This is a genomic window from Micavibrio sp. TMED2 (genome assembly GCA_002168225.1).
Lineage (GTDB): Bacteria > Pseudomonadota > Alphaproteobacteria > TMED2 > TMED2 > TMED2.
In genome coordinates this window covers 56,784-114,454 of sequence record NHBH01000005.1, presented here as the reverse complement: position 1 = coordinate 114,454, position 57,671 = coordinate 56,784, and the positions used below count along the sequence as shown (strand labels likewise).

The window sequence follows — 57,671 nt, the reverse complement described above, 5'->3', positions numbered from 1 at the left end:
GTTGCCCCTTGCGCGGTTGAAATCACCGCTGAGCGTTCTTTAGGCTCTTTCTGGCTAAAGCCACGAGCAATGCGCGAGACGTTTTCCTGTTTACTGGCTGCCATTTTGGCAAGCAGCAGTTCAAACTCTTCCGCGTCCTGCATGAGAAAGTCGCGCAGGGTCCCAAGGTTTTGGCTGAAAATATCCCAGTCATGGCGGATGTATAACAAAAGACCGGTAATCAGGGTGCGGGCTTCCCGTTCCCAGTGGTTCGCTTGCGAATGTTCAGGCACCACCAGCATTTCAGCTACTAACCGTGCATCATCCACCTCATAAGGGGTGTCAATGCGAATGAAATCGAGCGGATTGTAGGTGGCCGACTTGCCTTTCGTCCCACCTAGCGGGGCCAGCTCATAAACAGGGCCAAGGCTTTCACGGTAGGCGCGAGTGATAGCGCTGTTTTCGCCTTTAATATCCGTCACCGCAACAGAGCCAGGGTAATCCAGAAGGTTCGGGATCACACAGCCCACGCCTTTACCGCTGCGCGTTGGGGCAAAGGTCAGCAAGTGGCCGTCACCTGAGTAACGCAGCATACGACCACTCTTGCGACCCAAGATCAGGCCATTCCGGCGTAATAGTTTGCCTTTGCGCGCGTCAGCAAGGCTTGCGAAGCGGGCAGAGCCATGCGTGACGGGGCGTTCAAACTGCGTGGCGGCATATTTGGCTAACACGCCTGCAATACCCAAAACCAAGGCAAAAATAGCCCCAAGCCAGATAGGCGGGGCAAATAGCAAGTAGCCAGTTAGGGCGGCAAAGAGCGGTAAAACCTTCCAGATCAGGCGCAACAGGCCATGAACGGTCAGGATAAGTGTACGAAGGGAACGCATGATTGAAGCCTCCAGATTGTTGCATCTATGGGCTTCTGAAGGCGGTACAAAACCAGAAAACAGTACGGCAAAGGCCAGACTGACTGGTTACTGTAAATTATGGCTATGATGGTCTTTCCACCATAAGAAGCAAGAAAACCATCTCAAGCCTATCCAAGTCTAGTGTCACGGATATACACTTTTTACTCATTCCCCCGCTTTGAGTGATCCGCATAGTTAGCGGGTGCTGGTGCGTTCACAACCGACCTTCCGCGCCATGGCCTTTTGAGGCCCCGTGAAGGCAATTGTGCCCGCCCCATAAATACACCCGCTGTTCCTTCTGCGTCAAAGCAAAGGAGGAACATCATGACAAACATCTATCACGCAACACCTTACGACATTTCAGCAACCGGCTTCTATTTCAGCACCTATGATGAATACGCTGAGAAAGCTTCCAGCCATCGCAACGAGCATGACGATCCTGTTGAGGAATATGAAATCCAATTCATTGACGGTGACAATTCGCGCCTTTTCAAAGCCGTTGGCGTTAATCAAGCCAACCTGAAAACCTGGTTCGATAAGTTCGAAGACCTTGACGGCGATGACGTAATCAAAGCCATCTATCTGGCTGAAGACCTTGGCTACCGTCTTGAAGACGCGCTTGACCGTCTGGAAGACGTGCACCTTTTTGAAGGCACAGCTATCGAATATGCTGAAAGCTATATCGAAGATACCGGCCTTTTGAACGAAATGCCTGAAAACCTGCGTTTCTACTTCGATACAGAGGCTTTTGCCCGCGATCTGCTTCTTGGCGGTGACATTGCTGAGCTTGAAGTTGACCGCACCCAATACATTGTTCAGGCCTGTTTTTAGGCTTGAATTTTCACCTGATGAATAAAAAAAGAGCCCCACCATTAAGGCAGGGCTCTCGTCCTGAAATAGGACTTACGTTTTAAGCAGCGTCGCCAGGAGCGGCCAGGCGCTGGCCTTCAAGCCATTTGTTGAAGGCGTTTTTATCAATGTAAACCCGCCCACCGATTTTAATCAGGACGGCATCAAAACCATTGCTGTTTGCATGGTATATCCACCACCTGATTGTGCTTTCAGTCACAAATGGCGCTTCTTTCGCCAACTGCTTTACGGTCCGAAGGTCTGTGTATTCGACCAATATTTTCTCCATCTGGGTATAGAAAAAAAGCAGAAAAGAAAAAACGGACGCACGTAATATAGCCGTTTTCGCCGGAAACGGCAATTCGGGGGAGGTGCTAGGGAAAAGTTTTAGCTTGTAGTTCTCAAATTACTCCCTATAATTAAAAGGTTATGAGATACATTGCTTCGACATTAATGGTGTTTATGATTTTCACGTCATTTATGACGTGTGAAATGCTGTTTTGTCCGATGCAGGCTCACGCGGCGTCATCGTCAGAAGTGTCTACTAAAGACCTTCCCCCGTGCCACCAAGATGGCCAGGATGATGCAGAATGCAACTTGATGACAAACATCGACTGTGTGGGAATTGATTTATTTCCTGCAGATGATGGCATTAGCCTAGATCATAACTCTGACCATTCAACTATAGACTTGGCATGGGCTGATTTAGCAAACCCCTATGTATACGAACCTGGAAATATTCAAGATATTCGTGGCCCACCCTTTAATGCCCCACGCATTAACTCCCAGCTTACTTATCTGACGACACAACGTATTCGTATCTGACTTTGATCTCTAATTTAGCCTGCAACAGTGTTGTTGCAGGCTCTAAGTGCATGTTTATTCGCACAATAAAGGAGATCATAAAATGCGAAAAGCACAATACGGCGCTGTTGTTTTTACGATTGTCACATCATTATTTGGGGGCACGTCAGCAGTTCAAGCCGATACTTTTGAAGACTATATCGAGCGGCTTGGCCAACACCCACAGGTTTTGGGTGTGCTGGCTGAGACGGAGGCGTTAAAACATCAAGCAAAAGGTGAATTGGGCCTGCCTGATCCTACGTTGTTTATCGGGGTGGACAATGTCCCCATTTCTGACCCGGCCTTTGACAGGTTTCTACCGTCATCTAAGGTTATTGGATTTACCCAGAAAATCCCTAATCCGGCTATAAGAAAAGCAAAATCTGCACGATTTACACAGATGTCGGCAAAAAGCAGGCTAATGGCTGAATATACGAATGCTCGCTTGCGCTTTATGTTGATTGCCAAGTTGGCAGAATATAAAAGTGTAAAAACGCAGATTGATCTTCTTCATCAGCAACTTGGTTATTATCAGGAGCTTGAAAACACCTTTAAAGGACAGATTGAATCTGGCCGCTCTGTTTACCAGCGCTTTTCCGAGGTGGATGTTGAGCGTGCGGAGGCTGAGCGTAAACTGAATGATTTAGAAGCAAAGCTTGTTTCAATTGAAGCCGAGTTTGTGAGACTGGTTGAGGAAGTGCCTGCAATCGAAGTCCCTATAGTGCCTGTACTTTCTTGGCATCAAGACCCTCTAGCACTTTACCCAATAGCCATTGCTGCTGAGGATATAAATATTGCTGAAAAAGGGGTTGATATTGCCAATGCCGACTTTCTGCCAAACTTTGGGTTGTCAGCTACCTATAAGCAACGTGAGTCAAGCACTGTCGGCGCTTTTGCTGGCGATGACTGGTTTTCAGTCCAGCTGCAGATGAGCATCCCTCTTTGGGCTCATAGTAGCCAGTACCCCCGCTTGAAAGCGGCTAAAGAACGTAAACGAAGTGCAAGCTTGAATTTTGAGGACATGCGCCGTGCGTGGCTTCGTGAGATGATTTCAATCCAAAACAATCGTGATGCAGCTGCCAAAAATGTCGAGGTTCTCAAGAGCAAAGGCACTGCTATGGAAGAAAAGATTGAAGCTGCCCAGCGAAACTATGAGGCGGGCACTGAAAATCTTGATGCGGTGCTTTTAGCGAAGATTGATCATCTGAATATTCTGGCGCAGTTGGCTGTTTCACAAGAGGCTCTTGTGCGCCGTTCTGCGGAGTTCAATTCAAATTTAATGGATAGTTATGAGGAGGTATCAGAATGAGATATCTGATCCCTATATTGTTTTTAGTTTTTAATTTTATGGCATTCCCTGCCGTTGCGCAGGCAGAAAAATATACCTGCCCTATGCACCCGCATTATGTGGCAGATCGCCCAGGCACGTGCCCGATCTGTGGAATGGACCTTGTCGCGCTTGAGACTGATGAAAAAGCGGACAATCGTGCGTCTGATAAGATGGATAAAGGCCAAAGCCCTACACGGACAGTTGTTACCATTGACCCTGAAACAATCCAGAATACTGGTGTGCGTTCTGAAAATGCGCAGATGGCCAGTTTTGGAACATTGGTTCGGAGTTATGGTGATGTGGCTGAAAATGTGCGTTTGCAATTTGATATTTCTGCGCGTGTTGAAGGTTGGGTTGAGGAGCTAAAAACCCAAGCTGTGGGCGATAATGTGAAAAAGGGTGATATGCTCTTCAAGCTCTACAGTCCGGCACTCATTTCTGCGCAACAGGATTATGTAAGCGCATTGCAAACAGGGATTTCTGGTCGGATTGACTCTGCCTTTAAACGCCTTGTTTCGCTTGGAATGCAGAAACGAGCGGTTGAGGAAGTTCGAGCCATCCGCAAGCCGTTTAACAGTGTGCCTTACTATGCTGAAGTTGATGGGTTGATCAGTGCCATTAATGTTCGAGAAGGTAGTTTTGCCAAACCTGGTATGAACCTTATGACACTTCAGAATTATGACTCGGTTTGGGTCGATGTAAGTGTTGCTGAGCAAGATATACCATTCATAACCAAGCAAACAATTGCCAAGGTGTCGTTACCTGCTTTGGGAATTACAGATCAAGCTGCTTCTATCGATTATATATACCCCACCATTGATAGGGGGACACGCACTGGGCGTATTCGTCTGGTCCTCCAGAATGCTGATGGAAAATTGTTACCGGGAGCTTATGCCGATGTTGAATTTGAAACAGGCGTGAAGCGCAGATTATCTATCCCAAGTGATGCAATTCTCAAAAGCAAAGACGGTGACTTTGTTGTGGTCGCTTTGGGTCAGGGGCGTTTCGAGCCTCGCCGTATTCTTTCTGGCCTAAAATACAAGGGCCGGACAGAAGTTCTGGAAGGCCTGTCTGAAGGGGATGAGATTGTTGTTAGTGGCCAATTCCTGATTGATTCAGAAAGTGCCCTTCGAGAGTCATTCCGTAAGATGGAGCGTATGCAGATGCCGCTCTCATTATTGGAAGTCAGCAGTGATCAACTGGCCATGATTGACCATTTGGTTGATGCAGCAGTTTACATTCAGCAAGAACTTGTTTCTGACCGCACACCGCGCACAAATATGATTATGCCAGCAATAACGCTGGGTGATCATTTGATGCCGGTATTTAGAGGTACCAAGCTGCAATTTGTTTTGCAGGATGCAGAGGCGGCCCTCAAGAAAGCACAAAACAATGTAACGGATAAAGAATGGCAGCAAACACTTAATGCGTTGGTGGTTGCTCTTAAGCCATGGCTGTTAGGTGGCAAGCCAAACCACTATGAAAGTAAAGGTTTAAAGCTCTATATGGCACATGGCCTAGAGCGTTACTGGCTGCAATTGGAAGATGAAGCCATGAACCCATATGGCGCTGGTCATCCAATGCAGATCGAATGGCCTGATAAAGTTGAAGCTGTAGCCCCTAAAATGAATGAAATGCCACAAGGGGGTGCTCATGCAAACCACTAATAAAGATAACCATTTATCTCACGACCCGACCAAATCATTCGTTGCAAAGGTGATCGATTGGTCAGTTCACAACCAATTATTGGTTGGCATGATGATGCTGGCATTACTTGTCGCGGGTGTTCTTTCTGTGCAGAAAACGCCGCTTGATGCTATCCCGGATATGTCCGACACACAGGTTATTATTCGCACTGATTTTGCTGGGCAATCTCCGCAAATTGTCGAAGACCTTGTCACATACCCTTTATCAACCACGATGCTTGGACTGCCCAAAACAAAAAACGTTCGCGGCTATTCAATGTTTGGTACATCGTTTGTCTATATTATTTTTGAAGACGGTATTGATCAATATTGGGCGCGAAGTCGGGTAGTTGAGGCCTTATCTAAAATTCAAGGTGATCTGCCTGCGAGTGTGCAGCCTCAAATCGGCCCTGATGCCACGGGTGTTGGCTGGGTTTATCAATATGCCTTGATTGATAAAAGCGGCAAATATGACTTGTCGCAACTTCGCAGCCTTCAAGACTGGTTCTTAAAATTCGAACTTGCCACAGTGTCAGGTGTCTCGGAAGTGGCATCGGTTGGCGGGTTTGTTAAAGAATATCAGGTTCTGATTGATCCTAACCGCCTGAGGGCATTTGACATCCCTTTAAAACGCCTAATGGAAGCGGTCAGAAATGCCAGTATGGATGCTGGTGGGCGCGTCATTGAAAAGGCTGAGATGGAGCTGATGATCCGTTCAAAGGGGTATGTGACCAATCTAAAAGAGCTCCAAAAAATAGTTCTCTATGCCAATGATGGTACACCTGTAAAGCTTGAAGATGTGGCTCGTGTTATTGAAGGGCCAGAGCTGCGCCGNGGNGTGACTGAACTGAANGGCGAAGGNGAAGNTGTNGCCGGTGTTGTNGTGATGCGTGCNGGTGAAAATGCCCTNAACGTNATTAAGGGCGTGAAAGAAAAGCTNGAAGAGCTTCANCATGGCNTNCCTGAAGGTGTNGAGATTGTNCCGGTATATGACCGAGCTCCTNTAATTGAAGGGGCNATTGAATATCTNGCCCATAANCTTTTGGAAGAGGGGATTGTTGTTGCNCTCGTTTCACTGATATTNCTNTTGCACGCAAGGTCAGCTTTTGTTGCNATTGTCACGCTGCCACTGGCAATTCTTGCNGCCTTCATAGTNATGTCGGCNCAAGGCATTACGGCAAACATCATGTCTTTGGGTGGGATTGCTATTGCGATTGGCGCAATGGTCGATGCTTCCATTGTTATGGTNGAGAATGCNCACAGNAAGTTATCNGAACTCCCANAAACNGCAACGCGGNCTGATAAGAATGCAGCAATTCTTNTGGCAACAAAAGAGGTTGGNCCAGGGCTNTTCTTTTCNCTGTTGATTATAACCGTNTCGTTCNTGCCAGTATTCGCGTTAACNGGTCAGTCTTACCGGTTATTCTCGCCGTTAGCTTACACAAANACCTACGCCATGGCTTTTGCNTCAATACTGTCGGTNACGGTNGTNCCTGTNCTGATGTTGTGGNTGATACGGGGTAAAATTCGTAAGGAGGAAGAAAACCCTATTAACCGCTGGTTTATCCATATCTATGAACCAATCCTGAAAAGTGCGCTGAAGTGGAAGTGGCGAACCATCATCATTGCCGGTGCCTTACTGGTTTCGATGGCTTTGCCGCTGGCTAAAACAGGCTCAGAATTTATGCCTGCCCTTTATGAAGGGGAGCTGCTTTACATGCCAACTACTTTGCCTGGTGTTTCAATTACTAAGGCAAAGGAAGTGCTTCAGCAGACCAACAGAATGATCCGTCAGGTTCCTGAGGTGCATCATGTCTTTGGTAAAGTTGGCCGCGCAGATACAGCGACCGACCCGGCACCTATTTCAATGATTGAGACCTGGATACGCCTTAAGCCAAGAGATGAATGGCGAAAAGGTATGGATGTTGAGGCCCTGATTAAAGACCTTAACAAACGTGTTAAGTTGCCGGGGGTTGTTAACTCATGGGGGTACCCGATTAAAATCCGTATGGACATGATTTCTACAGGTATCCGCACGCCTATAGGTATTAAAATTGCGGGTGACAACTTGGAAACGATTGGTCGTGTAGCTGTTGATATTGAGGCCGCTATCAAAGATGTGCCAGGAACCAGATCAGCGTTTGCTGACCGGGTGACGGGTGGTAAATACCTTGAAGTCACGCCTGATCGGGATGAACTAGCACGACGCAATATTGACCTTGGAGTTTTCCAGAATATTATCGGGACGGCTCTAGGCGGTATGAAAATGGCAGAGTCTATTCAAGGGCGAGAGCGCTACAACATCATGTTGCGTTATGACCGTCCCTTCCGGGAAGANCCTAGCGATTTGCAGGATATTTTAATCCCGACACCNCAGGGCCAGCNTATTCCTCTTGGTGAGTTAGCAAAGATTGAATTTGTTGAAGGCCCACCAATGATCAAAAGCGAGAACGCACGCCTAACAGGGTGGGTGTTTGTCGATATTGAAGGTCGTGACATTGGCTCATACGTTAAAGAAGCGCAGGAAATTGTAAATTCAAAAATTGATCTGCCTTCTGGTTATGCACTCATCTGGTCTGGTCAGTTTGAGCAAATGCTAGAAGCAAAGAGCAGAATGCAAATTGCAGTGCCTGCTGCCATCTTTATCATTTTCACTTTATTGATGGTGCACTTTGGTCGGCTTGATAGAACGCTTATGATTATGCTGTCATTACCATTTGGTTTGATTGGCGGTGTATGGGCTCTTTATCTGGCTGGATACAACTTTTCGGTTGCTGTTGGTGTGGGTTTCATTGCTTTAGCGGGTATTGCAGTAGAAACCGCTGTTGTCATGTTGATCTATATTGACCAACAAGTGCGTGAGCACCCACCCAAATCACTTTCTGACTTGCTTGAAGACGTTATCCACGGGGCAGTTCTGCGCGTGAGACCTAAGCTTATGACGGTGTGCACAACAATGGTTGGCCTCGCGCCAATATTTGTGACCGAAGGGCTTGGTTCTGATGTTATGCGCCGAATTGCTTTGCCAATGATAGGCGGTATGACCACTACAACAATTCTGACTCTGATTGTTATTCCCGTTGTTTATTACATCTGGGAAGGCCGCAGATTCAGTTTAAACCAAAGTAAAAATGAAGGAGAAAGCAACCATGAAAATGCTTAAAAATACACTGATGTTAACAGCTGTAACACTTATGGGCGCGGCTTTTATTGCGCCTGCTTATGCTGGACATGATCACGGGCAAGATAAAGTTCAAATGAAGCAAGGCCACATGGAAGCCATAGGGGAAGGTGTTGTCCACTCTATTGATTTAGATGCGCGGGTTATCAACTTATCGCATGGGCCAATCCCTGNACTGAAGTGGCCAGCAATGAAAATGGACCTTGAGGTNGCNCGCAGTGTGAACCTCACTGAGCTACANCCNGGCCAAAACATCAAGTTCCANATCAAGNTNGGTGAAGACAAGCGNTACCGNATCACAAAAGTNATGGTGNNGGGCGCNGANAATCATTCAATGCNCAAACAAATGAACCATGGTGACGCTCATGAGCAGGGCCATGNCAATCATAANCATTAAAATATTAAAGAGNGAGAATAATCATGNGNATAGAAATCATACCGAACTGGCANCCTATTTTTGTACACTTTTCAGTAGCGTTGCTNAGTGTCTCAGGGNTGATNTTTCTGGCATCAACCNTGCTNAAAAAAGAGCANTTATTTGTTGTCGCCCGCTGGAANTTNTGGCTGGGGGTGGNAATAACANTTGGCACCGTTGCGGCAGGTTTCTATGCCTATAATACAGTAGCTCATGACGGCCCATCACATGCCGCGATGACAGATCACAGAAATTGGGCGTTAGTTACGGCCAGCCTATTTGTCTTATTGGCAGTTTGGTCGTTAGCTAAACACCGAACTGCTGATAAAGCATCCTCTCTATTTATTGCCTGTATTCTAATTGCCACCGGCTTATTGGCTGTTACAGGTTTCAAGGGTGGCGAGGCTGTTTATCGCCATGGCCTTGGCGTAATGCGAATGCCTGAAGTAAGCGGTGACGGCGGGCATGGTAGCCACTCTCATGGTGAAGGCGAAGAACATGGCGCAACCCATAATGAGCATCAAAAAGAAGCACCGCACGAGCATAAAGATAATCATTTGGATGGAAGCCATGGAGACCATGAACATTAAGTCTTGACCTTAGAGTATACTCTAAGGTGCATGCTTGTATTTGAAAGGACAAAATGAATGTCTGAGATGAAGATTGGACAATTAGCAAAGGCAAGTGGCGTTAAGACGGACACTGTGCGTTATTACGAAACACTTAAGCTTATAGAACCGGCTGGCCGGACCAGATCCGGCTACAGAGTTTATGACGAGGCGGCTGTTGACAGAATTACTTTTATCCGCCGCTCCAAGTCTTTGGGCTTCAAACTTTCTGAAATCACTTCTTTGCTTGAATTGCAAACATCTCAGACAGCGTCCTGCGAAGATATGCTTCTCCGGACAAAGGCTAAAATCAAAGAAGCTGAAGAGAATATTCAGTATCTGAAGCGCATGAGAAATGCACTTGAAAGCCTTGCAGCAGACTGCCCCGGCGGCGCACAACCACTGACCGAATGCCCCATTCTTGATTATTTGGCGGCCAGCACCATAGAAATGAACAATAAATAAAGGTACGAAAATTGAATCATACAGCCCACAACCGCTCAGCAACATATGAAAAAAATAGTCTAAGCCTAACGGGTGCCGTTTCTATGGGAACGGGCGTTATGATTGGTGCGGGTATCTTTGCCTTAACTGGGCAGGTGGCAGAACTTGCACGAGAATGGTTTCCGTTGGCTTTTCTCGTTGCTGCTATCGTGGTTGGGTTTAGTGCCTACTCTTACATCAAGATGGCAAATGCTTACCCCTCTGCTGGGGGGATTGCCATGTTTCTTGAAAAAGCCTATGGCCGAGGGACTGTTACAGCTGCATGTGCTTTGTTGATGTATCTGTCAATGGTAATCAACGAAAGCTTGGTCGCACGAACATTTGCGACATACACGCTGCAACTTTTTGATGTAGGTTCAAGAACATGGCTGGTACCTGTTCTGGGTGTTAGCGTTTTGTTTTTTGCATTTTTGGTGAATATATTAGGTAATAAATTTATCCAAACATTTTCTTTTTTCATGGCTTTTATCAAAATTGGCGGGCTGGTATTGCTTGCCATGGGCGGATTATACGCCAGTGGTCTTAGCTTTGAAAGCATCTCTGTTCAACCACAAGATACAACATTCACAGGCTTTTTAGGAGCAGTAGCCCTAGGTATTCTGGCCTATAAGGGCTTTACCACTATTACCAACAGCGGCGGCGAAATACAGGAGCCACATAAAAATGTAGGTCGCGCCATTATGATCTCAATCGCTATCTGCATTGCGGTTTATCTATTGGTTGCTTTTGCTGTCGGAGGTAACTTGACGATTGATCAAATCGTTCAGGCAAAAGACTATGCATTGGCAGAAGCTGCACGTCCGGCTTTTGGTGAAAGCGGGCTCTGGATTGCGGTTGGGTTTGCCATTGTTGCAACAGTGTCAGGCGTTATCGCAAGTGTATTTGCTGTCTCGCGAATGCTGGCCATGCTGACTGACATGAAACTGGTGCCGCATAGTCACTTTGGTATGTCAGGTGACGTTCAGAAACATACTTTGGTCTACACAATTGTTTTCGCAATGATATTGACTGTTTTCTTTGATCTTGGGCGTATCGCTTCTCTGGGGGCCATTTTTTACATTGTGATGGATATGGTTATCCACTGGGGTGTTCTAAAGCACTTACGCAAAGAGGTGCAGGCAAATGCCTTTATATTGGTTACAGCTATCATACTCGACGCTGTTGTGCTGGGCGCGTTGCTTTGGATTAAAGCACAAAGCGATATGATGGTCATTTACGCTGCAATTGTTGGCATGATTGCTGTCTTTGCAGGCGAGCGTTGGTTTTTGAACGGTAAAAATAATTCATAAAGGACATAGGGCAATGAATAATAAAGATAACAACACGCGTTCACACAACCATTCTTGCTGTATGCATGAAGAGCACCATAAGCACCATCATACAAGCAAGGGTGCACCTCAAAAAGGCGGGAAATATGATAAAGTACCAGAGGGCTACACTGGAACGGTTTATACATGTCCTATGCACCCAGAAGTCCGTTCACCTGGACCTGGGTCTTGCCCTTTGTGCGGAATGGGGCTTGAACCTGAAACTGTAACAGCAGTTGATGAGGGACCTAATCCGGAACTTGTTGATTTTAATAAGCGCTTTTGGGTGGGCGTACTGTTGACCGTTCCATTGCTTGTACTATCAATGTCGCCCATTTTTGGCTTCTACCAAATTCGGGATTTTCTTGGTGAACGCACAGCTCTTTGGCTGGAACTCATTCTCGGAACGCCAGTGACCCTTTGGTCTGGCTGGCCTTTCTTTGTGCGAGGGGTGAACTCTTTACGTTCAATGAACTTGAATATGTTCAGCCTGATTGCGATGGGGACGGGTGCTGCCTACCTTTTCAGTGTTACGGCTGTTCTGGTGCCAGAAATATTCCCTGCGGGGTTTCGCAATGCAGACGGACATGTAGGTGTATATTTTGAAGCTGCAGCAGTGATTGTAACCTTGGTGTTGCTGGGGCAGGTTATGGAGTTACGTGCCCGTGAACGCACTGGCTCTGCTATTAAGTCACTGCTTGATATGGCAGCAAAAATAGCACGCATAATTCATGATGATGGTAGTGAAGAAGAAATTCCTCTCGAGGATGTAAAAGTTGGTGACAAATTGCGTGTACGCCCTGGTGACAAGGTGCCAGTAGATGGCACAGTGCTTGAAGGCCGCTCTTCAGTAGATGAGTCAATGATTTCAGGAGAACCTGTGCCGGTCGAAAAAGTGGCTGGTGACGGTGTAACCGGTGCTACCATTAACGGAACTGGTAGTTTGGTTATTAAGGCAACACGGGTTGGCTCAGATACAATGCTGTCCCAAATTGTGGAAATGGTAGCTAATGCACAAAGATCGCGTGCGCCCATTCAGAAATATGCCGATATGGTTGCTGGGTACTTTGTCCCTGTAGTTATTCTGATTGCCATTGTTTCCTTTTTGTCTTGGGCAATCTGGGGGCCTGAACCTTCTCTCTCATATGGTCTTGTCTCAGCGGTTGCTGTTCTAATAATAGCGTGTCCATGTGCTTTGGGCTTGGCTACACCTATGTCTATCATGACGGCGACAGGGCGCGGTGCCCAAGCAGGTGTTTTGATTAAAAATGCCGAGGCCTTGGAGCGCTTTGAAAAGGTCGACACGCTTATTGTCGATAAGACAGGAACGCTGACCGAGGGCAAGCCCAAACTGGTTGCTGTACTTCCTGAAGATGGCCATGAGGAAGACGAAGTTCTTCGCCTTGCTGCATCGCTGGAACGTGGTTCAGAACATCCACTCGCAGAAGCCATTGTTCGAGGTGCAGAAGAGCGCGACGTAAAGATGGTTGATGCAACTGACTTTGAGGCCATTACCGGTAAGGGCGTAAAAGGCATCGTTAATGGTCATAATGTCGCGCTAGGCAACAGTAAATTGGTTGCTGATATGGGGCTTAATGGTGGATCATTGTCTGAAACGGCAAATGCCCGCCGCGATGAGGGTGAGACAGTCATGTTTGTTATTCTCGATAATAATATCGCGGGGCTTGTTAGTGTAGCTGACCCCGTGAAGGAAACTACACCCAAGGCACTACAAGAGCTCCATCAACTGGGTTTCAGAATTATTATGGCCACCGGCGATAACGAGCGTACGGCCATGGCCGTTGCTGCGCGATTGGGTATTGATGAAATTCGTGCCGATGTACTGCCGGAAGATAAAGCCAATATCATTAAGGAACTTCAGGAACAGGGGCATAAGGTTGCTATGGCAGGGGACGGTGTAAATGATGCTCCTGCCTTAGCCCAGGCTGACGTGGGTATCGCCATGGGAACAGGTGCTGATGTGGCCATTGAAAGCGCGGGTTTTACCCTTGTTAAGGGTGACCTTGACGGTATTGTTCGCGCCCGTCGCTTGGTGCGAGCAACCATGCGAAACATACGCCAGAACCTCTTTTTTGCGCTTGCCTACAATACGGCAGGGGTGCCTGTTGCTGCAGGGGTTTTGTTTCCATTTTTTGGTATCTTAATTAGCCCCATGTTCGCCGCTTTTGCCATGAGTGCATCATCAATTTCGGTGGTTCTGAATGCTTTGCGTTTGCGGAAGGAGAGCATTTAAAAAATAACTTGCATAATCTGCTATTCGCCCCTATCATATAATCGATGAAAAAAATATTGCACATACTTATTTCTGTTATGATCGTGTCTGGAGGGGTTTTATCTTCTGCAGATGCTCATTCTATTGATGAGTTGAGCAATACGCAAAACCTTTCGGTATCGGTTCATCATGATGTAGATACTGTGCCTAATAATGGTGAAGACTCTTCAAAAGACAATTACGGTGGCAACCATGAGGCTACGCATTGTGGTCATGGATGTGCACACTCTCATATGCTTGGTCAAGTAACGGTACATTCTTTCTTGAGTATTTCAGGGATAGGTAAGCGTTATTTACTTGGTCGCGATGTACTCATAACCGATGTTGTTTTTGGCCTCAAGCGCCCCCCTCGTATTTTCGCCTAAGGGCAAAATGCGTCTTTAATTCCTAAATTTACATAGACGTTTGCCCGGATTCGTTTGCCAGCAATCACTTGCTGACGTTTAACCACGTTAACCGAGCAAAAGGCTAATTTATGAAAAATATAATATTTACCTTACTATTAAGCACGTCTCTACTTCTCCTACCTGTTGAGGGCTTTGCACAAGATGATGCTGACGAATTGCGTCATGTGTTTGTAACGGCGCTCGAACGCAACCCTGATATTCAGGCTGCACTTGCTTCAGTGAATATAGCAAAAGGAAACCTTTTACAGGCAAGATTAAGACCAAACCCCGAAGCAACCGTAGAGATGGAAAATTTTGGTGGCAATGACCAGTTTTCTGGTACAGGCATGGCTGAAGTCACCTACGGGATTGAACAGGAGCTAGAAATTGGGGGCAAGCGTCGTTACCGTCGAGAGGTCGCCAATTATGAGCTTCAATTCACTCAGGAACAAACGATAGCTGATATCTTAGGCATACTGGCAAACATTCACCAAGCTTATGCCGAACTAAATATTGCGCATCAAAGGCTTAATCTGGCAGAAAAACGACTTGAACTGGCCAATAAAACGCATTTGGCAGTCAAGGGGCGTGTAAAGGCTGCCGCTGCATCTGATATTCAACACACTAAGGTTGATATTGAGCAACAAGCTGCTGAAATAGAGAAAACAGCTGCTTTAGAGATTTTTGATTCATCTAAAGCTCGGTTTGAACGCCTACTTTCTGGGAATGTGGATGAGCTAGGCTTTGAGTATAAGCCCTTATTGACAGTTATAGACTTGCCAGAAAAAGAAGACCTGCTGGTTGCAATACAGGAATCTCCTCTAGCACTTATTGCAGGTCTAAAAAGGCTTCAGTCTAAGAGCAGAATTGATCTGGCCCGAGCAAACGCAATTCCCAACCCTCGGCTGGGTTTAGGCGTTCGTCGGTTTAACGAAACAAACAGTAACGCATTGATTGCGAGTATTTCTATCCCATTGCCATTCTTTAATCGTAACCAGGGAAATATTGCTTCTGAACGTGCTAAAAGTTTTAAAGCTGAATATGAAGCAGAGGCGGCTATCCTATCATTAAAAGAATCGGCTGAATTGATTTATGCACAAATTCTGGCCGCGTCAAATGCAGTCAAACGTTATCAGGATGAAATTATTCCAAGCGCTCTTAGAGCCTATAACCAAGCTTCTGAAGGGTATGGGTTAGGACGGTTCTCATTCTTGGAATTGTTGGATGCTCAGCGCACTCTTTATGAAATGCAAGAAGCTCATTTGAATAGTCTTCTGCAATTTCACAAAGCCAAGGCGCAAGTTGATTTTCTTATGAGCGCTCATGCTGAGCTCATTCAACAAACAATTTCTTTAAAATAGGAGAGACCCAAGAATGAAATATTATTTATTACTAGCCGCAATNTTTGGTTGGTTGATNACGCCCATCATAACTGTATCTGCACACGNAGCGGATGCTTATCCGGAAACTGTTGAAAAGCACGATGAAGCCGAAGACCATGCGCATGCTGATGGGGATGAGCATAACGAACATGGTGAGGAAACTGATAATCATGAGGACCATGGTCATGATGCCCATCAAGAACAAGATGATCACGATGGTCATGGNCATGGCTCGACAAAACCTGAGGAAGGTCATGAAGAAGGTGAAGATGAACATGGAGAACATGAGGAAGGTAAAGCTGAAATAGCGCCTGAATCTGTTCAGCGCATGGGCATTGTTATTAATACAGCTGCTCCAGCTATGGTAAGCCAGACAATACCGCTAACAGGTCGTATTACTCTGAATNAAAATACGAGAGCAGACGTTCGTGCTCGTTTTGAAGGGATCGTNCGNANCNTTAATGTTAATTTGGGAGAGCGCGTTGAAAAAGGGCAAGTTCTGGCGGTTGTTGAATCGAATGAAAGTCTTCAGGATTACAATNTTAAAGCACCAATCANCGGCGTTGTTCTNGAGCGCAATACCAATANCGGNGATGTTGCTAATGGTGATGTGCTTTTTGTGATTGCAGACCTTTCTAACGTATGGGCCAAATTTCATGTATTCCCCCGTGATGCCGATTATGTCGAGAGCGGGCAACGTGTTTCTATTCATACGCTCGAAGGGGATAAAACCGCTATGGGCAAAATCGATATGTTGTTTCCTACGGCCGATGAATTAACCCAAACGCAAATTGCAATTATTGTNCTGCCTAATCCAGAACGAATATGGAAGCCTGGCATGACCATAGAAGGTGATGTGCGTGTTGCTGAAACTGAAGCGCAAATAGCCGTGAAAGCGAGCGCCTTGCAAAAAATGGAAGATCTGGGTGACGTGGTTTTCGTCAAGGAAGGGAACTCATATATCCCCCGGCCGGTGAAGATAGGTCGCAAAAATGATGGTTACGTTGAAATTATTCAGGGGCTTAAAGTTGGTGAGGCTTATGTTTCTGACGGAAGTTTTATCGTCAAGTCAGANATTTTGAAAGCNACNGCAGCNCATTCTCATTAANAATGAATAATAATNAAGAGAAAATTNCCATGTTAGAAAATATTGTTTCCCTATCTATACGCCATCGTTGGTTGGTGATGATTGTTGTGCTGTGCTTATGCGCTCTTGGCATTTACAATTTTAATCGTCTTCCGATTGATGCTGTTCCTGATATTACGAATGTGCAAGTGCAAATTAATACTGAGGCAGCAGGATATTCGCCGTTAGAAGTCGAGCAGCGTATCACATTCCCGATTGAAACGGTCTTGGCGGGTATCCCTAAACTTGACCATACTCGCTCATTGTCTCGTTATGGCCTATCGCAAGTAACGGTCATTTTTGAAGATGGCACAGATATTTATTTTGCACGTCAACTTATCAGTGAAAAACTTCAGCAAATAAAAAGTGAGGTGCCAGAAGGAATAGAGCCAATCATGGGGCCTGTCTCAACAGGTCTTGGGGAAATTTTCTTCTATACAGTTGAAGCTGGAGAAGGTGCAAAAAAGGAAGACGGATCAGCTTACACTCCGATGGATTTATTAACCATACAGGAATGGATCATTGTACCGCAGCTTCGTAACTTAAAAGGCGTGGTTGAGGTCAATACGATTGGTGGGTATGAACAACAATTCCATGTGACACCTTATCCCGAACGGTTGCTTAGCTATGACTTGACAATTCATGATGTTTTACAAGCNCTTGAGAAGAACAACGATAACGTCGGCGCGGGTTATATCGAACGCAACGGAGAGCAATATCTAGTTCGTATTCCAGGTCAGGTTGAGAGCATTGAAGATATAAATAAGATCATTCTTGCAAAGCGNGATGAGGTCACNATCCGTATTGGCGATGTTGCCGATGTTAAACTAGGTTCACCTTTACGAACAGGTGCTGCAACTGAGAACGGACGNGAAGTTGTGCTTGGTACGGCCATGATGTTGATGGGAGAAAACTCGCAGGATGTGGCACAGCGTGTTGGGAAAAAACTGGAAGAGATTGCTTCTAGTTTGCCTGAAGGCGTTGTCACGAATGCAGTTTATGACAGAACAACATTGGTAGAGCGTACAATTAAAACAGTCGAGAAGAACCTTGTTGAAGGCGCTTTGCTCGTTATTGTTATTCTTTTCCTGCTTTTGGGTAATCTAAGAGCTGCTTTGATTACAGCGGCGGTTATTCCGATCTCTATGCTGATGACAATTACAGGCATGGTCGAAAACAAGGTATCTGGTAATTTGATGAGCCTTGGCGCGCTGGATTTTGGTCTGATTGTTGATGGCGCGGTTATCATAATGGAGAACTGTATTCGTCGTTTCGGCATGGCACAGCACCAGTTAGGGCGCTTGCTCAGCAAGGAAGAACGCTTTGATCTAGCGGCAAAAGCCACAGCAGAAGTTATCAAGCCCAGTATTTTTGGCGTGATTATTATTACGGTTGTTTATTTGCCGATCTTTGCCCTGACGGGTGTTGAAGGTAAGATGTTCCACCCGATGGCTTTAACGGTTGTGATGGCATTGCTTTCCGCTTTGGTATTATCACTCACTTTTGTGCCTGCAGCGGTTGCTACATTTATCACTGGCAAAGTTGATGAAAAGGAAGGTCGCATTATCGGAGGTGCTAAAAAAGGGTATGAGCCCTTGCTAAGATTTACGCTTCGTCGGCCTTTACCTGTTATTAGTTTTGCTGTTGCTTTAGTCGTTGTCAGCTTGTTTGGGGCCACAAGGATGGGGGCAGAGTTTGTTCCCTCGCTTGATGAGGGAGACATTGCCATACAGGCTCTTCGCGCGCCTGGTACATCATTGACTCAATCTGTAGAGATGCAGTTTAAACTTGAAGAGGAGGTCATGAAATTTCCTGAAGTGCGAACAATTATTGCGCGTATCGGGACAGCAGAAGTTGCCACAGATGCGATGCCACCAAATATCGCTGATATTTATGTTTTGCTTAAGCCTCGTGATGAATGGCCAAACCCTGATAAGTTAAAAGCCGATTTGATTGAGGAAATGGAAATTGCGCTTGAGAAAGTGCCGGGCAGTGCCTATGAATTCTCTCAACCCATCGAACTCCGCTTTAATGAATTGATATCGGGTGTAAGGAGTGATCTAGCCGTAAAGATTTATGGCGATGATATGGATCAGCTTTTAGCTTCCGCGCAAGATATTGAAAAAGTTTTGCGTTCAGTTTCTGGAGCAGCAGACGTCAAGGTTGAACAAGTTACAGGTCTTCCAACGCTCAGCGTCGTTCCTGACCGTAAACGTCTAGAGCGTTATGGATTAAATGTGGCCGATGTCCAAGAAGTGGTGGAAGTTGCCATGGGTGGTCGTGAAGCTGGTGTTCTTTATGAGGGCGATAGACGCTTTGACATTGTTGTGCGCTTGCCGGAACATTTACGCAGTGACATTGAAACATTGGAAAGGCTGCCTGTGCCGTTACCCCTTGCCGAAATGGAGGGAGCTGATAGCAGGCCAGATTATGTTCCACTTAAAGAAGTTGCCGACCTAAACATTGCTTTTGGCCCTGCACAGATCAGCCGAGAAAACGCCAAACGTCGTATTACTGTAACAGCAAATGTTAGAGAGCGAGACCTTGGTAGCTTTGTAGCTGAACTTCAGGAGGCAGTAAAAACTCAAGTAAGCCTTCCTTCTGGTTATTGGGTTGAATATGGGGGGACGTTTGAGCAGCTTATCTCGGCTAAAACAAGACTGATGATTGTTGTTCCTATTGCACTAGCCCTGATTTTCGGCCTGCTATTTATGGCGTTTAACTCTGCGCGTGCCGCACTGGTGATTTTCTCTGGCGTGCCATTGGCTTTAACAGGTGGTATAGCGGCTTTGATGCTTCGCGATATTCCGCTGTCAATTTCTGCAGGGGTTGGTTTTATTGCCCTGTCTGGTGTGGCAGTCTTGAATGGCGTGGTGATGATTTCCTTCATCCGTGATTTGCAGGCCAAAGGTAGAGCACTTGATGAAGCGATTATTGAAGGCGCTTTGACGCGTCTGAGACCTGTTCTGATGACAGCACTTGTGGCCTCTCTTGGGTTCGTCCCGATGGCCTTTAATGTCGGCGCAGGCTCAGAAGTGCAAAGGCCACTGGCGACTGTTGTCATCGGTGGGATTATATCCTCAACCATCCTGACATTGTTGGTTTTGCCAGCTCTGTATAAGTTCTTCCCAGGGAAGAATTTTCTGAAAAACCGTAGAAAGAAAAAAGAGGCGCGGTATGGGGCATAATCATCACCATAGCGACCCCTCTCAAATAGGCGAGCGCCGCCTTTGGTGGGCGGTGCTTGCCAATATCCTTTTAACATTTGCTCAAATTATCGGTGGGGCTGTATCAGGCAGTTTGTCACTAATTGCTGATGCACTGCATAATTTCAGTGATGCCGCCTCGCTTCTTATTGCGCTGGTTGCGATACGCATAGGCCGTAAACCACCCGATCAGTTCAAAACATTCGGCTATAAGCGTGCGGAAACCGTGGCAGCGCTCATCAATTTAACTACGCTTATCATCATAGGCTTGTATCTATGCTATGAAGCGATCATGCGCTTTATCACGCCGGAGCCGGTGGCGGGATGGATGGTCGTTATCGTCGCCGGAATTGCATTAGCCGTTGATGTTTTTACCGCACTGCTCACTTATAGCCAGTCCAAAACCAGTATGAATATCAAGGCGGCTTTTCTGCACAACGTAACAGATGCTCTCGCATCCGTTGGTGTTATCATCGCTGGGGCGCTTATTCTACTTTATGGCTGGGTTTGGACAGATGCAGCTATGACTTTACTGATATCAGGGTATGTTCTTTACCAAGGCTTCACCGAAACTCCCAAAGTTATTCACCTCCTTATGGAGGGAGCACCAAAAGGCCTGAATATGCAGAATGTGACTTCAGTCATGGAAGCTGTTGAGGGTGTATTAAATGTTCATCATGTGCATGTATGGCAGCTTGATGAACATCGTAATGCTTTAGAAGCTCACGTAGTGTTGGAAAAAGATACTGACATGGATGCGCTGAAAAGATGCCTTAAAAAACTGCTTCAAGATAAATTTGAGATAGAACATTCGACACTCGAATTTGAAAATAACACATGTAGTTCTCATTCTGACCCCAAGAATGTTTAGTACGCCCTGTTTTTTGTCATTTCGGCTTAAAAATCTTGCTATTCATCTTTTCAACCATATCGCGGGTGTGATCCTCAGACAGGTGCGAGTAGCGTTTCACCATTTGAAGGGTATTGTGGTAATCAGGGCTGGAGTTGGTCTGGTTCGATCAGTCTGTAGCTGGTGCTTCGGCCACCACCGGGATTTTGAAGCAGAATGCCAGTTTCAAGCAGCTCTCGAATGTCGCGTAAGGCAGTGTCGGTCGAGCACTTGGCGAGCCTGGCATATTTTGATGTGTACAGATGGCCTTGCCAGCCATCTTCCAGCATCCGGTTGATGACCAGCCGCTGCCGTTCGTTCACGGGATTGTGGTTGGCCTTGTCCCACAGCTTGGCCTTATAGAGGACCGCTTCAAGCGTTTCTTCGGCTCTGTCAAAGGCCCGGCCCAAGCAGTTCAAAAACCAGTTCAGCCAGGGCGTTATATCGAGCCCACCTCGCTGCTGCGCTTCAAGCTGATCATAGTAATCTTTTCGTTCCGTCTCGATCTGGGCGGACATGCTGTAAAAGCGACCCTTGCTTTTGTCAGCACGCGCAAGTGACATATCTGCGATTGCGCGCGCAATACGGCCATTCCCATCTTCAAACGGGTGGATCGTGACAAACCAGAAATGGGCGATTCCAGCCCGGAGAACGGGGTCGGTCGAAGAAGGTGTGTTGAACCATTCCAGAAACTTTGCCATTTCAGTTGGCAGCCTATTGGCATCGGGGGCTTCAAAATGGACCTTTTCCCGCCCATAAGGGCCTGAAACCACCTGCATGGCACCGGCACTCGATGGTCGCCAGCCACCTACGGTAATTTTCTGCATGCCGCTGCGGCCAGTAGGGAAAAGAGCTGCGTGCCAACCGAAAAGTCGGTTGCTGGTCAATGGTTCTGAAAAGTTCTGAGTGGCATCAAGCATCATTTCCACGATGCCTTCCACATTTCGGCTTGATGAGACGAGGCCACCCACATCAAGGCCAAGGTGGCGGGCAATAGACGAACGGACTTCGTCAGGGTTTAGGTCTTCACCCTCAATCGCTGATGATTTAACAACATCGTCGGTCAGGGTCTTGAGGCTTGCTTCCTGCCTTAGAACGAAGCCCAAACCTTGCATCCGGCCAACCAGTTGCCCTTCTCGATAGCGTAAAGCAGCCAATTCTGTGGACAGTTTATCACTGTCCCAGATTAAATTTGGCCAATCTGTGTTCTCATGAATAAAGGGCATATTTGACGCACCTCCTGCGGTGATTATATTATTCATTTACCGCAAACGCAACAATCATCGCAAATTATGCGGTGAATATGGTGCGTATTTGCCGCAAAATGCGTAAAACCGAGGGGGCGGACACGCGTAATATAGCCGTTTTTGGAGATGGCAATCGGGCTATATGCAGAACTGGTTAAGTCCCCTTGTGTTTTTCAATCTGATACGTAGGGCTGTTGCAATCGTCTAATTAGGATTATAGCAACGTCCAATTAGTATTTCATAACCGTCTGATTAGGGTTTATTGAGCGGCAATTCAGGATGGATGGACTAGCTTTTCGGCTTAAAAATCTTGCTGTTCATCTTTTCGACCACATCACGGGTATGATCCTCAGACAGGTGAGAGTAGCGTTTGACCATCTGGAGGGTTTTGTGGCCAAGCACTTCGGCAATCTCAAGCTGGCTAGCACCGTTCATGGCGAGGTAGCTGGCGGCACTGTGGCGCAGATCATGGAAACGGAAATCCACAATGCCAGCTTTATCGCGGGCGTTTTCCCAAGCCTTACGAATATCAATAGGTTGTTTCCCGTCGGTACGCGGGAAAATGAAGTCTGAGCCATTTTCCATGTTCGCTACATAGTCCTTGCGCCAGTCTAGGTGATCCAGCAGCACATCTTTCAAATAACCGACAATCGGCACCTTGCGGGTTTCGCGGTTTTTGGTTTCGCGCAGAATGGCCACCTGGCGGTCAAGGTCCAGGTCTTTGAGCTTCAGCTTTAAAATCTCATTCTTTCGTGCGCCGGTGGATAAGGCAAAGACCACCACAGCGTATAGCTGAGGGTTCGGGCTGGCCTTGCAGGCGGCAAGTAAGGCCTGGCGTTCATCATCATCCAGAAAGCGCACACGCTCTTTATTGGCCTTGGTAATGCGGCCAACACCCTGCATGGGGTTCGCAGCACCCAACCAACCCCACTTTTGGGCATGGTTCAGCAGGATTTCCAGATTGTCACGATAGTGCTTCACGGTTTTGGGTGACTTGGGCTTGTTTGGCTTTTGCCCTTCTTCAAGCAGCTCGCGCTGGTCGCCAGCATTTTTAAGCTCGGCAACCTTCTTGCTGATAATCTCATGAGTGAGGAAGGAGAGGGCATAACTGCCCAGTTCCCGTTCCCAGTGGTTCAGATAGGTATTTTCCACCCGTTGGCTTGACGGGGCCTTATGGGGCAGCACATCTTCACGATATTTATTGATAACGTCGGCCAGGGTTTGTTTTTTGGCCTGCGTTGAAACATTGCGGAACTCGCCATCGGCAATTTGCGTTTCGATACGTTTGGCCCATGTTTGGGCATCGGTCAGGCGTTTGAATGTTTTGGCTTGGACAGGATAGCCATGCACCCGAACGCGGGCGCGGTAACTTACGCCTTTTTTGCCAACACGTTTATCAATAACTGCCAAATTTTCATCCTCACATGCTTTGAATATGATCGCACTCTATCACATATGAAGGTCGCCACAAACATTTTTGGACCAAATTTGGACCACTAAACCATAAAAAAAGGCAATAAACGACAATAAGCCACAGTAAGGTGGTTTTTATAAATATATGAAAAATAACAATAAATAGGTATGTGAATTATTGTGAGTTATAGTTTACTTAAATCTCATAACCTGAAGGTCGCAGGTTCAAATCCTGCCCCCGCAACCAACAAAATCAAGGGCTTGGCGCATTAAGCGCCGAGCCCTGATTTGTTTCAGGAAGCACTCAGGAAGTCTCCTCTTGCAGATTGATGACCCGACATTTTGCCTCAATCGGCTTTTGTTTGGTGTTCCTGCCTGCTAAACGCAGGCATCTGATTTCTCCGGGAGTGAACATCCATGTCTTTGGCCGATACTTTGACTGCCCGTGCCGGCGGTGTTTGTGAGCTGTGCGGGGCCAGTGAAGGGCTGGCCGTGGTTGAGGTTGGGCCGGATGCGGATGGCACGGCGGAGATGGCGGCACTGCTGTGTCCGGTCTGTGCCGGGCAGGTCGCTGGCGGGGAAGCCGATACCGGTCACTGGCAATGCCTCAGCACCTCCATGTGGTCGGAGCACGCGCCGGTACAGGTGCTGGCCTGGCGGATGCTCGACCGGTTGAAGGGCGAGAGCTGGGCCCGTGATCTGCTCGATATGCTGTATCTCGATGAGGAACGCCTCGACTGGGCAAAGGCAGGTCAGGCACAGGTGCCGGATGTGGTGCACCGGGACAGCAACGGCGCGGTGCTGGCCTCTGGCGATACCGTGGTGCTGATCAAGGATCTGCCGGTCAAGGGTGGTGGCTTCACCGCCAAGCGCGGCACGGCGGTGCGTGGTATCTCGCTGGTTCTGGACAACGCCGAGCACATCGAAGGCCGGGTCGAAGGCCAGCGCATCGTCATCCTGACCCAGTTCGTGAAGAAGAAATAGGTATAGGCACGACCTCGCCCTAATACATCCCCGCATCGATCCCGGCGGCTAGGGTCATGGCGAGGTCGCCGACCTGATCCGGGAAGCGGTCATCCCATGAGCCGTGCAGGATCAGCGGTGGCTGGACCAGTCGCCAGTTGAGGCCGCCCGTGATGCTCTCCAGTGCCTTTCTGGTGGCAGTGCCGTCCAGCCCGGCGCGGATATAGAAGCCGACCGGCAAAGCGTCGGTCTTGCCCTCCCACTCATAGAAACAGCGGTCGAACAGGTCCTTGGTCAGCCCGGCCATATAGCCGATATTCTCGGTCGTGCCGATCAGCAGGCCATGGGCGTCGAGCACATGTCTGGCGGTCGTTGCCTCGGGCGTCTGCAGGCGCACAGCGGTATCCTCCAGCCCCAGCCCCTCGACGGCGGCCAGTGCGCGCTCCCGCAATCTGCGGGTATTGGGCGAGGGATCGGTGGCGACAATCAGGAACTGTTTTTTCATGGCTGTTCGGAAACCGGCGGACAAAGCGTTGCGGCCTGCTATCGTGAGGTCATCAGGTACTGGCGATCAAGTATAGGGCATCCATGGGCAAGAAAAAGCAGCAGGACGAAATCGAGCATTGGCAAAAACGGTTGCTGAAGGTCCAGCACGCCTATGCCCGCGACGGGCGCAAGGCGATGGTGGTGCTCGAGGGCTGGGATGCCGCGGGCAAGGGCGGGCTGATCCGGCGGATTGCCGCCGGTCTCGACCCGCGCCCGCTCAAGGTCTGGCGCATTGGTGCGCCGGGCAAGGAAGAGCTGGGCGCGCACTGGCTGCGCCGGTTCTGGGTCAAGGTGCCGGGGGCGGGCGAAATCGCGATATTCGACCGCTCATGGTATGGCCGCGTGCTGGTCGAACGGGTCGAAGGCTTCGCCAAACCCCATGAATGGGAGCGGGCCTATGCGGAGATCAATGACTGGGAGGCTTCACTGGCGGCGGAGGGCTACCGTATCGTCAAGCTGTTCCTCGACGTCACGCCGGAAGAACAGCTCGACCGGTTCCGTGACCGCTATAACGAACCGGCCAAGCGCTGGAAACTGACCGAAGATGATCTGCGCAACCGCGAGCGTTGGGCGGAGTACGAGGCTGCCTATGCCGATATGATGGCGCGCACCGGTACCGACCACGCACCGTGGGTCCATATCGACTTCAACAGCAAGCACAAGGGCCGCATCGACGGCTTCAAAACCATTGAAGCCGCCTTGGCCAAGGGCGTCGATCTGGCCTGGCCCGATGTCAGCCCGGCCATCCATGACTTCTTCGGGTCGTAACGCGCGTCCAGGCTGTCAGTCGTCGAAATTGTAGCCGTAGCCGGTGTCTTTCAGCGGGGTCGGGGACAGGCGGTAGGTCTCGTCACGCAGGAAATCCATGAGCAGCTTGGCGTCATGGCGATGGGCGTCGATCTGCTCCTTCGGGATCGGGTTGCCGATCCGGATGGTGACGCTCTGGCCGACCCATTTCTCGAACTCCTTGATCAGCAGGCCCATGCGCAGATTGGGGTGCATGTGGCTGGCGATCTGGAACAGGCGGCTGTTCTGGCCCTCGAAATAGACCGGCACCACCTGCGGGTCGGCGCGCTGGATCATCTTGGCAGTAAAGGTTTTCCATGGCGGGTCGAGGGGCTGGCTGAACGGGGTCAGGCTGGTCGAGACCGTGCCGCCGGGAAAGATGCCGATACAGCCGCCGCTGGCGAGGAAGTCGAGCGCGGTGCGGCGGGTGCTCAGATTGGTCTGCAGGGCCTCACGGGTGGTGTCGAAGCTGACCGGCAGGATCACGTCCTGCAGATCCCTGGCCTTGTGAAACACCTTATGCGCGAGGATCTTGAAATCGGGGCGGGCCATGGATAGCAGGCGACCGAGCAGCAGGCCGTCGAGAATACCGAACGGGTGGTTGGCGACCGCCACCACCGGGCCGGTTGCCGGAATGCGCGCCAGTTCCTCCGGTGGTATCTCCAGCCGGATATCATAGCGCTCCTGCATTACTTCCCAGAAGTTGCGGCCCTGTTCGACCTCGCGGTCATAGCCCTCGGCCATGCGGATCACCCGGGGCCGACCGGTCATGTTCTCAAGGGTGCGGATCAGGAACTCGCCCGGCTTGCTCTGCGCGGCGTAGGCATAGGAAATCTCGCGTGCCGCAAGGCCGTCGAGCATGGCCCGGCGCAGGGATTTGCGCCGCCGGTCGATCTTGCCACGGATCGCGCGCAGCAGGGGCTGTTTGCCCTCTCTGCCGGGTTCAAGCGGGGGCCGTTCGGTTTGCTGACCACCATTCATCTGACTGTTTCCAATTATTCAGCCGGTTCCATCTGCCCGACCGGTTTCCTGTTATCCAAAGCGGGCCGGTACGGTGCGCAGCGTTCTAATGATATCCGGCCACCGGCGCAAGATTAAGCAATACCTGACATGTGGGCAAGGATGGCCATGGAATGGGCGGCATGTTCTTCTGGGGGTTTGCAGTATTGCGTCGCCAGCTTTTTTTGCGTTATCGCCTACCCCATTGTGTCGTTTCATAAACCCCCTGATATCAGGGGGTTGTTGATTGCCCAAAGCCATGTAAACTACCGGACAAATTATAGAATAAAGGGCAGGGATAATGGCGGTATTTACAGTAACGACACTGGCTGACGAGAATGATGCCGAAACCGGTGCCGGTCCGGCGCTCGGTGCCGGTCTGTCACTGCGCGAAGCCATCGCCCTCGCCAATGCCGATTCCGACGCCGATACCATCGAGTTCGCCAGCGACCTCAGCGGCGGCACGATTACGCTGGCGCATGGTCAGCTGGAGATACTGGATAGTGTCACGATAGATGCGGGCGGGCTAGACAGTCGCCTGACGCTTGATGCCGGTGGCAATTCCCGTGTGCTGCACCTTGTTGATGGTGATATCGGGATTGAGAACATCAACATCAATAACGGCACCGTAACCGGCGACGGCACGACACATGCCTATGGTGGTGGTGTCCTGATCGAGGCTGGCAATACAACTCTGACCAATGTTGTTTTTGACGGTAACCGCGCTTTCGGCGGACCGGATCAGGAAAATGGCTGGGGCATCGGCGGTGCTATATATGTCGAGGGTAGTGCTACATTAAATCTGGTTGTTACAGAAGATATCGACCAGCCGAACACCAATTTTGCTGTTGTCGGTGATTATTATCAGGCCGGTTACAGCAATTACTTCAATGCCGGTTTTATCTTTCTGGATCGGGATGCTGTGGATCTGACGATCACTGTCGCTGACGGTGTCCAGTATGATGTCTATGGCGGCATCGATGATTTGGCGCCCTATCCAAACTATGAAGAGCAGCTTGTGCAAATCATCAAGGCGGGTAATGGGGTTCTGGCCATGTATCCGGCGACGGTGTATGTCGCGGATGGCATTATTGTCGATGACGGGATTTTTGAAGTTCATGGCCCCAATAATCAGCAGAACGTCAGTGCGATTGAGGTAAATGATGGCGCCGCACTGTATGTGTTCGGCGAGATGAGATACCGCGCTGTTTTCCTGAATGATGGGGCTACCCTTGATCCGGGTGGACCTGGCAACGCTGTCTCCATGACTTTGGGGCAGTATACCGGGGCAGGAACCTACGGCTCCGAGTTTCGGGCCGGTAGCACCGCAACTTTCGATCTGGTGTCGACATCGGATTTTGACCAGATAGATACGGTATATGCTTATTTGCAGCTATCTGGCGACATTGCACTCAACATCGACACAGACTTTTACTTGAACGCCGAGTTCGGGGATGAGTTTCTGATTATTGATGGTGCAACAGGTGAGTTTGCCAATCTGCAGGATGGCGAAACATATGCACAGGGTGGCTATGTCTTCTCTGTCCGCTATGGAGATGGGACGGGTAGCGGAGATGAGGTAACGCTGATTTACGACAGCTACACGCCGCCACCAACACCGCCGCCGACCTCGCCGACCCCGGTACCAACTGTCGGTGCCGATGAAATCGATCTCAGCCTTTATGATGAAAGCGAGCTGTTTGCCGGGGACGGGGCGGACAGTGTAACCGGCAGTGACCGGGACGAGGTGGTTTACGGCAATCTCGGTGATGATGTGCTCACCGGTGGTGGCGGTACCGATAACCTCTATGGCGGCAAGGATAATGATGATGTCCGGGGCGGCGATGGCGATGATGCGGTCTATGGCAATCTCGGCGATGACGTGATCGGTGGCGATAACGGTAATGATGTGCTCTATGGCGGGCAGGGTAATGACGAGAGCTATGGCAATACCGGCATCGATATCCTCTATGGCGGGCTCGGGTCCGACACGTCCTTCGGCGGGCAGGATGGCGATGTTCTCTATGGCAATCTCGACAATGACGCGCTGTTCGGCAATCTCGGTGATGATGTGCTCTATGGCGGGCAGGGCGATGACACGCTGGTCGGTGGCGACGGGCGCGACACGCTGATCGGGGGCAAGGGCGCAGACTTTTTCTCTTTCCCTGTCGCGACGCTGACCCAGGCGAATGTGATTGCCGATTACAATGCCGCCGAGGGCGATGTGATCGATATTGATACGTCCCTGCCGATGCCCTTCGCCGTCGATGGCGATAATCTCATATTCGTAAATGGTCTGACTACGGTCACGGTCTTGGGCGTCACTGATCTGAGTGCTATCGTTTTTGTCTGATCCGGCGATTGGTTCGCTGGCGATATAACAACAAAGGCGATGACCGATGAGCTGGACTCCCTATCTCGATCCCCAATGCCCGGATGTGGGCGATGTTGATGCCATCGAGACGGTGATTGTGCCGCGTGCCCGTGATATTGGCGGGTTCGAGGTGCGTCGCGCCCTGCCATCGGCACGCCGCCAGATGGTCGGCCCGTTCATCTTTTTCGACCAGATGGGCCCGGCCGAGTTCATTACCGGAGCCGGGATCGATGTGCGTCCGCATCCCCATATCGGGCTGGCGACGGTCAGCTATCTCTATCAGGGCTCGATGCACCACCGGGACAGCCTCGGTACCTCGATGGAGATTACGCCGGGGGCGGTCAACTGGATGATCGCCGGGCGCGGGATCAGTCATTCGGAACGGTCGGGTTCGGCGGCGCGCGAAATGGCCGGCAACAGCCTGTTCGGCATCCAGACCTGGGTTGCCCTGCCCGATGCCCATGAGGATACCGATCCGGGTTTTGAGCATCAGGAGAAGGCTGCGCTGCCGGTGATCTCCGATGGCGGCAACCACATGCGGCTGATCCTCGGCAATGCCTATGGTGAGCAGGCGCCGGTCAAGACCTTCTCCGAGATGTTCTATATCGATGCGGTGCTGGAGCCGGGCGCACGCTTCCCGCTGCCGAAGGAGCATGAGGATCGCGGCATCTATGTGGTCAGTGGCGAGATCGAGGTGGCCGGGCAGTCATTTGAGGCCGGACAGATGATGGTGTTCCGCCCCGGTGACGAGATTACGGTCAAGGCGATACAGGCGAGCCGGATCATGCTGCTCGGTGGCGAAACGCTGACCGGTCCGCGCTATATCTGGTGGAACTTCGTCGCCTCAAGCAAGGACCGGATCGAGGCCGCAAAACAGGCTTGGAAGGAAGGCGACTGGACCCATGGCCGCTTCTCCCTCCCGCCCGATGATAATCAGGAATTCATCCCGCTGCCGGATAAGTGATTTTATTAGCAAGCTCTTGTATTTAAAGGCCGTTGGCGGGCTGGCAGATTGCCAGCCCGTCCTTGTGGCTTCAGGGTTTTGCGGCTATGCTCCTCGGCAAACAAAAAGGCTCTGTGTGGGGGAGGCTGGCTTTGAGTGAATCGCTACTATCCGAAATAAAAATCTGGGCGGCCAATTTTGCGCCAAGGGATTTTTTGTATTGCAATGGTCAGCCTGTGAGCACGGCAGAGTACACGGCGCTTTACTCTCTTATTGGTACTGCTTTCGGTGGTGATGGTCGGGTAACGTTCAATCTTCCGGATCTTCGCGCCAGAGTGCCGTGCGGCAGCATGCAGATGGGGCCACCGCCTCCGCCCTTGGAAGGGCTTCCTCGTGGCATGATCAAGGGCAATCAATCAGTTCCGATTGGTATAGATAATATGCCCGCCCATAGCCATAAAGCTGTGGGCCAATCCAGCGCAGTATCTGCTTATTTCTATGCCTCCGGCCTTGTTCAGGATACAGTAGCACCCGCCAATCTGACTGCCCGGCCAACTGTCAATCAGCGTCTTGGCACCAAGGATTACCCGGATGATGGGGACCTGATTGCCGTGACCCGCCAGAATACCTTCACGACTACGCCCTATTTTGGCTATACGGATACATCCGGTACGCCCAATCGGGTGCAGTTGGAGGAAATTGCCGTAACGGGTGATGTCACTGTGCCGGGACAGATTATTGATGTCAGCGGTACAGCGAATGTGCCATCTGCCCATGTTGACATTGGTATTGATAGTACAGGGGGCGGACTGGCGCTTAACATTGATAATCCGGCACTTGGTTTGGACTATATCATCTGTGTCGACGGTATTTATCCGCCTCGACCTTAGGGCATGATTGAGAGACAGGTAGTAACAAAGCACCGCTTATGTATCCCAATCCCAGTATGAGTGCCTGGACGCCGCGTAAACATGCCGATGCCTTTGCCCGCATGTTACAGGATGAGCAGCGTATGACTGCCTTCCGGCAGGCGCTTGATGCCTGTGTGACGCCGGACAGCATCGTTGCCGATGTCGGTACCGGGCTCGGGGTGCTGGCGCTGTTTGCTGCCAAGGCCGGGGCGAAGCGCGTTTATGCCATTGAGAAACAGGCCGGGGCGGCAGAGTTGGCGCAACAGATGTTTGCCGCAAACGGGATGGCGGACCGGGTGCAGGTGATCATCGGTGAGGCCCAGAATATCAGCCTGCCGGAACAGGCGGATATTGTCGTCTCGGAACTGATCGGCACCGCCGGTTCCGATGAGCATATCCAGCAGATACTCGGTGGTTTCTGCCGCCGGAACCTCCGTCCGGGCGGGCAGGTACTGCCGCGGGAGGTCGAATGCCTGATCGCACCGTCATCATACAGCGATCTGACCAACGGGCTTGCATCGCCAAGCCTCAGTGATTTGGCTCTGGAGCCATTGGCCCAGTTGCCGGGTGAGGCCAATATGTCCTTCCGACCGGCGCAGGGCGGTGTCGAGCTGTTGGCCGAGCCGATGGCTTATGAGCGTATTGCGGTTGGTCATACCGAAGTGGTTGCTGCCGATCCGCTGCATGCCCGTATCGATATCACGACAGCGGGCATCTTGCGCTCGTTTGTCCTGTGGTTCCGTGCCACGGTCGGCGCGGACAAGGATGGCCATGCACTGATCATCGAGAACCGGCCCGGTGAGTACCGGCCATCATGGTCCTCTGCCGTCTTCACCATTGCTGCACCGGTTGCCGTCAAGCCGGGCGACAGTTTTATGGTTTCGATTGATACCGGGCGACGCAGCCATTGCCTCAACTGGCATATACGTCACCATCAGGCTTGAACGAGATAACCCGATCATGGCGCATGGCGCCATAAATCAAGGACAGTAAAAAACAATGGCCACTTTTGATTTCGTCAGCGGCAATATTTCTAACAATACCACTTCTGCAGCGTCCATTTCCCAAATCGTTTCCGGGATCACGGCTACCGTCACCCAGTCGCTTGGCGATGTTCAGTATTTTGGCGTTGATGATGGCATTATCACGATGGACAGTGCGTTGGGTGTTGCCGATGCCGTTATGACAGTGTCCTTTGATGCCCCGGTCGACATCAGCAGCCTCTCGATTTTTGTTGGGCAAGATCAGAATAACAGCAGCAATATTGTTATCACGCCAGACAGCAATGCCGATGCTCAGTCCTTCATTGATACCGGTACCAATGTTGGTGAAAACACATTTTTGACATCCTTGGATGTGTCATCGTTTGCCGGTTGGGATTCGGTCAACAGTTTTACCATTACCTACTCCTTCTCCGGTGAGTGGTTACCGGGTATTGACGATATCGAGTTCACACCTGCGCCGACCAATACCGCCCCCGTCTTCTCCAACCTTGATGGTGGCGAGACCCATGTTGAGGCGAGTGGCGTCACCCGCCTGGATCACAATGTTCTGATTGCCGATGTCGAGCTGGATGCACTCAATGCCGGTAATGGTGATTACAATGGTGCCTCGATTACCATCGCGCGTAATGGCGGTGCCAATGCCGATGATGAGTTCGGCGGTTTTGGTCAGCTTGGTGCGCTGATTCAGGGCAATACGTTTCAATATAACTCGAGCACTGTCGGTACGGTCACAACCAACAGCGGCGGTACGCTGGTCCTGACCTTCAACAGCACGGTCACGTCAGCCCTCGCCGATCAGATATTGCGGTCCATTGCCTATAGCAACAGCAACAGCAGCCCGCCGGCATCGGTAACGCTCGACTGGACCTTCAATGATGGCACCACCAATTCAACCGGCACCAACCAGACCACGGTCAATATCACCGACGTTACCGCTGCGACTTCATTTGCCGCTGCCTTCGATACCACCGATGGCACCAATCTGACGCCGGGTATTACCTTTGGCACGGGCGATGAGACCCTGACCATTGCCGATGCTGCCCATATCGCCGGATCGACCATCGATGGCGGCGGCGGTACCGATACGCTGGAGCTGCCCGACACCGCCAATATCAGCGGCGTCAGCGTCTCGGGCTTCGAGAGCCTGACACTGGCCAGCGGTGCCTCCGTTACCATGACCGAAGCGCAGCATGATGCCTTCTCGACCATCAGTGGTGCCGGGACCGAACAGATCACCATTTCAGCCGCGACCGACGGTCTTACCGGTGATGCTGATATCGAGACCTATGTTCTGGGTGCAGCCAACAGCTTTACACTCGGTGCTGCGGCTCAGAATGTTACCGGCAGTTCCGGCAATGATACGATCTCGGTAGGCGGTTTGACCGCGTCCGGTACGCTGAATGGTGCTGGCGGTACCGATACGCTGATTATTGGCAATGGTGGAAGTATTGCCGATGCCCTTGTTTCCGGTATCGAGACGCTGACCGTTTCCAGTGGTGCTTCGGTTACCATGACCGAAGCGCAGCATGATGCGTTTTCAACCATCAATGGCACTGGTACCAACCAGATTACCATTTCAGCCGCAACCGACGGTCTGAGCGGTTCAGCGGCAATCGAGACCTATGTTCTGGGGGCTGCCAACAGCTTTACACTCGGTGCTGCGGCTCAGAATGTTACCGGCAGTTCCGGTAATGATACGGTCAATATCGGCTCGCTGACGGCGACCGGTACGCTGAATGCTGCCGGTGGTACCGATACGCTGGAAATGTCCAGCGGTGCCAATATTTCCGGCGCGAGTGTCAGCAGTTTCGAGAACCTGACACTGGCCAGCGGTGCCTCCGTGACTGTAGGCGCATTCCAGCTTGCGCAATTCAGCGGCACCATCACGGCTGCCGGTTCAGAAACGGTTACGGTCAATGGCGATGGCGATTTCACGACCCTTGCGAATGTTGAAACCTTTATCGTCAATGATGACGCTACAAATGCCAGAACAGTCACCGTTGCCTCTGCCAACACTGACGTTACGGCAACGTCTGTTACCGATGCGGTTACCTTCAATCTCGGCTCGTTGACCTATACCGGTACACTGACCGGTGAGGGGACGACCAACGACACGGTATCGCTGGGCAACGGTGCCAGCATCGCTTCGGCTACCCTCAACAATATCGAGAACCTGACGCTGGCCAGTGGTGGCAGCTTTACGATGAACGTCAGTCAGGTGGGGGCATTCACCGGTACGATTACGGCGGCTGGCAGTGAGAGCGTTACCGTTGTCGGCGATGGTAATTTCACGACGCTGGCAAATGTCGAGACCTTCAACGTCGATGATGATTCAACCAATACCCGATCCGTGAGGGTTGCCGATGCGGGAACCAGTGTCACGGCAACTTCTGGTAGTGATGCGGTTACCTTCGACCTCGGCTCGCTGACCTATACCGGCACGATTACCGGTGAAGGCACCACGGGCGATACTCTCTCGCTTATCAATGGTGCAAATATCAGCGGCGGTACGATCAACAATGTCAGCAACCTGACGCTGGCCAGTGGTGCCTCTGTTACCATGACGGTTGATCAGCTCAATGCCCTCTCCGGTACGATTACCGCGGCTGGTTCCGAGACCATCACCCTTACGGCGACCGGTACGCTCACCGGCAGCAATCTTGCGGCAATCGAGACCCTGTCCACGGCCTCCGGTGGTTCAGAGACCATCACGCTGGCGGGCAGTATCGCATCCGGCAAAACGCTGGTTGCTGCAGATGCCGGAACTGATGCCTTTGTCATTACCGGTTCCGCCGGTGCACAAACGCTGAACGGTTCGGCCGGGGATGACACGATTGATGGTGGGACCGGTGACGACACGATCGCCGCTGGTGCCGGGACGGACTCCCTGACCGGTGGCACCGGTGCTGACCGGTTTGTCGGCAGTGTCAGTGATCTTAACGGCGACACGATCAGCGATCTTGTGGGCGGGGATACTATCCTGCTCGAAGGCCTTAATGGTCTGTCGATTTCAAATGTTCGCCTTAATGGCGCGACATTGGAAATCGATACCAATGCCAGCACTTTTGCCTCACCCGAGGTTGCAATCACACTTGGCGGATCACTGGCCGGGCTGGTGATCGACAGCGTCAGCGATAATGCATCCGACACCCTGATTACATTTATCAGTAACAGTGCGCCGGTTTTTGCCGGTCTTGATGGCGCGCCATCCTTTACCGAGGGTGGCTCGGCGGTGGTGATCGACAGCGATGTCACCATCTCCGATACCGAGTTGGATGCGCTTAATGGTGGCAATGGGGACTACGCCGGTGCATCCCTGACCGTTGCACGCAATGGCGGCGCCGATGCCAGTGACAGCTTCGGTTTTGACACCGACGGTGCGGGTTTCATGGTCAATGGCAGTGATCTGGAAGATGGCGGGCAGGCTTTTGCTTCCTTCACCAATAGCGGTGGTACGCTGACCATCAACTTCACCGGTGCTTCTACTACCGCAACCTCGACGCTGGTTGATGAGGTACTGCAACGGATTACCTACGCCAATACCGCTAACGATCCCGATGCATCGGTTACCCTTGATTATATCTTCAATGACGGGATTAGCGACAGCAGCGGCAGTAATCAGGCAACGGTTAGCATCACCAATGTCAATGATGCGCCGACCCTGAGCGCAACCGGGCAGGACCCGACCTATATCGAGGGCAATGCCGGTGCGGATCTGTACAGTGGGGTAACCGCCAGCGCGGTGGAGGCTGCCGACCGCTTTACCGGTATGAGCCTGACCGTCACCAATGTCAGTGACGGGGCGGATGAAATCCTTGCCTTTGATGGTTCCGACATCGCACTGACCAATGGCAATTCAGTGACGACCGACAACAATGGTCTGGGGGTTACCGTGACGGTTGCCGGCAGCACGGCAACGGTTTCCTTCAGTGACGGGCTTCTGACCAATGATCAGATGCAGACGCTGGTCGATGCAATGAACTACCGGAATGAGTCGGATAACCCGACCACGGCTGGCAACCGTGTGGTGACCATCACCGGTATCACCGATAATGGCGGTACGGCCAATGGTGGCGTCAATGTCGCGGCACCGAACCTGACAACGACAGTATCCCTGACCGGGGTCAATGATGCGCCGGTGATCGGCAATGTGAATGGTGATACTTCCGATGTTATTGCCGGTTCCGGTGCGGTGGCCATCAGCGGCTTTGGCGATGCGACCGTTACGAATATCGACTCTGCCGATTACAATGGCGGGTTTCTGACCCTTGCCCAGAATACCGGTACTACCAATGGCAACTGGTTTGTTGATGGCACGACTGCAAGATCCGGTGGTGATGGCACGATATCGGCCGGTGAAACCATTCAGGTTGATGGCACAACCATCGGTACTGTGGATGGCGTCGATGACGGTCAGGGTGGCAACGATCTGACCATCAATTTCAACAGCGCCAATGCAACCAATGCCCGTGTCGAAACCCTGATCCAGAATCTGCAATACAGCGCACCAAGTGTGCTGGGCGATCGCACCTTTACCATGACGCTCAATGATGCGGATGGCACGGCCAATGGTGGTGTTCAGGATGACACGGCAAACTTCACCATCTCGGTCACGCCGAACCCGCCGGTTGTCGGCAATCTCGATGGCGACAGCATTTCCGGCGGCAATAATGTGGCGATTGCCTTTGACGTGGATGGTGATGCGACGGTCAGTGATGCGGATTCCGCGCAGTTCAATGGCGGCTCCCTGACCATCGACAAGACCTCGCTGTTGAGCGGTGATTTCAGCTTTATCGCCGGTGTAACCTCCGGTGGCGATGCAACCATCGGCAGTGGTGAGACGATTGCTGTTGGCGGTACCGATATCGGCACGGTTGCCACCGATGGGCAGGGTGCCAATGATCTGGTTATCGATTTTAATACCGATGATGCAACGCCTGCCAATGTTCAGTCCCTGATCCGTGCGCTGCAATTCACCAGCACCGAGGCGGGTGACCACACATTTGATCTGACGATCACGGACAGTGATGCATCGCCAGCTACATCGGCTGCTTCGACGGTTACGCTCAATGTGCAGGCCAATCCGGTCAACACGGTACCGGGCGGATCAAGCCTTTTCGATGGTACGGCCTTCGCGCTGACCGGGATTTCTGTTGCCGACAGTGACAGCGCGTCTGTCACGACAACCGTGTCGGTTGGGGCCGGTGTCGGTACCTTTACCGCCAGCGGTGCGGCGACGATCACCGGTGGTAGCACCAATTCGATCCAGATCGCCGGTACCATTGCCGATGTCAATGCGACGCTCGGCAATCTTATGTACACCCCGGCGGTCGACAGCTTTGGCAGCCAGACGATTACCGTTGCGACATCCGATGGCACGAACAGCGACAGCGATACCATTTCGCTAACCGTCTATGACCGCCCAACGATCAGCAATCTGAATGGTGACAGCGCCAGCACGACACCGGGTACGGCAATCGCCATCGATACGGGGACTGCTGTGGCGATTACCGATGGTGATAATGCTGACCTCAATCAGGGTACGCTGACCATCAGCCGTACCAGCCTGCTCGAAGGCAATTTCGCTCTTGGCGGGACCGAGGTAACAGCCGGTGGCGATGCAGTGATTGCCGCTTCTGAAACGATCAGTGTCAGCGGCACCGATATCGGTACCGTTTCGGCAACCGAGGATGGTCAGGGCAGCAATGACCTTGTCATTGATCTGTTCGGCGACGGGGATGCGACATTTGCCAATGTTGCGGCATTCATCAATGCGCTGACCTATGCCAGCGACACGAACGGCGCGCATACATTTGATCTGACCATTGAGGATCAGGACAACGCTGTTTCCGAGGCGGCAGGCTTCACGGTCAATGTCGCAACACCGAGCAGTGGTGGCTCCAATCCGCCATTCCTTGTGGTCAATGAGCCGCCGACAACCGATCCGTCAACCGGTGCCGAAATCCAAACCACGCGGATTACCAATGTTGGCAGCACGAGCGGTTCCGCTGCTATCGTGCAGAACACCAACAACAACGGCAATCTGGTGACGGCAACCCTGCCGGGTCAGGTATCGCTGACCTCGACCGGGCCAACCACGGCACAGTCCGGGCAGGATGCGCTGACAACGCTGGTTAACGCGATCGATACCCGTGATACCGGTGGCGAGCCGGGGCTGATTACCGGCGCGCAAAACTTCCTGAACACTCTGGTGACGACGACCACGCTGGATGTGCGAACCATCGTGCCGACCACCACCCAAACGTCACTGTTAGATCCGATTGTCATTACCGGTACGCCCAGCAGCGATGGATCAACCCAGGCGGAAGCGTTTGTCATTGATCTGCGCAGCCTGCCATCAGGCTCCACCGTGCACCTCGACAATATCGAGTTTGCCTCGATCATGGGCAATGCCACGGTGACCGGCGGGGCCGGAGACAACTACGTTACAGGCGACGATGCTTCGCAGTTTATCACGCTCGGCGTGGGCGAGGACACGCTGTTCGGTGGTGCGGGCAATGATACCGTCAGCAGCACCGGGGGCTATGACGTTCTCTATGGTAACCAGGGCGATGACCTTGTCACCGGCGGCGATGCCGGGGATTGGGGCTTTGGCGGTCAGGGTGAGGACGTTGTCTATGGCGAGGCCGGTGGCGATGTAGCCTTCGGCAACCGTGATGCCGATGTGCTCTATGGCAATACCGAGAATGACGTGCTGTTCGGTAATGAGGGCAATGACAGCCTCTATGGCGGTCGGGACGAGGATACGCTGTTCGGTGGTCAGGGCGATGATGTGCTCTATGGCAATACCGGCAATGACGACCTCGTCGGCAATACCGGTAATGACACGCTCTATGGCGGCGATGGTGCTGACAGCTTCAGCTTCCACGCGATGATCAGCGGCCCGAGCGGCAGTGACGTGATCGCCGATTACGATGCCACCGAGGGCGATGTTATCGCTGGTGACATCTTCACCGCCGACAGCACCGCAACCCTCACCGAAACTGGCCTGCAACTCACCGCGGAAGACGGCAGCACCCTGCTGATCATCGGCGTCACCACCCTCGACGACGTGGTGTTTGCGTAAAAGGGTAACAGGATCAGAGGCAGCCGGTATTCAGCCGGTTGCCTCTATTTCCTCGCGTTTCATTTCCAGTTCCAGCCATTGTTCCTCAGCGGCGTCGCGTTCTGATTTCAGGGCGGCGAGGCGGTTGGCGTTGGTCTGGAATTTCGCCGCGTCTTTGGTGAAGGCATCGGGGGCGGCCAGTGCCTGTTCCAGCTTTGCCATCTCCGCTTCCAACTGCTCGATCTTGCCGGGCAGGGTGTCTAGGGCATACTGGTCCTTGTAGGACAGCTTGGCCTTCGCGGCTTTTTTTTCAGTAGGTTTTGTCTTGCTACTGACTTTCGGCTTTGCCGGTGCGGCCTCGCTCGATTTCTGCGGCAGGCGGGCCAGTGCCGCGTCCTGTTGGCGGCGCATATCGGCATAACCACCGGCATATTCGGCCCAGACACCGATCTCGCCCTTGGCGGCGGCCACCGGGTCGGGGGCAATGACGCTGCTGACCGCACGGTCGAGGAAGTCCCGGTCGTGGCTGACCAGCAGAACCGTGCCCTCATAGGCCGAGACCATTTCCTCAAGCAGGTCGAGGGTTTCGAGGTCGAGATCGTTGGTCGGCTCGTCCAGCACCAGCAGGTTTGACCGGCGCGACATGGCGACGGCAAGGGCTAGGCGTCCGCGCTCACCGCCGGACAGGGCGGAGACAGGTGTGCGTGCCATATTTGGCGGGAACAGGAAGTCCTTCATATAGCCATAGACATGCCGGCTCTCTTCGCCGATCTGCAGCATCTCGCCCTGTCCCTCGGTCAGGGTCTCATAAATGGTCAGGCGCGGATCGAGCAGTTTGCGCTGCTGGTCGAGGGAGACAACCTCCAGATTTGTGCCGAGCTTGACCCGGCCTTCATCGGTCTCGATCTCACCGGTCAGCATCTTCAGCAGGGTGGTCTTGCCGGCACCGTTCGGGCCGACGAGCGCCACCCGGTCGCCGCGCATGATCATGGTGTCGAAGCCCTGCACGATGGTGCGGTCGCCATAGCGCTTGGTCAGGTTGCGGGCGAGAATGACCCGGTGGCCGGATATGTCACCCTCGCCGACATTCAGCTTGTAATCCTGTATCCGCTTGGCCCGGCGCTCGACCCGTTCGGTGCGCAGGGTATGCAGTTGGCCGAGGCGGCGGACATTGCGCTTGCGCCGACCACTGACGCCGTGGCGCAGCCAGTGTTCCTCGGCCTCGATCTTTTTCTTCAGCTTATGCTGTTCGGCCTCTTCCGCATCGAGCACTTCATCGCGCCATTGCTCGAATGCCTTGAACCCCTGATTGAGGGTACGGCTGGTGCCGCGGTCGAGCCAGATCATCCGCCGGGTCAGTCCCTCGAGGAAGCGGCGGTCGTGGCTGATCAGGACGAGGGCGGTATTGCTCGCGCGCAGGCTTTCCTCGAGCCAGTCGATCATCGGCAGATCGAGATGGTTGGTCGGCTCATCCAGCAGCAGGATATCGGGGTCGGGGGCCAGTGCCCGGGCGAGCGCCACCCGGCGGCTTTCCCCGCCCGAGAGGTGGCGCGGATCTTCCTTGCCGGTCAGCCCCATCTGGTCGAGCAGCAACTGGGCCTTGAACGCGAGGTCGCCATCGGCGAGGCCGTCCTCGACCGCCTTGAGCGTGGTATCGAAATGGCTGAAGTCGGGCGCCTGTTCCAGATAGCGGACGGTGATGCCGGGCTGGACGAAACGGTCGCCCTGATCCGGCTTGATCAGACCGGCGGCGATTTTCATCAGGGTCGACTTGCCGGAGCCGTTGCGCCCGATCAGGCCGACTCGGTCCCGCTCATGCACAAACATATCCGCCCCGGTAAACAGTGGCTGGCCACCGAAGGACAGGTGAATATCTTGCAGGCTTAACAGTGGCGGTGAGGACATATATGCGGCGCTGATGGTTGGATTTGCGCGGACTTTAGTGTGATCGACGGGCGTTGGCCAGCGCCGTTTGAGCGATTGTCGCATCTGGTATGCGTGATTGAACACTGGCGCTTTCTTTCATCATGGCTAGGGTGCGCGAATGTGTTGCCGCTGGTTCCGGCCAGCGACGTCTTCTCCAACCCGCCTCCCGACTAATGGCAGCCGGCCGGCGAGAGACAAGGAACGGCAGTACCCTATGTCCGCACTCAATACCCTGATGGGTCTGGCACTCCCCGGTCGCTTTGGTGGCCGCCAGGAAACCCTCGCCGACAAGAGCTTCAAAGATACCGCATCAATCCTCGCTGCATTCGGCGTGCGCAGTGGCGCACCGGAGCCGGGCAAGCCTGTCCGCCTGATGCGGATGTCGGATGTGAACGCGACCAGCGAGGCCTCGGCCCTGCAACCGGCCTCACGCGATGACCAGTTCTCGATCAAGATCAGCCACGGTATCTACAAGCTGGCCTCGCATCTGACCAAACGGGACGGCTTTGATCGCATGGTGCTGAACTTCCAGCGTGACGAGGCCAGCAATCGCTGGAAACTGCAGGATATCGATTATCGCCGGTTCGAGGATTCCGCCTCCTACACCATCACCCGCGACGATCTGAACGCCCGCGATTTCGGTCGGTTGAGCCAGGCAGCCCAGCAGCTGGTGGCCAAGGCTGCGCGCCTCGGACCCGCTGGCGACCTGTCCGCACTTAACCGGTTCGGTGCTGTGGTGAACTCGGTTGCCGGTACGCATATCGCTGCCGTTCGTGCCACCAAGCCTGGGCCAGCGGATGCTGCGCCATCCCCAATGAAGTCAGCCGCCTGATCCGCTATCAGGCGCTTGGCTTTACGGACCGATCCGGTGTATCCCCATAACCGGTCTGTCCCTGTAGCTCAGCAGGATAGAGCACGGGATTCCTAATCCCGGGGCCGTGGGTTCAAATCCCGCCGGGGACACCACTCTTCTTTTGAGCCGTTTTGGTATTTTCGAATTTCTGCCAGCCTCTTATATGCTTCAGCTCTTCGGGCTGTGAGGCGGCTTGAGCTATACGCAATTTTTATAGGTTATTTTATATGTAATACGTTTTAACTTTCTTCGATCCGTGCTCAACTCACATTGTCAACCAATGCGGCTTTGCCACACGGAGTATTCAACATGCCTAACACGCCTATCCACGGAACTATGACGCTGGCACGCGATAAAGACGGCGAACCCTACAGCGCCTATGATGGGGATGCGGATAACAAGCGCGATAGCTCTCGTGAGCATGTGACGATCAAATTCGCCAGGGATGAGAATAATCAGTCTGTCGTTCATGAGATCGTACGTCGTGACAAGCCAACACAAAAGGCAGTTGATGCGGTTGTCGAAGCCGGCTGGCCTGATATGGCGGCAAACCTGCAGACACCAAAGGAATCCACGATTTTCGGTGTGAAGTTTGAGGTTGGTGGTCCAGCGCAGGGTACTGTTGTGGATCGTGAGGCTTTTGCTGATCCCAAGGCGCAGACGGCTATGGCTGATGCGCACAAGAACTACTGGACTGCATCATTCCATACGATCCCGCCTATCGGTGGTGAACAGGCACAGGCCAGTGCAATTGCAGATGTCAGTCGTTACCGCGAGGCGCAGGCACCCAAGGCTAAACCAGCTGCACCGGGTGTGAAGGCTGGCATGTAATATGTACAGGTGAGGGGACGGTGCGATGCCTTTCTCCTCACCTTATACCGTTCGCGGGTGTGGTTTGCTCCAAACCAATGCGTCTTTAGCCCATTCACAATCTGGTTGTTGATTTAACCATCCTGCCGTAGTCGCGGCGGGAATGATTTTTATGCTTTCTTGCACCGGGTCTAGTCTCCTCAGACAGGCGGCTTTATGACCGCTGGCCCCGAAGAAGAGAGATAAAAACATGGGCGGAAACTCACTTGTCGATATGGTCAAAAAGGGCCTGAAGCGATACCGCGATGGCGGCGATGACATGCTGGCCGCGCGCCATGATGCTGTGACCGATATTCTGCGTGCCTATGGCATGACCCGACCGGGTGCGAAGGGCGAGGAGCCGCGTGTGGTCAGCGAGCTGTTCGTTTCCGAAACCGAACGGTTCCAGCATTACAGCGGCTCGGTCTCCGGGTTCGCGCCGGATGAGGACAATGACAACCGGTTTGTCCTGATGTTTTCCCAGAGCCTTGGTCGTGAGGGCGGTTCACTGAGCATTGAGCCGCTGGCCAATACGGTTGCCGTGGAATTCACTCGTGATCCCGCTGCCGGCAAAGATGGCAAATGGCAGGTCTCCGGCCTTCGCTTCAAGAAGGAAGGGCACAGGATGGAGAGTTTCACGATTGCCGAACTCGGCCAGCACCGGACCAACCAGATCCTGAATGCTGCCAGGGAAATTGCCATCGAGAGCCAAAAACTGGCGTCCTCGAAATATCCGCAGGAACGTGGTGGGGCGATGCTCTATCTCAGTGGTCGTCTCGGCCTGCTCGATATGGAGATCGGCCATCGCTATGATGCGCGGCTCTATGATAACGCGCATGACGCCCGCCGCCGTCCCGCAGCCTGAACCGTCAGGTTGATCCATCGCGCTGACATATCCTGCTGATCCATTTGACGGGGATCATATTTCACGTCACAAATCAGAATGTTGACGGCCCGGCTTATGGGCCATGATGGGTTACTTGAAACGCACGGACCAATGACAGGCGAGAGCGGTAATATCAATGCGCCGGATGCGGCCATGTCCCCGGTTGAGGGGATGTCCCGGAATGAAGTCTCGAGCGCCCAGCGTTTTCTGCTGACGGTGGCCGGTCGGCGTCGTGCGGCGGATGAGCTGACCGACATCATGTTGTCCTTCAACATACCGAGCGAGGAAGCCGCCAAGCCGATGGAAGGCGACACCGGTCGCCGCAGCCCGAAGAAACATGCCGCCGCCCATACCGGTCGTTTCCTGATGGAAACGGTATTGCGCCGGGATGTGGATGGGTTGAAGCGCCTGATTGTCTATCCGTTCCGGTTTCAGGGCGAGGTATGCCGGGACGAGGGTGATCTCGATGCGCTCTGGTTCAGCCATATCGTGGCCGAAGGAACGGCACTGATGCAGGCCGAGCCGTATAAGCTTATCTATCAGATGGTTGCCAATATCGATGAATTCCGGACACTTGATCCGGATGAGGGCGATCGGCTGACCGGTATTGAGCTGGTTGATGATGATTTTGTCGTGGGTATCATCGTGGCGTCGGGTAATGTGGCGCAGGCGGTGAATTATCTGCTGCGCTGGAATGATGGGGCGATCAAGGTTGTTGGTATCTGGACTTAAAACTGTTTCCGCACGGGCTGCGCTGTGCCTTGCGATTATGTGTTTTGCGACAGCCCTGCCCCATGCGGTACTGGCACAATCCGCGCCGGTACAGCTCAACAGTCCGCCCGCACTCAACCTGCAGGAGATGATGGAGGCGCTGCGCCAGAAATCATCCGAAGGCTCCGCCATCCGTCCGCCAGCCGGGCAAGCGCAAGGTATCGCGCCGCCAACGATTGCAGCACCCGCCCGACCGCAAGGCCCGGCCCTGCCGTCAACCTTGCCATCGACACTGGCCCCACCGCCTGCGGAACAGAGACCAGCGCCTGCAGCGCAAAGACCAGCGCCACAACCGGTTGATTTGCCGTCAAGCCTGACCCCGTTCGAGGAACCACCGGCCAAGCCGCCAGCACAGGCACAGACGCAAGCTCCCGGACAGCAGGCCCCCAACCAAGGAATGGCGATACCGCAACTGCCCGAGGGCGGACGTGATGTGAACAGCATCATCGAGCAGGCGATCAGGATGCAGCAGAATGCCGACGAGATGGCCGGCGGCAGTGATCTCGAAAAACTGGCAGCGCTGTTCGCCGGTGATCTGGGCATGAATGCAACCGCGCCGACATTGCGGGCGCAGGCACTGGCGGTTTCCTTTATCGATTACCTCTATCGTCGGGATCAGCCGCGGCTACGTCTGCTTGTCGGCCTGCCATTCTATGCCGATGACTTCATGGTCGATAATGAGCGCGATCTGAACAAGATGCTGGGGCCGATAAACCCGGTCACAGGCCCGCCACTACCGGTTGCCGATGATCGCAAGGATGACCGGCTGATCGGGATCACCACCATGCGGATTGCCGAGCTGCGGGAGAGCGAGTTTTATATCGGTGATCGTGGCGCGGACCTGCTCGGGCTTGATGAAGAGGATTTCTATATCCATCTGGTGTTCCTGCGCGGTGAGTTGATCAAGCCGATGATCGTCTATGTCCGCCGAGCTGCCGAAGACCGGTTCGAGGTCGCTGGTTTCTTCGACTGATCCGGGAGGGTCAGGCCATGTCCCGCAAACGTCGCGCGCCCGGATCGGTTCAGGGGCTGGAGGAATTGAGCAGGGTCCGGCTGTCGACCCATTTCTTCCTGCGTGATTTCCTCTATTCGGAAGTGGCGGCCATTCACGGCATCGCCAATATTCCAGATGATCCCAATCTGGCGATTGCGGCGGGCACAGGGCTTTGTGAACAGCTGCTGGAACCACTGGTCAGTGCCTTCGGGCCGATTGCGCTCCGCTCCGGGTACCGCTCACCGGCACTCAATCGTTTCTGCAATGAGAACCGCTATAACTGCGCCCGCAACGAGGCTTCGGTCGCCGGACATATCTGGGATCTGCGTGATGAGCAGGGCGGCATGGGCGCCATGGTGACAGTGGTAGTGCCATGGTTCATCCCGCAGTATGAGCAGAGCGGCGACTGGCGACCGCTGGCCTGGTGGATACATGACCATCTGCCCTATTCGGAGATGTGCTTTTTTCCGAAACTGGCTGCCTTCAACCTCGGCTGGCGCGAATATCCGCTGCGCGAAATCCGCTCCTTCGCCGCACCGAAAAAAGGCCTGCTGACCAAACCCGGCATGCCGGGCCATGACGCCGACCATTCCGCTCTGTATCCGGGGTTTCCCAAAAGGGCCTAACTGACTGGATACCCCGCTTTGTTTACGTTAAGGTCACCCTTGCAACCATCGGTTGATGCTGCGGGGGAAGAGCATTGGCAATACTGACAGTTACGACACGGGCGGATGAGGCTTTTGACGGCGGTGAAACCACCGCCAGCACCGATGGGCAGGGGCTGTCCTTGCGTGAGGCGATCGCCCTTGCAAATTCCGGCGATACCATCACATTCGATGCGAGCCTGTCCGGCCAGACCATCCTGCTCGGCGATGCCAACGGTGATGGGGTTGTCAGCGGTGGTGAGGTGGCAACAGAACTCGGCATCAATAAGGCGCTGACCATTGATGGCGATCTTGATGATGATATGTCTGCTGACATATCGCTGGATGGGGCTGGCAGTTCGCGCATTCTGTATGTTTTTGGCTCGGATTATGATCTGAACCTGAACGGCCTGAACTTTCAGAATGCAAATGTCATAAACGAAACCGGTAAGGCGTTTCCGAATAAGGGCGGGGCAATATATTCAACGCTGTCAGGTGGTGATGTTGAAATTCAGAACTCCGCCTTTTCCGATAATTATGCCGATCATGGTGGTGGTGCCATATCTTTGATGTTTGGCGACACTCTCAGGATTGATAATACCACTTTTTCCAACAACGGTGCGGGCGAAGGCAACGGGTATGATAGTGGTGGTGGTGCGATATATGTTGATTATGCAAGTCTGGTTGTTTCAGATTCTGTGTTTGAAGGAAATGAATCCTATATTGGCGGTGCGATAGTTTCCTATTCATATGACGTGGAGATTGTCTCTACGATCTTTCAGAATAATAGTTCGGCCGGAGATGGCGGTGCTCTGTTCGTTGAACGCGCCAGTTCAGTTTCCGTATCTTCTTCTCTGTTTTTGGGAAATTCCGCTGATATAAATGGTGGTGGGGCAGAGGTTAGTGCAAGTGATGTTCAGATCATTAACAGCTTCTTTGTTGCCAACAGTTCCGGAAATGGCGAGCCTGACACTGCTGGTCTCGGAGCCCTGTATATCTCTGATGTCCCGTGGACTTCAACTGATGGGCAGATTTTAAACTCGGTATTTCTTGATAATCGTGCATTCGAGGGTGGTCATAACGATCTTGTATGGTATGCCGATCAAGATAGCGCGGTTGCTCTTGTCAACTCGGTATTCTTCCAGACGGTTCCAATTGCACAGGGGTATGCGACGGCCTCTATTCGCTATCCGGATTTTACCGGCGGTTCAGGTGTTTTTCCTTCTTATCCGACGGCATCTGTTCCGGTTTTCAAGAACAACTATTTCTATTCTCTTGATGACATGGACGGTGCTCTTGTCCGTCTGATTATGGATGATGATAATGCCAATATTCTGGCGGTTGATTATGATCCATCGAGCTTCTTCAGCAATGATTTGATCCCTGGCACCCCCGATCCGATGTTGGGGCCATTGCAGGACAATGGCGGACCGGTGCCGACCATTGCATTGTTGCCGGGCAGTCCGTTGATTGATGCCGGTACCGCAACCTTGCCCGATGGGGTGATGTTGCCGCTGATTGATGCGCTTGGTGCTGCCCGGATCGTTGGCGTGGCGGTTGATATGGGCGCGGTTGAATTTGTACTTGCCGCAGAAGATGACCCGACCGAGGAGGATGACGTCTCAACCGTGCCATCGGAAGGCGACGATGCCATTCAGCTTGGTATTCTGGATCGTGAGGTCTTCGGTGGCGCAGGTCACGACCGTATTGATGGCTCGCCGGTAAGCGAAGCAATCTTCGGCAATCTGGACAATGATACCCTGACCGGCGGTGCCGGTGAGGACAGCTTGTTCGGTGGGCAGGGCGATGACTATATCGAGGGCAATACCGGGTTCGACCTGCTGTTCGGTAATCGCGGCAATGATCAGCTCTATGGTGGCAAGGACAATGACGTCCTCTATGGCAACCAGTCCGAGGATACGTTGTTCGGCGGTGTCGCGGATGATGTGCTGTTTGGTGGGCAGGGCAATGATGCCCTCTATGGTGAGGATGGTAATGACCAGCTGCTTGGCAACAAGGGCGATGACACCCTGATTGCCGGGAACGGTGATGACATTCTGACCGGTGGTGCCGGTAATGACATGTTTGTCGGGCTTGGTGGTGCCGATGTCTATATCATCCGGGCCATGGAAGGCGATGACGTTATTGTCGATTACCAGAGAGACCAAGGCGACGTGATCGCTGGCGGTGCCTTCTCTGCTGCTTCACAGGTCAGTGTGATCGAGACTGGTCTGGTGCTGACCTCAGCGGATGGCAGCACGCTGACCCTGATGGGTGTGACCGATCTCGATGACGTGCTCTTTCTCTAATATTCCCTATTCGGCATAGCCTTTGGCCTTCAGGGCGGTTTCGATTTCGTCGAGGGCGACGGGGTCGTCGATGGTTGCGGGCATGGTCCATGGCTGGGCATCGGCGATCTTCTGCATGGTGCCGCGCAGGATCTTGCCGGAACGGGTCTTTGGCAGGCGCTCGACCACCATGGCCTGTTTGAAGGCCGCGACCGGGCCGATTTCCGAACGCACCCGCTCGATACAATCGGCGAGCACTTCTTCCTTCGTGCGTGCGCACCCGGCATTGAGCACGAGGAAGCCGAGCGGCAACTGACCCTTCAGCTCATCGGCGATACCGATCACCGCGCATTCGGCAACATCCGGGTGGGATGACAGCGCCTCCTCCAGCGCGCCGGTGGACAGGCGGTGCCCGGCGACATTGATCACATCATCGGTGCGGGTCATGACATGGACATAGCCATCGGCATCAATGAACCCGGCATCACCGGTCTGGTAATAGCCGTCAAAGTCGCTGAGATAGGATTTGCGGAACCGGTCATCGGCATGCCAGAGCGTCGGCAATGAGCCGGGCGGCAGCGGCAGCTTGATCGCCAGCGCACCGATCTCGTCAGGGCCGACCGGTTGGCCGCTCGGATCGAGACATTGCACATTCCAGCCCGGCATCGGCACGGCGGTGGAGCCGTTCTTGATCGGCAGTTGCTCGATCCCGAGCGGGTTGCCGCAGATTGGCCAGCCGGTTTCGGTCTGCCACCAGTGATCGACCACCGGCACGCCGAGCTTGTCCAGCGACCAGGCGATGGTATCCGGGTCCGAGCGCTCACCGGCCAGAAACAGCGAGCGCAGGGAGCTGATGTCATAGTTCTGCATCAGGGTGCCTTGCGGGTCTTCCTTGCGGATCGCACGCAGGGCGGTCGGTGCGGTGAACAGGCACACCGGCTTGTGCGCGGCAATCACGCGCCAGAACGCCCCGGCATCGGGCGTGCCCACCGGCTTGCCCTCATAGAGGATGGTGGTGCAGCCATGGAGCAGGGGGGCGTAGACGATATAGGAGTGGCCGACCACCCAGCCAACATCGGAGGCGGACCAGTAAACCTCGCCCGGCTTGACGCCATAGAGGTTGCTCATGCTCCATTGCAGGGCGACCTGATAGCCACCGGCATCGCGCACCACGCCCTTGGGCTGGCCGGTGGTGCCGGAGGTGTAGAGGATGTATTGCGGGTCATTGGCCTTGACCGGCACACAGTCAGCGGGTGCTGCCTTGTCCACCGCCTCGGCGTAGTCATGATCGCGACCGACCTGCATGATGGCACGGTTCATTGGTCGTTGCAGGATCAGGCAGGCGGATGGCTTATGACTGGCAAGCTCGATTGCGCGGTCCAGCATTGGCTTGTATTCGACGATGCGGCCCGGCTCGATGCCACAGGAGGCGGAGACGATGATGACCGGTTTGGCATCGTCGATGCGGGTGGCCAGCTCCTGCGGGGCAAAGCCGCCGAATACGACTGAATGAACGGCGCCGATCCGGGCGCAGGCGAGCATGGTGATCGCGGCTTCCGGCACCATGGGCATATAGATGATCACCCGATCGCCATAGCCAACGCCGTGCTGTTTCAGCGCCCCGGCGCAGCGGGCAACCCGGTCACGCAGGTCGCGATAGCTGATTTTGGTGATGCTGTCGGTGACCGGGCTGTCATGGATGATCGCGGTCTGGTCGGGGCGGGCGGCGACGCCGATGCCATCCACATGACGGTCGACGGCGTTGAAGCAGATATTGGTCTCGCCCCCGGCAAACCATTTGTAGAAGGGCGGGTTGCTGTCATCGAGGACCCGGTCCCAGCGCTTGAACCAGTGACTGTTTTCGGCGACCTCGCCCCAGAACGCAGCGGGGTCGGTCAGCGACCCACGATAAATATCGGCATAGCGTGACGTCATCGCGTGCCTTTCCTCCCTGATCTGTCCGTCTGTTTTTGGTGACGGTTTCTTATGCGGGAATGATGGGCGCGAACGGGGCGTCTGGCAAGTTTCGGGCTGGCTTAAGGAGGGTTAGTCTTTGCGGCAGGGGCGTTTGGGAAACGGGATGACAACGGCGCCCGGCGGCGTTTCTGCTTCTTCCTGCGCCATGATCAGGGGATGGATGATCCAGTTCATGGCGCTCATGGTCATGGCAAACCGCCGGGCGGGTGGTCCGGCCATATAGGCTTCATCCGGCTTGATATAGGCTTCGAGCATATGGGTCGCCTTGTCCCACTGGTTCTGCTGGAACGCGGCGAGGGCGTTGATGACGCAAATCTCGAAGCGGTGCAGATAGAGACAGGATGAGCAGCCGATGGAATAGGGGCCCATGGCACCGCAGGCGAGCATGCTGAAGAACTCGTCCACATCGCCGATGACCTCGGGCATGCCGGTGGCGGCAAAGCTCTGCTCGATGACCGGCAATGCTTCCTCACCCAGTGCCATGCCGCGAAACCATGTTCGGATAACCCAGAGGATAAGGTGTTGTGGCGGGGTCAGGGCATTGACCTCAACGTCGCTATGCGCTTCCTGCATGATCGCTCCCGAAAGCAAATGATAATCATTCTCATTTGCATGGTAACTGAAGTCACATGTTTTGCAAGCGGCATGGAAGAGGCGCGCGCAGGAGAAAATTTCATTTGCATTTTCAACCGGTAAGTTTATATCAGCGACTCAGTTGAGATTGATTCTCAATTTCAGGTTGCCTTCATGATGTTGGTGCCTGGGTGTTTCTGGCGCTTTTCTGTCTGGTTTAGATGCAAATGAGTCTAAATCGCATTAACGGAGTAAGCAGCTTTTCCCGGGTCCCCAAACTGTCATGAAATCCAGTTGCAGGTTGAAGTGTTATAATATAACACTTTGTCGCGAATTGACCCATATCATCTTTCGGGCCGGGCTGTATCTCCCAAGTACCTGTCTGAAAGCATCTTCAAATAGAACTAAGGAAATCAGCATGTTACAGGCGACTAACGCAGCACCGATCGATCGCTGGCTGAAAGACCCGCAAGAGGACCGACAGATGAGCGATGACCACCTCATCCTGTGGGACCGAATGATTGACCTGATGCGCGAAGGTGATCTGTCCGAGGCAACCGTACTCGATTACGGCTGCAATACCGGCGGTCTGCTTGCACGCTTGCTTGAGCGGCGGCCTTTTGCCCGCGGCAAGGGCGTGGATATTGCCGCCCAGGCGGTTGCCGATGCGGCCCAGAAATACGGTCATTTACCGCTATCATTTTCGACAATAGATGCGAATGAGTCCGAATCGCATTTGTATGATGTTGCGATCAGCCATGAGGTTATCTACCTCCTGCCCGACATTGAGGCCCATGCTCGCGACATGGCGAAATGGCTGAAGCCGGGTGGTCGCTATTACGCCGCGACCGGTTGCCATACCGCGAACCCGCGCTGGCCGGAATGGCGTACCTATATTGCCGAGACGGCAAAGATCGCGCCGCAGGATTACAGCCCGGAAGATTACGTCCGCGCCTTTGAGGCAGCCGGTTTCACCGCTGCCGTTCAGGCGTTCAAACTCGACAACTTCACACCATGGACCGCGACCGATCCGCTGTTCACGCAGGTGATGGACGCGCTCGACTTCTATCAGAACCACAAACTGCTGTTCCGTTTTACGGCTCCTGTTGCTGTTGAGGTGGCGAAATGAGTGCACAACCATCCCGCCGCGCCGTCATCCGCTCCCATCCGCTGCATCGCTCGGCAAAACGTGGCAATGAGGCCAATCCGCTCGACAAGCAGCAGGCCGATCGGATCGTCAATACGATCCTGACCGCCGCCGCAACGCTGGAAGAGCAGACCGACCTGTCACCGGACAACCCGGTGATCAACGAGGTGCTCTCCAAGCTGGTCGGCACCATTACCGAGCCTGCCAGCGCCGCAACCGCGCTTGCCGTGCTCGACAACAAGCAGGTGAAGGCGGTTCAGGAAAAGCTCTGGAACAAGCTCTCGGCAGCCGAAGGGGCCATGGAAAACTGGTGGAGTGCCAAGCTGCTCCGCGAGCGTCGGCTCGATCTCGATACGCTTGAGCAGTTCTGGTACCGCGACAACTACAAGGAACTGACCGCGCTTGAGGTCAAACACTGGGCGGATCAGGGCAAGCGCCCGGATGCCGACAGCCATGTGGTTTTCGTTGGCAGTGGCCCGCTGCCGCTGACCGCGATCGACCTGCATCTGCAAACCGGTGCCACTGTCACTTGCGTTGATAATGATCCGGTGGCGGTCAAGCAGTCACAGGCCTTGCTGCGTCGCCTCAATCTCGATCGCAAGATCAAGGTGGTCCATGCCAGCGGTGAGGATGCGGAATTCCGTGACGTCACCCATGCCATGGTTGCAGCCCTCGTGCCGAACCAAAAAGCAGTTGCCGAGCGTATTCTGGACCAGTCACCGAATGCGATGATCGGGGTACGCTCTGCCCGTGGTCTGCGGGCGGTTCTGTATCCGCCATCGGATGTACAGGGCCTGCGGGAGCTGGGGCTTACCTATACCGGTGGCAGCCCGACCAATGACCGCGTTATCAATACCCTGCTGACATTCTCACCGGGTCCTGATCTGGCCTTGCGGCAGGTACAGGCGGCAAAGTCGGATCACGACAAGTGCCAGTCCTGCACCAATACCGAATGCCCGACCCGGAAGATGCGGTTGGGATAAGCCGGAGATGGCATCTGCTTGATGATGGCATCACTTGCACCGAAATCGCTGGTTCAGATTGCGAATAACGCCAAGCTCGAAGAGGGCATGGTGCCGCTGCCGCCTGACCATGAATCGCTCGGCCACGGTTTGCACGGTGGCCGTGCGAAGCTGTGGGGACGTGGCAATCGCCCGCCATCGGTCGATCCCGAGGATGTGTTGCCGATCCATGAGATAACCGGCGGTGACCGGGTCTTCAATGCGGTCATGCGCAACGTCATGGCCTTGCGTCGTCTGCCCAACTCACTCGATGGCGACAAGGCCATCCGCAATGATTTTGCCGGTTTCTTCGACCTGCTCCGGGCACCACTGTCCCCGGCGGTCGAGATGTCGGTGATGTTCGACAAGCGGGTGCGCAATCTGGCCGGCTTTGCCCAATCGCGCATGTGTGCTGGCGAACGACGCATTGAGCGGGCGTGGTCGGAGCAGTTGCTTAAGGAGCGTCGGATGTCGTCCAGTACGCTCCGGCAATTCTGGTACTATGATAACTATACCGGCCTTTGTGATACCGAACTCGGACTGCTGCATCGCGGTGAACCGGGGCTGTCCCTGACCCGTGCCCGTGACCGGATTGCGATTGTTGGCGGTGGCGCGCTGCCGCTGACTGCGATCATGCTCTATGACATGGCCGGGGTGCCGATCACGGTACTGGATCACAACCCGCGCTGCTGCCAGGTGGCCAACCGGATGCTGCGCAATCTTGGGCTGGACAAGGAAATCACCGTTGTGCCGACCGATGGGCGCAGCTTCGACTTCAAGGGTCATACGATTATTTTCGTCGCCTCCAATACGCTGGGGGTGCGCGATACCGTGGCTCAGGCCCTGCGCACCGGTACGCCCAAGCGTATCCTGATGCGCAGTGTCGACGGCTTGCGGGCGCTGCTCTATCGCCCGGTCGGTTATGACGATATTTCCGGCTATGGCATGCAGCATGTGGGGCAATCGGATCGGACCGAGCAGTATTACAATTCGTCCCAGGCATTTATTCCGCCATTCGGTCTGCATGGTGAAATCGGCCATGATTCCAAGCTGGACTATCGGTTCAGCCGCTATATGCCGCATATGAATTTCAACAAGAACCTGTGGCTGGTTTCCCTGAATGCCCAATAGCTTGCCGTTTGCGGTTTCCTTACGCTGCGATAGTGTAATGATATGTCCAAACGCAGCCCGTCAGCCTGATGTCTACTGCCCGATTTCGTGAAATCCTGAACAAGCCAACAGCCTCGCTGATCGCGGCTGTGGTACGCTTTGACAAGGATAAGGCGATTGAGCTGCAGGCCAAGCTGCTCGCCATCCATAAGGCGGAGGCCGATCTGCCCCGTGAGGCACAGCAGGATCTCTATGGCATCCGCGATGAAGGCAAGCTGGCGACCGGGTTGAAGAAGGCCGGTGTCGATGCCGAAGCGATTGCCCAGGCCCATGATGATGTGACCAGCGAGAAGGGCATGCCGCGAGCAGTACCCCTGCTCGGGCAGGTTGCGGTCAATTTCCGGCTGGTCAGCAATGATGTGAAAAATGCCCTGATGACGGCACAGGCCGGGGAGCGGGCAGTTCGCGCCGGCGAGTTGATGAGCGGTATGCGCGCCGGGGCCCTGCCAGCCACGCTCGATAACCTGCTGCCAGGCACGGTGACCGATGCCCGCAATCCTGACGAGCCTGCCCGCGGCTTTATCGGCAAGTTCAAGGATGATCCGGCCGATCTGGTTGGTGCGCAGGCGATCCACCACCTCGCTGACCTTGCCACGGCAGCAGCGGCACTAGGTGTGTCCGAAACCGACAGCCATATGATTGCGCAAGCAGCCAATGATATCGGCGTGCTGGCCCGGCGGGCGCTGATCGGTGCCGGTGACTATCTGATCGCCACTGGCCAGCATGGCCCGGCGGAACAGACCTATGCGATAATGGGCATGGCTGATGGCCGCGATGAAGCAGCTGCGCTTGACCGATTGCAGGGATTTGTCACCCGGCAGCTTGAGCGGCATGAGGCTGCCGGTGTCCTCGACCCGGCCCTGCGACAACAATGGCAGGAATTGTCGGACAAGCGTGCGGAACAGGCGCGCCCAATCGTCAGAAACGGCCCCGCACCGAAACGTGATCTGGACGACCCCCAGCCACGGCCTGACCGGTGATTGCCCTGCAGGGGCGGCAAAAACACCTGAAAATTAGGGGGTTAATTCCCTTTGCTGCGTAATAAAATATGCTAGGTTAGTTTCGCGTTTAACAATCTGTGCTAAATCATAAGACATATAAAAATTGCACAGCGCCCGAAACAACCTAACTGACCTTTGGCTATGAGCAGGCAAGTTGATCTGTCGCTTGACCGCGATCAAATCGAAGCAGCAACGGAAGAGATCATCACAAGCGGTGTCTTGGGTGAGAAATCCCGCCTGCGCGAGCTGCTGCGCTTTGTGGTCGACGAAACCCTCGAGGGGCGCAGTGATCACCTGAAAGCCTATACGATCGGTACCCTTGGCCTCGGGCGCGGCGATGATTTCGACCCGAGCAGCGACAGCATCGTCCGGGTCGAGATGAACCGCCTGCGGCAGGCGCTGGATCATTTCTATGCCACGCAGGGGGCAACACAGCCGCTGCGGATCATCATTCCCAAGGGAACCTACAAACCATCCTTTGAATTTGTCGAGGTTGAACAACCGGAGCCGGTCGAACCAGCCGTGACGCCCCGGCGTGTATTTCCGCTGCCATCCACCTGGGCCGTCCGTGCGGGTCTGCCGGTATTTGCCGGGGTGGTCGGCCTGCTGCTGCTTTGTGGTCTGGTGATCTTGCTGATCCGGCAATATGGCGAGCATTACGGCTTGCCGGTTGATCTTGGCGGCGGTGAACTCTCGCCGCCGATCATTGAGGTGGAGCGGTTCGCAAATAATATTACCGATCCAGAATTCCGCTATTTCGCTGATGGCATACAGGTTCAGCTGGTCTCTGACCTGTCGCATTTCAGAACGTTGCGTATCCGGTCTGTGCCAGCATTTGAAGAGTCGCGGCAGATTGAGGTGCATCCTGCTGCGGATTACCGGATTGGAGGTGCCGTCAGCCAGATACAGGACAATATACGCCTGACCATGACACTATCTGATGCCGATACTGCCAATGTCATCTGGAGCACGACCCGGGATTTTGATGTCGTCGATGATGAATTGTGGAGCCGGATGCTGACCAGCGTACGGACGATTGTTGCACAAATCGGGGCGCCAACAGGCATCATGGAGGCCAATGGCTTGCGTCATATCGAGTTGCAGGAGCGGATCGGTGCCTTTGAGGGGGGCAGCAGTTATGAATGCCTGTTGCAGTGGCATGCCTATGACGCAACCAAATCCCAGTTGCTTGAGCCAAAGGTTCACAAGTGCCTTAATGAGTTGATCGAGAATGACACCCAGGACGCCAGTATATGGGCTGCTTATGCGCTTATGCGTTTTCTCGACTGGAGCAAGCAAAGTGATCTTGAAGATCGTACGGCGCTGATCGAGGGGTTGGAAGCGGCGCGTCAGGCCATCCGGCTCGACCCGACCGATGCTTCCGGCCATGAATATATGGGCAATATCCTGATGGCCCAAGGCGCACTCGACGAGGCGCGCAAATGTTATGAATGGGCAGTCACCCTTAATCCGTCCAAGGCTGATCCTCGGGTCATGCTGGGTTGGAACAAGATCCGACGAGGTATGTGGGATGAGGGCGTGGAGGATATTTACCGGGGTATCGGCATGAGCCCAAATCCGCCAGGCTGGTTCCGGATTCCGCTGTCTGTCTATTACTACCGTCAGGGTGATTTCGACCGGGCCTTCAATCAGGCCGAGATCATTATCGCCAGCGGTGATGAGAGGGGCATCCCGCTGGCGCTTGCCGCTGCTGTGCGCCTCGGTGCCGAGCGGGAAATTGTGCGCCTGACCTATATGCTGCGCAACTCGGGACTCAATGCCGATGACCCGATGTCGAGCATCCGGTCAGTGCTGAATATGCCGGAAATCATCTCTATGTATGAAGACGATATAAATAGTCTCAGTTTTAACTGATCCCAGACCGTCTGATTTGTGTCTCTGTATATGGTTGAAATATAAGCGTTTCACATTGTTACAACGCTGCCTGAACTGGAAACTTTACGTATAGGTAAGTATCTCCCTGTCATCGCGTGAAAGCGATACTCGGTGGGAAGAGCCATGTGGGTGGCGGCTAGAACGGTCGCTGCCCACGCCCCCTATAACGCCCATCGGTAACCAGACGAGGTATCCCCCATGGGCAGATTTTTCCATGACCATAAAGTCAGCGATGCGCTGAGACTGTTGTGTATTGATAATGATCCGGCGAACCGTCGATTGATTGCCGAGTACGCAAACATACTCAACTGGTCTGTCTGCCTGCCTGCCGATCTTGCCAGCGCCAAGAGTCTAGCCAGAGAGCACACATTCAATGCGATTGTCATGGACAGGGATCTCGGCGCCGATGTTGTCGGTACAGACATTATGCGCGAGTTGCGAGACGGTGATGGTCCGAATGCAGATACGCCGTTCCTGATGTGCACGGGGCGACAGTGGGAAGAGATTGCTGCCGAAGTGCAAGCGCTCAACCTCGGTGCCTATCTGCAAAAG

The 57,671-nt window shown here is 53.3% G+C and carries 42 protein-coding genes and 1 tRNA gene (2 of these 43 cut by a window edge); 34 read left to right on the top strand and 9 right to left on the bottom strand.

What is annotated here, in order from left to right; translation table 11 throughout:
* On the bottom strand, positions 1–866 hold the 5' portion of the coding sequence (locus tag CBB62_10810; protein OUT40266.1) for a hypothetical protein. The gene continues 682 nt to the left of window position 1, outside the view; only the first 866 of its 1,548 coding nucleotides appear in the window; it begins with the start codon at positions 864–866; its stop codon lies off the left edge, out of view.
* Positions 867–1,211: 345 nt separating this feature from the next.
* Here CBB62_10810 and CBB62_10805 point away from each other — a divergent pair, with 345 nt between their 5' ends.
* Entirely contained in the window at positions 1,212–1,718 is a 507-nt protein-coding gene (locus CBB62_10805) for a hypothetical protein (GenBank protein OUT40265.1), read from the top strand.
* A 79-nt stretch (positions 1,719–1,797) separates the two neighbouring features.
* On the opposite strand, the gene CBB62_10800 is transcribed toward CBB62_10805, so the two are convergent.
* Complete coding sequence (locus CBB62_10800) at positions 1,798–2,013, bottom strand: DNA-binding protein (protein ID OUT40284.1); 216 nt, start codon at positions 2,011–2,013, stop codon at positions 1,798–1,800.
* 630 nt (positions 2,014–2,643) lie between these two features.
* Here CBB62_10800 and CBB62_10795 point away from each other — a divergent pair.
* The 12 genes from CBB62_10795 to CBB62_10740 all read left to right on the top strand — a co-directional run bounded on the left by CBB62_10795 (position 2,644) and on the right by CBB62_10740 (position 20,873).
* A complete protein-coding gene (locus CBB62_10795) occupies positions 2,644–3,888 on the top strand; it encodes a hypothetical protein (GenBank protein OUT40264.1) in 1,245 nt (414 codons plus the stop codon).
* On the top strand, positions 3,885–5,576 hold the full coding sequence (locus tag CBB62_10790; GenBank protein ID OUT40263.1) for a hypothetical protein: 1,692 nt from the start codon (positions 3,885–3,887) through the stop codon (positions 5,574–5,576). The genes CBB62_10795 and CBB62_10790 overlap by 4 nt, the downstream gene beginning before the upstream one ends.
* The gene (locus CBB62_10785) at positions 5,563–8,757 is read left to right on the top strand and encodes a CusA/CzcA family heavy metal efflux RND transporter (GenBank protein ID OUT40262.1); all 3,195 of its coding nucleotides are present in this window, start codon (positions 5,563–5,565) and stop codon (positions 8,755–8,757) included. The genes CBB62_10790 and CBB62_10785 overlap by 14 nt, the downstream gene beginning before the upstream one ends.
* Positions 8,726–9,172, top strand: coding sequence for a hypothetical protein (locus tag CBB62_10780; GenBank protein OUT40261.1), 447 nt, complete (start codon positions 8,726–8,728; stop codon positions 9,170–9,172). Before CBB62_10785 ends, CBB62_10780 begins: the two co-directional genes overlap by 32 nt.
* Positions 9,173–9,195: 23 nt before the next feature.
* A complete protein-coding gene (locus CBB62_10775) occupies positions 9,196–9,780 on the top strand; it encodes a hypothetical protein (GenBank protein OUT40260.1) in 585 nt (194 codons plus the stop codon).
* Positions 9,781–9,837: 57 nt separating this feature from the next.
* A complete protein-coding gene (locus tag CBB62_10770; GenBank protein ID OUT40259.1) occupies positions 9,838–10,263 on the top strand; it encodes a hypothetical protein in 426 nt (141 codons plus the stop codon).
* Between the two features lie 11 nt (positions 10,264–10,274).
* Positions 10,275–11,591, top strand: a complete 1,317-nt coding sequence (locus tag CBB62_10765; protein ID OUT40258.1) for an amino acid permease — start codon at positions 10,275–10,277, stop codon at positions 11,589–11,591.
* A gap of 61 nt (positions 11,592–11,652) precedes the next feature.
* Complete coding sequence (locus CBB62_10760) at positions 11,653–13,863, top strand: copper-translocating P-type ATPase (GenBank protein OUT40257.1); 2,211 nt, start codon at positions 11,653–11,655, stop codon at positions 13,861–13,863.
* A 514-nt stretch (positions 13,864–14,377) separates the two neighbouring features.
* Positions 14,378–15,649, top strand: a complete 1,272-nt coding sequence (locus CBB62_10755; GenBank protein ID OUT40256.1) for a hypothetical protein — start codon at positions 14,378–14,380, stop codon at positions 15,647–15,649.
* A gap of 13 nt (positions 15,650–15,662) precedes the next feature.
* The gene (locus CBB62_10750; protein OUT40255.1) at positions 15,663–16,778 is read left to right on the top strand and encodes a hypothetical protein; all 1,116 of its coding nucleotides are present in this window, start codon (positions 15,663–15,665) and stop codon (positions 16,776–16,778) included.
* Positions 16,779–16,807: 29 nt separating this feature from the next.
* The gene (locus CBB62_10745) at positions 16,808–19,984 is read left to right on the top strand and encodes a CusA/CzcA family heavy metal efflux RND transporter (protein ID OUT40254.1); all 3,177 of its coding nucleotides are present in this window, start codon (positions 16,808–16,810) and stop codon (positions 19,982–19,984) included.
* Positions 19,974–20,873 carry a cation transporter gene (locus CBB62_10740; GenBank protein ID OUT40253.1) on the top strand — a complete coding sequence of 300 codons (900 nt, stop codon included), beginning with the start codon at positions 19,974–19,976 and terminating at the stop codon, positions 20,871–20,873. The genes CBB62_10745 and CBB62_10740 overlap by 11 nt, the downstream gene beginning before the upstream one ends.
* Positions 20,874–20,995: 122 nt before the next feature.
* On the opposite strand, the gene CBB62_10735 is transcribed toward CBB62_10740, so the two are convergent.
* Complete coding sequence (locus tag CBB62_10735) at positions 20,996–22,117, bottom strand: cell filamentation protein Fic (protein OUT40252.1); 1,122 nt, start codon at positions 22,115–22,117, stop codon at positions 20,996–20,998.
* 309 nt (positions 22,118–22,426) lie between these two features.
* Positions 22,427–23,548, bottom strand: a complete 1,122-nt coding sequence (locus tag CBB62_10730) for an integrase (protein ID OUT40251.1) — start codon at positions 23,546–23,548, stop codon at positions 22,427–22,429.
* A gap of 420 nt (positions 23,549–23,968) precedes the next feature.
* Between CBB62_10730 and CBB62_10725 the strand changes: the two genes are divergently transcribed.
* Entirely contained in the window at positions 23,969–24,535 is a 567-nt protein-coding gene (locus CBB62_10725; GenBank protein ID OUT40250.1) for a hypothetical protein, read from the top strand.
* A 19-nt stretch (positions 24,536–24,554) separates the two neighbouring features.
* Here the strand turns inward: CBB62_10725 and CBB62_10720 are convergent, their stop codons facing one another.
* Entirely contained in the window at positions 24,555–25,019 is a 465-nt protein-coding gene (locus CBB62_10720; protein OUT40249.1) for a hypothetical protein, read from the bottom strand.
* Positions 25,020–25,102: 83 nt separating this feature from the next.
* On the opposite strand from CBB62_10720, the gene CBB62_10715 reads away from it, so the two are divergent.
* Positions 25,103–25,828 carry an AMP phosphotransferase gene (locus CBB62_10715; GenBank protein OUT40248.1) on the top strand — a complete coding sequence of 242 codons (726 nt, stop codon included), beginning with the start codon at positions 25,103–25,105 and terminating at the stop codon, positions 25,826–25,828.
* A 15-nt stretch (positions 25,829–25,843) separates the two neighbouring features.
* Here the strand turns inward: CBB62_10715 and CBB62_10710 are convergent, their stop codons facing one another.
* Positions 25,844–26,707 carry an acyltransferase gene (locus tag CBB62_10710; GenBank protein OUT40283.1) on the bottom strand — a complete coding sequence of 288 codons (864 nt, stop codon included), beginning with the start codon at positions 26,705–26,707 and terminating at the stop codon, positions 25,844–25,846.
* Between the two features lie 439 nt (positions 26,708–27,146).
* On the opposite strand from CBB62_10710, the gene CBB62_10705 reads away from it, so the two are divergent.
* The 5 genes from CBB62_10705 to CBB62_10685 all read left to right on the top strand — a co-directional run bounded on the left by CBB62_10705 (position 27,147) and on the right by CBB62_10685 (position 39,164).
* Entirely contained in the window at positions 27,147–29,198 is a 2,052-nt protein-coding gene (locus tag CBB62_10705) for a hypothetical protein (protein OUT40247.1), read from the top strand.
* Positions 29,199–29,244: 46 nt separating this feature from the next.
* A complete protein-coding gene (locus CBB62_10700; protein OUT40246.1) occupies positions 29,245–30,183 on the top strand; it encodes a hypothetical protein in 939 nt (312 codons plus the stop codon).
* An 86-nt stretch (positions 30,184–30,269) separates the two neighbouring features.
* Positions 30,270–31,052, top strand: a complete 783-nt coding sequence (locus CBB62_10695) for a hypothetical protein (GenBank protein ID OUT40245.1) — start codon at positions 30,270–30,272, stop codon at positions 31,050–31,052.
* Between the two features lie 38 nt (positions 31,053–31,090).
* Entirely contained in the window at positions 31,091–32,017 is a 927-nt protein-coding gene (locus CBB62_10690) for a hypothetical protein (protein OUT40244.1), read from the top strand.
* A gap of 55 nt (positions 32,018–32,072) precedes the next feature.
* On the top strand, positions 32,073–39,164 hold the full coding sequence (locus CBB62_10685; GenBank protein ID OUT40243.1) for a hypothetical protein: 7,092 nt from the start codon (positions 32,073–32,075) through the stop codon (positions 39,162–39,164).
* Positions 39,165–39,194: 30 nt separating this feature from the next.
* Here the strand turns inward: CBB62_10685 and CBB62_10680 are convergent, their stop codons facing one another.
* The gene (locus tag CBB62_10680) at positions 39,195–41,048 is read right to left on the bottom strand and encodes an elongation factor 3 (GenBank protein OUT40242.1); all 1,854 of its coding nucleotides are present in this window, start codon (positions 41,046–41,048) and stop codon (positions 39,195–39,197) included.
* A gap of 235 nt (positions 41,049–41,283) precedes the next feature.
* On the opposite strand from CBB62_10680, the gene CBB62_10675 reads away from it, so the two are divergent.
* From CBB62_10675 to CBB62_10640, 8 genes are all read left to right on the top strand, one after another.
* Positions 41,284–41,901, top strand: coding sequence for a hypothetical protein (locus tag CBB62_10675; protein OUT40241.1), 618 nt, complete (start codon positions 41,284–41,286; stop codon positions 41,899–41,901).
* Positions 41,902–41,958: 57 nt separating this feature from the next.
* Positions 41,959–42,035, top strand: a tRNA-Arg gene (locus CBB62_10670).
* 223 nt (positions 42,036–42,258) lie between these two features.
* Entirely contained in the window at positions 42,259–42,753 is a 495-nt protein-coding gene (locus CBB62_10665) for a hypothetical protein (protein ID OUT40240.1), read from the top strand.
* 253 nt (positions 42,754–43,006) lie between these two features.
* Positions 43,007–43,636, top strand: coding sequence for a hypothetical protein (locus tag CBB62_10660; protein ID OUT40239.1), 630 nt, complete (start codon positions 43,007–43,009; stop codon positions 43,634–43,636).
* Positions 43,637–43,732: 96 nt separating this feature from the next.
* Complete coding sequence (locus CBB62_10655; protein ID OUT40238.1) at positions 43,733–44,389, top strand: hypothetical protein; 657 nt, start codon at positions 43,733–43,735, stop codon at positions 44,387–44,389.
* Between the two features lie 37 nt (positions 44,390–44,426).
* The gene (locus tag CBB62_10650) at positions 44,427–45,401 is read left to right on the top strand and encodes a hypothetical protein (protein ID OUT40237.1); all 975 of its coding nucleotides are present in this window, start codon (positions 44,427–44,429) and stop codon (positions 45,399–45,401) included.
* Positions 45,402–45,418: 17 nt separating this feature from the next.
* On the top strand, positions 45,419–46,048 hold the full coding sequence (locus tag CBB62_10645; GenBank protein ID OUT40236.1) for a hypothetical protein: 630 nt from the start codon (positions 45,419–45,421) through the stop codon (positions 46,046–46,048).
* Between the two features lie 74 nt (positions 46,049–46,122).
* The gene (locus tag CBB62_10640) at positions 46,123–48,375 is read left to right on the top strand and encodes a hypothetical protein (protein ID OUT40235.1); all 2,253 of its coding nucleotides are present in this window, start codon (positions 46,123–46,125) and stop codon (positions 48,373–48,375) included.
* Between the two features lie 6 nt (positions 48,376–48,381).
* On the opposite strand, the gene prpE is transcribed toward CBB62_10640, so the two are convergent.
* Positions 48,382–50,289, bottom strand: a complete 1,908-nt coding sequence (gene prpE, locus CBB62_10635) for a propionyl-CoA synthetase (GenBank protein ID OUT40234.1) — start codon at positions 50,287–50,289, stop codon at positions 48,382–48,384.
* Between the two features lie 111 nt (positions 50,290–50,400).
* Complete coding sequence (locus CBB62_10630) at positions 50,401–50,904, bottom strand: hypothetical protein (protein ID OUT40233.1); 504 nt, start codon at positions 50,902–50,904, stop codon at positions 50,401–50,403.
* A 283-nt stretch (positions 50,905–51,187) separates the two neighbouring features.
* Between CBB62_10630 and CBB62_10625 the strand changes: the two genes are divergently transcribed.
* From CBB62_10625 to CBB62_10600, 6 genes are all read left to right on the top strand, one after another.
* Positions 51,188–52,033, top strand: coding sequence for a hypothetical protein (locus CBB62_10625; GenBank protein ID OUT40232.1), 846 nt, complete (start codon positions 51,188–51,190; stop codon positions 52,031–52,033).
* The gene (locus CBB62_10620; GenBank protein OUT40231.1) at positions 52,030–53,034 is read left to right on the top strand and encodes a hypothetical protein; all 1,005 of its coding nucleotides are present in this window, start codon (positions 52,030–52,032) and stop codon (positions 53,032–53,034) included. Before CBB62_10625 ends, CBB62_10620 begins: the two co-directional genes overlap by 4 nt.
* 21 nt (positions 53,035–53,055) lie before the next feature.
* Entirely contained in the window at positions 53,056–54,183 is a 1,128-nt protein-coding gene (locus CBB62_10615; protein ID OUT40230.1) for a hypothetical protein, read from the top strand.
* Between the two features lie 68 nt (positions 54,184–54,251).
* On the top strand, positions 54,252–55,202 hold the full coding sequence (locus CBB62_10610; GenBank protein ID OUT40229.1) for a hypothetical protein: 951 nt from the start codon (positions 54,252–54,254) through the stop codon (positions 55,200–55,202).
* A gap of 162 nt (positions 55,203–55,364) precedes the next feature.
* Positions 55,365–57,098, top strand: coding sequence for a hypothetical protein (locus CBB62_10605; GenBank protein OUT40228.1), 1,734 nt, complete (start codon positions 55,365–55,367; stop codon positions 57,096–57,098).
* Positions 57,099–57,317: 219 nt separating this feature from the next.
* A protein-coding gene (locus CBB62_10600) for a hypothetical protein (GenBank protein ID OUT40227.1) crosses the window boundary here: on the top strand, positions 57,318–57,671 show its 5' portion. 87 nt of this gene lie beyond the right edge of the window; only the first 354 of its 441 coding nucleotides appear in the window; the start codon lies at positions 57,318–57,320; the stop codon falls past the right edge of the window.

Coding starts and splice junctions, on each gene's coding strand:
- CBB62_10805 (OUT40265.1), top strand. CDS start 1,212: ATGACAAACATCTATCACGCAACACCTTACGACATTTCAGCAACCGGC.
- CBB62_10795 (OUT40264.1), top strand. CDS start 2,644: ATGCGAAAAGCACAATACGGCGCTGTTGTTTTTACGATTGTCACATCA.
- CBB62_10790 (OUT40263.1), top strand. CDS start 3,885: ATGAGATATCTGATCCCTATATTGTTTTTAGTTTTTAATTTTATGGCA.
- CBB62_10770 (OUT40259.1), top strand. CDS start 9,838: ATGTCTGAGATGAAGATTGGACAATTAGCAAAGGCAAGTGGCGTTAAG.
- CBB62_10760 (OUT40257.1), top strand. CDS start 11,653: ATGCATGAAGAGCACCATAAGCACCATCATACAAGCAAGGGTGCACCT.
- CBB62_10755 (OUT40256.1), top strand. CDS start 14,378: ATGAAAAATATAATATTTACCTTACTATTAAGCACGTCTCTACTTCTC.
- CBB62_10740 (OUT40253.1), top strand. CDS start 19,974: ATGGGGCATAATCATCACCATAGCGACCCCTCTCAAATAGGCGAGCGC.
- CBB62_10735 (OUT40252.1), bottom strand. CDS start 22,117: ATGCCCTTTATTCATGAGAACACAGATTGGCCAAATTTAATCTGGGAC.
- CBB62_10725 (OUT40250.1), top strand. CDS start 23,969: ATGTCTTTGGCCGATACTTTGACTGCCCGTGCCGGCGGTGTTTGTGAG.
- CBB62_10720 (OUT40249.1), bottom strand. CDS start 25,019: ATGAAAAAACAGTTCCTGATTGTCGCCACCGATCCCTCGCCCAATACC.
- CBB62_10715 (OUT40248.1), top strand. CDS start 25,103: ATGGGCAAGAAAAAGCAGCAGGACGAAATCGAGCATTGGCAAAAACGG.
- CBB62_10710 (OUT40283.1), bottom strand. CDS start 26,707: ATGCTCGACGGCCTTGCGGCACGCGAGATTTCCTATGCCTACGCCGCG.
- CBB62_10705 (OUT40247.1), top strand. CDS start 27,147: ATGGCGGTATTTACAGTAACGACACTGGCTGACGAGAATGATGCCGAA.
- CBB62_10700 (OUT40246.1), top strand. CDS start 29,245: ATGAGCTGGACTCCCTATCTCGATCCCCAATGCCCGGATGTGGGCGAT.
- CBB62_10695 (OUT40245.1), top strand. CDS start 30,270: ATGCTCCTCGGCAAACAAAAAGGCTCTGTGTGGGGGAGGCTGGCTTTG.
- CBB62_10690 (OUT40244.1), top strand. CDS start 31,091: ATGTATCCCAATCCCAGTATGAGTGCCTGGACGCCGCGTAAACATGCC.
- CBB62_10685 (OUT40243.1), top strand. CDS start 32,073: ATGGCCACTTTTGATTTCGTCAGCGGCAATATTTCTAACAATACCACT.
- CBB62_10680 (OUT40242.1), bottom strand. CDS start 41,048: ATGTCCTCACCGCCACTGTTAAGCCTGCAAGATATTCACCTGTCCTTC.
- CBB62_10675 (OUT40241.1), top strand. CDS start 41,284: ATGTCCGCACTCAATACCCTGATGGGTCTGGCACTCCCCGGTCGCTTT.
- CBB62_10665 (OUT40240.1), top strand. CDS start 42,259: ATGACGCTGGCACGCGATAAAGACGGCGAACCCTACAGCGCCTATGAT.
- CBB62_10660 (OUT40239.1), top strand. CDS start 43,007: ATGGTCAAAAAGGGCCTGAAGCGATACCGCGATGGCGGCGATGACATG.
- CBB62_10655 (OUT40238.1), top strand. CDS start 43,733: ATGGGCCATGATGGGTTACTTGAAACGCACGGACCAATGACAGGCGAG.
- CBB62_10650 (OUT40237.1), top strand. CDS start 44,427: ATGTGTTTTGCGACAGCCCTGCCCCATGCGGTACTGGCACAATCCGCG.
- CBB62_10645 (OUT40236.1), top strand. CDS start 45,419: ATGTCCCGCAAACGTCGCGCGCCCGGATCGGTTCAGGGGCTGGAGGAA.
- prpE (OUT40234.1), bottom strand. CDS start 50,289: ATGACGTCACGCTATGCCGATATTTATCGTGGGTCGCTGACCGACCCC.
- CBB62_10630 (OUT40233.1), bottom strand. CDS start 50,904: ATGCAGGAAGCGCATAGCGACGTTGAGGTCAATGCCCTGACCCCGCCA.
- CBB62_10625 (OUT40232.1), top strand. CDS start 51,188: ATGAAATCCAGTTGCAGGTTGAAGTGTTATAATATAACACTTTGTCGC.
- CBB62_10620 (OUT40231.1), top strand. CDS start 52,030: ATGAGTGCACAACCATCCCGCCGCGCCGTCATCCGCTCCCATCCGCTG.
- CBB62_10615 (OUT40230.1), top strand. CDS start 53,056: ATGATGGCATCACTTGCACCGAAATCGCTGGTTCAGATTGCGAATAAC.
- CBB62_10610 (OUT40229.1), top strand. CDS start 54,252: ATGTCTACTGCCCGATTTCGTGAAATCCTGAACAAGCCAACAGCCTCG.
- CBB62_10605 (OUT40228.1), top strand. CDS start 55,365: ATGAGCAGGCAAGTTGATCTGTCGCTTGACCGCGATCAAATCGAAGCA.